Consider the following 55879-nt stretch of genomic DNA (forward strand, 5'->3'; position numbering starts at 1 on the left):
AGTGGTTTTCTGCGGCCCGGCACCCAGCTAGTCGGCCCGGAGAACGAAACCTACCACCTGCCTTACATCGTCCTGGAGTAAGCGGGTTCCCCCGCCTCCGCGGGTTGCCCCACCCGGGCTGGCCACCAAATGCGATCGCCGACCACGTGGGTGAGTGCCGGTACAAGGAAGGTGCGGACCAACAGGGCGTCGATGAGCACGCCGAAGGCCACGATCACTGCCAGCTGCACCATGAACTGAATGGGGATCACCGTTAGCGCGGCAAACGTTGCGGCCAGCACCACTCCGGCGCTCGTGATCACCCCACCGGTAGTGATGAGTCCCCGGCTTGTGCCCTCCGCAGTGCCCCGCCGCAGGGATTCTTCGCGCACGCGGGTCATGAGGAAGATGTTGTAGTCAATCCCCAGGGCCACGAGGAACACGAAGCCGAACAACGGCACGGAGGGGTCGGAGCCGCTGAAACCCACCAGCTTGAACACCATGGCGGATACTCCGAGGGAGAACCCGAAGCTCAGCACGGTCGTGGCCAGGAGCACCAGGGGAGCTACGAGCGAGCGCAGAAGCAGCATCAGCATAAGCGTGATAGCCACCAGTACCAGGGGAATGATGATGTTGCGGTCGTGGATGGACGTGGTGTTGGTATCCAGGTTGACCGCAGTGGGGCCACCGACATCGGCACCCGGAACGTCCCGGAGTGCCTCACGCAGCGCGACGACGGTGTCCTCCGCCGCCTTCGAATCGGAGGCATCCCTCAGCGTGACCTGAAGCAGCTCCTTACCGCCGCGCACGGTGGGCGTAGCCCCGCGGAACGGCCCCGCCCCCGCCTGTGGGGAGCCGTCGGGGCCGACTGGCACGCTGCCCGAGGGGGAACCGGTGGCCGTCACGGAGACGCTGGCCACCCCGGGTTGCTGCTGTACCGTGCGAGCCACCTCTGCAGCTCGGTACTCGGGTGCCGTGATATAGCTGGGCGCGCCGGAACCGCCGGGGAAATGCTCATCCACCACTGCCTGCCCGTCACGGGCCTGACTGTGCCCGAGCGCCAGTTCGGACTGCGGCACACCGGTGGCGTCCAGAAGAAAAAGACCGCCACAGCCGAGGGTCAGCAATAGCGCCAGACCCGCAGCGATCGGACGTGGCCTGCCGCGCACAAACCCCGCGACGCGATTCCACACGCCGGAGTTTTGCTCGTGGTCCGCACCGATGAACTGCGGCCGTTTTGGCCAGAACGCGGCCCTTCCGCCGAACAGCAGCATCGCGGGCAGGAAGGTCAGGGAAACCAGTACGGCGCAAATGATTCCGATAGCGGCCACCGGGCCCAATCCGGCATTGGACTGTAGATCGGACAGCATGAGGCATAGCAGACCGGCGATGACGGTCCCGGCGGAGGCGACAATGGGCTCCCATGTAGCCTTCCACGCCGCGACGGTCGCGTCCCACGGTCGGTGGTGCCGGTGCAGTTCCTCCCGATAGCGAGAGGTGTACAGCAGGCAGTAGTCCGTCGCCGCCCCGATGACGAGAATGAACAGAATTCCCTGAATCTGCCCATTGATCATCAGCAAGTCCGCCCTGGCCAGGGCCACATTGACCACCACAGCGGCGCAAAGCGCGGTCATCGCAGCGAGCAACACGAGGATGGGCAGCACGGGGGAGCGGTAGACCACAACGAGGATGACAAGCACCGCCGCGAGGGCCACGAGGAGGAGGATGCCGTCGATCCCCCCGAATGCGGCGGTGAAGTCCGCGACGAACCCGGCCGGGCCTGTCACCCACCCCTGCACTCCGCCGGGTAGCTGGGAGTGGAGAACCTCTGTCATGTTCTCCACGGCGGCATCCGTCGCAGTAGATCGCGGGATGAGCACTATCGTTTGAGCAGCGTGCCCGTCCTTCGCCGGGATGATGGGGCTGGCCTGCACCTTCGGTTGCCGCGCGGGGGCATCCTTCTTCGTCGGCGGGGTTGTGGATACCGCCCGCGCCAGCTTTTCCGGCAGGTCCTGCAGCTCGGCCGCGTTGACGGGTTTATCGCCCGAGGGGGTAGAGATCACCACGACCGCTGGGATCGAATCCTCCCCGAGGAAAGCCCCTAGCGCCTCCTGCACCCGCGTGGATTCGGCGGACTGCGGCAGGAAAGCGGATTGCTCGTTCGTGGAAACCTCGCTGATGACGCCGAACTGAGGACCGCCCGCGCCGAACACCCCGAGCCACGCGAGGATCAGCAGCGCCGGTAGAAAGACCCGCAGCCACCGGGAACGCTTGGGCTGCCCGCCGCCGCTCGCGCTGCGAGCTCGGTTAGCCCGGGCTACTGAACTGTGGTTTTGCTGGCCAGTCATATCACCGCAGTTTAGGCCGTGACTGGTCGGCCCCGAGGGCATTCGAGGCCATTTGGTTGCCCCCGTAGCAGTGGTTTACACTGAGCGGGCTGCACACGGCGGCCTGGTCGCCGGTGTGTTTTGCGCTCCCATCGTCTAGAGGCCTAGGACCCCGCCCTTTCACGGCGGTAACACGGGTTCGAATCCCGTTGGGAGTACGGCCCTGTGGCGCAGTTGGTTAGCGCGCCGCCCTGTCACGGCGGAGGTCGCGGGTTCAAGTCCCGTCAGGGTCGCCATTCTTATGTGGCGCATCTGGTGTCATCTTTCGCGTTTTGCTTCTTCCCCAGCGAAGCTGGAAAGCGAATCGTCGGGGATACCGGGTGTGCCGCTTTTTCTTTCCCTTCGCGCTCCGATCTTCCGCGGTTCACCTCCTGCGGCGACTTGAAAGCGCTGGTGCCTGCGGATTTGTTGGCGATTGTAGCGGCTGTGTAGAGTATCGTCTCGTGCATAACGCACGGCCCTGTGGCGCAGTTGGTTAGCGCGCCGCCCTGTCACGGCGGAGGTCGCGGGTTCAAGTCCCGTCAGGGTCGCGTTCGGATGTTGGCTATAGTGATATCCGATGGCCAGATAGCTCAGTCGGTAGAGCGTTCGCCTGAAAAGTGAAAGGTCGCCGGTTCGATCCCGGCTCTGGCCACCCTCCTCATCCGGGTGCGGTAAACGTCCATCTTTCTTATGGACGCCACCGTCACCCGGATTTTGTTTATGCTGGGGCCTCATGGAACAGACATCATCCCCGGGCACGAACGCGGCACAGGGGGATAGCCGGTTGGAGGTCAGCCGCACAGAATCCAGCTACCTCCTGGATGTGGAGGGTCAGCGGGCGGGCTTCGCCGACTTTCTGGATCGCGGGGAGGTCCGGGACTTTAACCACACGGTAGTGTTCCCCGAGTTTCGCGGTCGGGGCTTATCCGCCCCGCTGATCGAGGGCGCTCTGCAGGATACCCGGCGGGCCGGGCTCAAGGTGCGGCCGACGTGTTCCGCAGTGGCGCGGTTCATTGAGGGCAACCCCGAGTACCAGGACTTAGTGGTGCAGGAGGGCTGAGAATGCAGCCCGCAGCGTCGGCCCTCTAGATGTTGTTCTGCATGTCATCCACGTAGGTGACCGGGTCCACCAGGGGCTTGCATTGCTCCGGTTTGCGGGGGCGCACCTTGGCGGGAATGCCGGTGAGGATGGAGTTGGGCGGGGCGTCCTTCGTCACCACCGCATTAGCGCCGATGGCCGAGTTGGCCCCGATGGTGATGGGGCCGAGCACCTTGGCCCCGGCGCCCACCATCACACCGTCTTCAATGGTGGGGTGGCGTTTGCGCTGGACTAGTTCCGAGCCGCCCAGCGTCACGCCGTGGTAGAGCATGACGTCGTCGCCGATCTCGGCGGTCTCGCCGATCACCACTCCCATTCCGTGGTCGATGAAGAAGCGGCGGCCGATAGTCGCGCCGGGGTGAATCTCGATGCCGGTCAGGAACCGGGTTGCTTGGCTGAGTACGCGGGCGGGTCCCCTGGCCCCGGAAGTCCAGAGGCGGTGGGCTAGGCGATAGGCCCAGATAGCGTGGAGCCCGGAATAGACAAGCGCGTTTTCCACGTCCCCCCGGGCGGCGGGGTCGTGCTGGCGGGCGTTGGCCAAATCCTCGCGGAGGGTTCGCAGGATGCTCACGGGGGTTAGCTCACTTTCTTTCCCTGTGCATCCTTCGGCCTCGTTGCTGGGCCGATAGGCGCGTAGGGGTGGTGGGCGACCGGCGCGGTTTTCTAGTCGCGCAGGTCCTCGAACAGCAGGGTGGACACGTAGCGCTCACCGAAGTCGCACACCACCGTAACAATGAGCTTGCCCTTGTTCTCGGGCTTCTTGGCTTCCTCCAGGGCAGCCCACACGTTGGCGCCGGTAGAGATTCCGGCCAGGATGCCCTCGCTCTTGGCCAGGTCCCGGGCGGTATCTAGCGCTGCTTGGAGGGGAACATCGTGGACTCGGTCGAGTACGGACTTGTCCAGGTTCTCCGGGAAGAAGTTGGTGCCGATGCCCTGGATCTTATGCGGCCCGAAGCGCCCCTCGGTGAGCAGCGGGGAGTCCGCGGGCTCCACGCCGACGATCTCCACGTCTGCGGACTGCTCCTTGAGGTACTTCCCGGCGCCGGAGATGGTGCCCCCGGTGCCGATGCCGCTGATGAAGATGTCGATGTCCCCGTCGGTGTCGGACCACAGCTCGGGCCCGGTCGTCTCGTAGTGGACCTTTGGGTTGGCGGGATTGGCGAACTGGCGGGCCAGGATAGCGTTGTCGGTGCTCTCCACGATCTCGTTGGCCTTGTCCACGGCACCCTGCATTCCGGCGGCTCCCGGGGTCAGGACAAGCTCTGCTCCCAGCGCGCGGAGCATGACGCGGCGCTCATTGGACATTGTGTCCGGCATGGTCAGTACAACGTGGTACCCCCGGGCGGTGCCAGCCATCGCCAGGGCGATACCGGTGTTGCCAGAGGTTGCCTCCACCAGAGTGCCGTCGGGCTTGAGCGAGCCATCCTGTTCTGCCGCGTCGATGATTGCCTGCCCGATGCGGTCTTTGACGGAGTTACCGGGGTTCGCGGATTCCAGCTTGACGGCGATAGTCGCCCCGGTGCCTTCTGCGAGCTTGTTGAGCTTGACCAGGGGAGTGTTTCCGATGAGTTCGGTGATGTTGTTGTAAATCTTCGGCATTGCTGCTTCCTGTACGTTGCTCGATCTCGAATGAAATCCACCTTGTGCCCCTGGGGCCGGGTGTGCGGCCTACGCGGGGTTGGTGGCGTCCACAAGCATCCAAAACGACTTGCAGACTGATCGGTCTAGTGGACCATGATACCGAACCGGGCCGCTGGCGGTGGGCGGTTACCGCCAATCCGGTAGGCAACCGCGCCCGCCCTACTAATCGTTAAGGTGAGAGGTGGACAAAATATTTCCCGCCGCGCCCTTCCCCGGCGCCCGGGGGCACCGAACAGCATCAACCGACCAACGCTAGGAGCAACCGTGACAACTAACCCCGAGGAAGACAACAAGCCCACCTACGAAGCCATCCTGACCAGCGTCGACGGCGGTGTGGCCACCATCGCCATCAATCGCCCCAAGGCCCTCAACGCCCTCAACAGCACGGTGATGGAGGAAGTCATCACCGCAGCCGAGGGATACGACCGGGATCCCGCCATTGGGGCCATCGTCCTCACCGGCGGGGAAAAGGCCTTTGCCGCAGGCGCCGACATCAAGCAGATGAAGGACGAGACCTACCCGGAGATCGCCGCCAAGCGCATGTTCCTGGAATGGGAGCGCCTCGCCGAACTGCGCACGCCGCTCATCACGGCTGTATCCGGCTACGCCCTCGGCGGCGGGTGCGAGGTGGCCATGCTCGGTGACATTTTGCTGGCCAGCGAAACCGCCGTGTTCGGGCAACCGGAAATCAACCTGGGCATCATCCCCGGAATGGGCGGCACCCAGCGGCTCACCCGCGCGGTGGGCAAGTTCAAAGCCATGGACCTCATCCTCACCGGCCGGAATATGGATGCCGAGGAAGCAGAACGCTCCGGGCTGGTCTCCCGGGTGCTGCCAGCCGAGAATTTCGACGAGGAGGTGGCGAAGATCGCTCGGACGGTAGCCGGCAAGTCCCAGGTGGCCACCACGGCGGCGAGCGCCATGGTGGATGCGGCCTACGAAACTACGCTGCGTCAGGGGGTAAGGACGGAGCGGGAGACCTTCTGGTCCCTGTTTGCCACCCAGGATCAGAAGGAGGGCATGGACGCCTTCGCCAACAAGCGCAAGCCAGCGTGGCAGAACCGCTGATCCTTGTGGGGCGGGCGGCGGTTTTTGGTCCGCTCGCGCGCGCCGGTGGGCCGTGGCAGACTTGGGGGCCATGGCCAAGACCAAGCGCTTCACGCTGCAGACGAATTTGCCGATCGAGCGGGTTTACACCGTGGTCAGTGGGGATACCTACCTGCTGACCATGGAGGGGAGTAGGGACGAGGAAAGCACCGAGATCCTGTACGCCCAGCGGGAGGACCGCCCGGACGGGACCGTATGCGCTGAGGTACACGGTGCCCCCTTCCAGGACGAGGGGGATGGGGAAGGTGATGGCGATGGGGTCGGCGCCGATTCGACCGAGCGGGCGGTGATTCGGCAGATAACGCAGGTCACCCCCCTCACGGAGCAGGGCTTCGGGGTGCACAGCAGCGCTGGCCTACCACAGGACATGGGGACCATGACGAGCGTGCTGGCCTACCGTCCGATCGAGGACGGAACACAGGTTGACGTGGAATTCACTGCGGACGTCAGCGTCCCATTAGTTGGTGGAATGATCGAAAAGAGGTTCCTGTCCGAGGTAGAGGAAACGGTGGGGCGCGGGATGCGGCGCATCGAATTTTTGGACGCCAGGAGCTAGCGCATCACAAGCAGAACCCCGCAGGGGGTCGAGGGGGAACCTGGCGGAGGGGGCGAGGGGGGCGGGCGGATGCGGCGGCGGAGGCCGCTGAGGGCGCAAGAGAGGACGGGGTTGGCGGGGCCCCAAAAGAGCACGAGGTCGCCCTATCTGGGCCCGCACCGGGCACCGAGCCCAGATAGGGCGACCTCCCGGTGCGCCGGGACCACGTTGGCAGTTGCTCACGGATTTCCTGGGAAAAACCTGGGACGGGGGCAATTTTGGGGGTGTTTCCCAGGTGATTTATACTCAACTGCGACAAGTCACCTAATAGACCGGTCATTTTGTGAAGGCCAGTTGCCAACTGGCGAGCGGTGTGGGCGATGGTTTTTCAAACCCATCCCCCCCACGGATGAATTGGGTGCTCGATGCAGGTGCCGAAAAGGGTGCCGACCAGCGCCCGGAATGCCGCGCAAAACCACTCGCTGGGCAGAGCTGTGCCTGCCTGACAAGGGAGTGATTCGTGGACCAGCAACGTCACCGCGACGATGACGAGGCCATTAGCAATGCGTTGAATGCCCTGAAGCGAGCAACACTCGTTCCGGTCATCACCTACGGTGCCTGTACCGGGGACGGAAAGCTGCAGATCACGAAATGGCTGGGCTTAAAAACAAAGGCGCTAGAGAATCTCGTTGTCATTCCGGGGGCGGGAGTGGGCGGACGGGTGCTGCTGACCCGGCGCCCGGTAGGGGTTTCCGATTACACCCGGGCGAAGTCGATTAGCCACGATTTTGACGCTCAAATGCGGGAAGAGAACCTGCATTCCATCGTGGCCGTGCCCGTCATCGTGCGGCGCGACCTGCAGGGGGTCCTTTACGCCGGCACCCATTCCCGGGAGCGCATGGGGGACAAGATCCTGGAAGAGGTCATCATGACCGCGCGGTGCCTGGAGCAAGACTTGGCAATCAACCAGGCCCTCCGCGGACAGGGCGATCCCGCTCGGGCCGTCGCCTCCCCCTCCCGGTCCATGTCCGGGGCGGAATGGGAGCAGGTGCGCGCCACGCACTCGAAACTGAGGATGCTGGCCAGCAAGGTGGACGATGTCGGCCTGCGGCGCGACCTAAACTCCCTGTGCGATCAGATGGTTTCGCCCGTGCGGCTCAAGCAGGTCGCCCAGCTTTCGGCGCGGGAACTCGACGTGCTGTCTTGCGTGGCCCTGGGCCACACCAACCTGGAGGCAGCCGAGGAGATGGGCATCGGGGCGGAAACGGTCAAGAGTTATCTGCGTTCGGTGATGCGCAAGCTGGGGGCACACACGCGCTACGAGGCTGTGAACGCTGCCCGCAGAATCGGCGCCCTGCCGTGATCGGCCCGTCCGGGCGCGAGGTGAGCACAGCCCCTAGAGTGGTGCCTGTGAAAGATAGCTTCCTCGTCACCGGCGGTGCCCGACTAACCGGCTCTGTACGGGTCAGTGGCGCCAAGAACAGCGTTCTCAAGCTCATGTCCGCCGCGATGCTGGCGGAGGGCACCACGATCCTCACCAACTGCCCAGAGATTGCCGACGTGCCTTATATGGCCGACGTGTTGCGCGGGCTGGGATGCCGGGTGGAACTGGATCGGAGCGTGGTTCGAATACACGTTCCTGCCCAACTCGAATCCAACGCGGACTTCGATGCGGTCCGCCAGTTTCGGGCATCGGTAGCCGTACTTGGGCCGCTCACAGCCCGCTGCCTGCGGGCTCAGGTCGCTCTCCCAGGCGGGGACGCCATCGGCAACCGGCCCCTCGACATGCACCAATCAGGTTTGGAAAAGCTGGGCGCGACGACGCGCATCGAGCACGGGTGCGTGGTGGCCGAGGCGGAACGCCTGCGCGGCGCGGACATCAAGCTGGATTTCCCGTCCGTGGGCGCAACGGAGAACATCCTCACCGCGGCGGTGCTCGCCGAGGGAGTTACCGTGCTGGACAACGCCGCCCGCGAGCCCGAGATCGTGGACCTGTGCCAGATGCTCAATCAGATGGGGGCCCAGATCGAGGGGGCCGGATCCAACACCATCACGGTTACCGGCGTGGATAGATTGCACCCGACGGAACACGAGGTGGTCGGGGACCGCATCGTCGCTGGCACATGGGCCTATGCTGCGGCAATGACACAGGGGGACATCACGGTAGGCGGAATTGACCCCCAGCATCTGCACTTGGTGCTGGAGAAGCTGAAGCTGGCCGGGGCCCACGTAGAGACGTACCCCTCCGGGTTCCGCGTGGTCCAGAGCGGCTACCCCACCGCGGTGGATTATCAGACCCTGCCTTTCCCTGGATTCCCCACGGATCTCCAACCCATGGCGATCGCGCTGTGCGTGGTCTCAGAGGGCATGTCCGTCATCACAGAGAACATCTTTGAGTCTCGCTTCCGGTTTGTCGACGAGATGATGCGGCTGGGGGCGGATGCCTCCATCGATGGCCACCATGTGGTGATCCGGGGGCGCCGGGAGTTGTCTTCCGCACCAGTGTGGAGCAGCGATATCCGAGCTGGCGTTGGGCTTGTTCTGGCCGGACTGGTGACCGATGGGACCACAGAGGTGCACGACGTGTACCACATTGATCGCGGTTACCCGGGGTTCGTCGAGACGATGCGCCAGTTGGGCGCTGACATCGAACGCAAGGTCGGTGACGAGGGACGGTGACGAAAGGCGGCAACCCATAGCGAAATGTGGGGGGGCGGCGGTAAGGGGGGGTTAGGAACCACAAGCGGTGAGGGGGGGTAGGAAGCGCGTGCGGCTGAGAGGGTCAGAGAGCGCGAGCGACTAAGGGCGGGGTCAGAGGGCGCAAGCGTCATCGGAGAGGGCGAGGAGGGATTGAAGACACCGCACAGATGGGCCTTGACCTGCGAATTTGTAAGTGTTCAGGTCGGTGTGTAGATTTATCCGAGTCAGCGCGACAGACGCGCTCCACCTGGGCGGGATCCAAAATGGTTTCTAGCTTGTGGACGTGTACTTACTGTCGTACTGCGTGTGGTGTTTGAGAACTCAATAGCGTTGACGATGCATTTTTGTTTGTTTGGCATTGCTGTGCGTGTGCTCTTTTTGTGGGTGTGCGTGTGGTGGTGTGGTCTGCACTGGCTGCTGCTTGCGTGTTGTAGGTGGTGGTTGTGGTGTGGTCTGGTTGCGTGGTGCCTGCCAGCGCGGCGCTGTTGATGGTCTTCTTCCTTGTGTGGAGGGGGTTGTTGGTGGTGTGAAGTGGTGGGTGGCTAGTTTTTTGTTGTGCCATGCTTTGGGCTTTTCATGGGCCTGTTTGTGGTTTTTATGGAGAGTTTGATCCTGGCTCAGGACGAACGCTGGCGGCGTGCTTAACACATGCAAGTCGAACGGAAAGGCCGAAGCTTGCTTCGGTACTCGAGTGGCGAACGGGTGAGTAACACGTGGGTGATCTGCCTCGTACTTCAGGATAAGCCTGGGAAACTGGGTCTAATACTGGATAGGACCATGTTTTAGTGTGCATGGTGGAAAGTTTTGTCGGTATGAGATGAGCCCGCGGCCTATCAGCTTGTTGGTGGGGTAATGGCCTACCAAGGCGACGACGGGTAGCCGGCCTGAGAGGGTGGACGGCCACATTGGGACTGAGACACGGCCCAAACTCCTACGGGAGGCAGCAGTGGGGAATCTTGCACAATGGGCGCAAGCCTGATGCAGCGACGCCGCGTGGGGGATGACGGCCTTCGGGTTGTAAACCCCTTTCGCTAGGGAAGAAGCCACTCTTTGTGGGTGGTGACGGTACCTGGATAAGAAGCACCGGCTAACTACGTGCCAGCAGCCGCGGTAATACGTAGGGTGCGAGCGTTGTCCGGAATTACTGGGCGTAAAGAGCTCGTAGGTGGTTTGTCGCGTCGTCTGTGAAATCCCGGTGCTTAACGCTGGGCGGGCAGGCGATACGGGCATAACTGGAGTGCTGTAGGGGAGACTGGAATTCCTGGTGTAGCGGTGGAATGCGCAGATATCAGGAGGAACACCGATGGCGAAGGCAGGTCTCTGGGCAGTAACTGACGCTGAGGAGCGAAAGCATGGGTAGCGAACAGGATTAGATACCCTGGTAGTCCATGCTGTAAACGGTGGGCGCTAGGTGTGGGGGTTTTTCACGATTCCCGTGCCGTAGCTAACGCATTAAGCGCCCCGCCTGGGGAGTACGGTCGCAAGGCTAAAACTCAAAGGAATTGACGGGGGCCCGCACAAGCGGCGGAGCATGTGGATTAATTCGATGCAACGCGAAGAACCTTACCTGGGCTTGACATATGCAGGATCGCCGCAGAGATGTGGTTTCCCTTGTGGTCTGTATACAGGTGGTGCATGGTTGTCGTCAGCTCGTGTCGTGAGATGTTGGGTTAAGTCCCGCAACGAGCGCAACCCTTGTCTTGTGTTGCCAGCACGTGGTGGTGGGGACTTGCAAGAGACTGCCGGGGTTAACTCGGAGGAAGGTGGGGACGACGTCAAATCATCATGCCCCTTATGTCCAGGGCTTCACACATGCTACAATGGTTGGTACAGTGAGCAGCGATCCCGTGAGGGGGAGCGAATCTCTTGAAAGCCAGCCTCAGTTCGGATTGGAGTCTGCAACTCGACTCCATGAAGTCGGAGTCGCTAGTAATCGCAGATCAGCAACGCTGCGGTGAATACGTTCCCGGGCCTTGTACACACCGCCCGTCACGTCATGAAAGTTGGTAACACCCGAAGCCAGTGGCCCAAACTCGTTAGGGAGCTGTCGAAGGTGGGATCGGCGATTGGGACGAAGTCGTAACAAGGTAGCCGTACCGGAAGGTGCGGCTGGATCACCTCCTTTCTAAGGAGTTTTTAATATTTTTGGTTGAAATCCAGTGTGAACATGTCACGGCACGCCCCTTCGGTGGGGTGTGTGGGTGTGGACCGGTTGAAGCAGGCAAGTGGGTGTGTCGTTGATTGCTGTTGGGTGTCTGGAACGCTGACACGTGTGTGTGGTGTTCTTGTGGCTGCGCTTTGTGCGCGCGCGCTGGTTGTGCGTGTGTGTGGGGTGTGGTTGTGGTGTGTGAGAACTGTATAGTGGACGCGAGTAATCTTCTTTATTCTTGTTGTGTGCATCGCATCCCTGCTGTGTGTGGGGGTGTGTTGTGTGTCTTAGTGTTGTGTGTGTTGTTTTTGAGGCACACGGTGGATGCCTGGGTACATCAAGCCGATGAAGGACGTGTCAGGCTGCGTTAAGCCTCGGGGAGTTGCCAAGAAAGCGTTGATCCGAGGGTGTCCGAATGGGGAAACCCGGCCGTGGTTGTGTGCGGTCACCCGCTGCTGAATGAAATAGGTGGTGTGGAGGGTACGCGGGGAAGTGAAACATCTTAGTACCCGTAGGAGAAGAAAATAATAATGATTCTGCTAGTAGCGGCGAGCGAACGTGGATTGTTGGCTAAACCATGCGCGTGTGATACTTGGTAGGGGTTGCGTGTGTGGTGTTGTGGGGTGTGTGTTGTTCGTGGTTCTACCAGGCTGCGGCGTGATGTGTGGGTGTTAGCGGAAGTGGTTTGGAATGGCCTGCCGTAGACGGTGAGAGTCCGGTACGTGAAAGCACCTGTCGTGTTGCGTGGATGTGCGCCCCGAGTAGCAGCGGGCTCGTGGAATCTGCTGTGAATCTGCCGGGACCACCCGGTAAGCCTGAATACTTGATGTGACCGATAGCGGATTAGTACCGTGAGGGAATGGTGAAAAGTACCCCGGGAGGGGAGTGAAAGAGTACCTGAAACCGTGTGCTGACAAGCCGTCAGAGCCCTGTGGGGTGATGGCGTGCCTTTTGAAGAATGAGCCTGCGAGTCAGCGGCATGTCGCGAGGTTAACCCTGTGGTGGGGTAGTCGTAGCGAAAGCGAATACTAACGAGTGTGTTTAGTGGCATGTCCTGGACCCGAAGCGGGGTGATCTACCCATGGCCAGTGTGAAGCAGCTGTAAGAGGTTGTGGAGGCGCGAACCCACTTAGGTTGAAAACTGAGGGGATGAGTTGTGGGTAGGGGTGAAAGGCCAATCAAACTCCGTGATAGCTGGTTCTCCCCGAAATGCATTTAGGTGCAGCGTTGTGTGTTTCTTCCTGGAGGTAGAGCTACTGGTTGGTTTAGCGGGACTATCATCTTAGCGACATCAGCCAAACTCCGAATGCCGGTGAAGGTTTAGAGCATGGCAGTGAGACTGCGGGGGATAAGCTTCGTAGTCGAGAGGGAAACAGCCCAGATCGCCGGTTAAGGCCCCTAAGAGTGTGCTAAGTGGAAAAGGATGTGGGATCGCGAAGACAGCCAGGAGGTTGGCTTAGAAGCAGCCATCCTTGAAAGAGTGCGTAATAGCTCACTGGTCGAGTGGTTCTGCGCCGACAATGTAGTGGGGCTTAAGCACACCGCCGAAACCGCGGAGCCTGCCCTGTTGTGGGGTGGGTTGGTAGGGGAGCGTCGTGCGTTGGTGGAAGCTGCCGGGTGACCGTGTGGTGGACGGCGTGCGAGTGAGAATGCAGGCATGAGTAGCGAATGATGAGTGGGAAACTCATCCGCCGGATGACTAAGGGTTCCTGGGTCAAGCTAATCTTCCCAGGGTGAGTCGGGGCCTAAGGCGAGGCCGACAGGCGTAGTCGATGGATAACGGGTTGATATTCCCGTACCCGTGTGTATGCGACCAATGGTGAAACGCGGAGACTAACACGCGTATCATGCGCATGCTGCTGTTATGGCTGCCTGCCTCCTTGTGGGGTGGGTGGTTGGTGGTGTGTGTGGGTGTGTGTGGACCTGATGTGGTAGTAGCTAAGCGATGGGGTGACGCAGGAAGGTAGCCACGCCGTGTGGTGGATGTTCACGGTGTAAGCGTGTGGCCCGCGTGGTTGGTAAATCCGCCGCGCATGATGGGTGAGGCGTGATGCGTACCCTACTTTTGTGGGGGATGGTGGTGATCCTATGCTGTCGAGAAAAGCCTCTAGTGAGTGTGCGCACGGCCCGTACCGTAAACCGACACAGGTGGTCAGGTAGAGAATACTAAGGCGATCGGGTGAACTGTGGTTAAGGAACTCGGCAAATTACCCCCGTAACTTCGGGAGAAGGGGGGCCACTGCTGGTGACAGACTGGTTTTGAGCTGGTGGTGGTCGCAGAGAATAGAGGGAAGCGACTGTTTACTAAAAACACAGGTCCGTGCGAAGACGGTGAAGTCGATGTATACGGACTGACGCCTGCCCGGTGCTGGAAGGTTAAGAGGACCTGTTAGAGCCCCTTTGTTGGGTTCGACGCGGAGAATTTAAGCCCCAGTAAACGGCGGTGGTAACTATAACCATCCTAAGGTAGCGAAATTCCTTGTCGGGTAAGTTCCGACCTGCACGAATGGCGTAACGACTTCCCTGCTGTCTCAACCACAGGCCCGGCGAAATTGCAGTACGAGTAAAGATGCTCGTTACGCGCGGCAGGACGAAAAGACCCCGGGACCTTCACTATAGCTTGGTATTGGTGTCTGGTTCGGTTTGTGTAGGATAGGTGGGAGACGTTGAAGCGGCCACGCTAGTGGTTGTGGAGTCGTTGGTGAAATACCACTCTGATCGGATTGGGCATCTTCAACCTCGGCCCATGATCTGGGTTAGGGACAGTGCCTGGTGGGTAGTTTAACTGGGGCGGTTGCCTCCTAAAGAGTAACGGAGGCGCCCAAAGGTTCCCTCAGCCTGGGTGGCAATCAGGTGGTGAGTGTAAGTGCACAAGGGAGCTTGACTGTGAGACTGACAGGTCGAGCAGGTACGAAAGTAGGGACTAGTGATCCGGCACCGGCTTGTGGAAGCGGTGTCGCTCAACGGATAAAAGGTACCCCGGGGATAACAGGCTGATCTTCCCCAAGAGTCCATATCGACGGGATGGTTTGGCACCTCGATGTCGGCTCGTCGCATCCTGGGGCTGGAGTAGGTCCCAAGGGTTGGGCTGTTCGCCCATTAAAGCGGCACGCGAGCTGGGTTTAGAACGTCGTGAGACAGTTCGGTCTCTATCCGCCGCGCGCGTGGAAACTTGAAGAAGGCTGTCCCTAGTACGAGAGGACCGGGACGGACATACCTCTGGTGGGCCAGTTGTCACGCCCGTGGCATGGCTGGTTGGCTACGTATGGGAGGGATAACCGCTGAAAGCATCTAAGCGGGAAGCCTGTTTTGAGATGAGGTTTCTGTTGAGGTTCCCTAAAGATGATGGGGTTGATAGGCCGGATCTGGACGCACCGTGAGGTGTGGAGGTGACCGGTACTAATGAACCGACGACAACACAAAACATGCACCACCCCGGGGTGATACCGGGGGTTGGTGTGCCGCGCATCCCCGTGTGGTGGTGCGTGGTGAGTACTGAAGACGAACAAGAGGATGATGGTGTGCTGTGTGCTGCCGTGACCGCCGTGGTGGTGGTGTGGTGGTGTGTGGTGGGTTGCTCGCGTTGACTGTGCAGTGTCTGGCATGCCACACCAGCCCTCGTGGTGCCCCGCCTTTTTGTGTGGGGTGCGTGTGGGGGTTGGCATGTTAACAAAAGAAAATTGAGTGTGTCGGTGGTTGTTAGCGGCGGGGGTCACGCCCGGTCCCGTTCCGAACCCGGAAGCTAAGCCTGCCAGCGCCGATGGTACTGCACCTGGGAGGGTGTGGGAGAGTAGGTCACTGCCGGCCATAAACACAGAAAAGTAAGCAGGGAAGACAAACCCCCACATGGACGCGGACACAACCGCGTCCCGGGGTGATTGTCTTCCCTGCTTTCTCATGCCCACACAACGGGGATACGCACCCAACAGGGCATGCACTTGGGGTGAGCGCTTGTCGTACGCACTTGGGGTACGACACAGCCCCACAATGCCGACCCGCACGCCGACACCCCCAGGCTAACAAGGTCGATACTCGCGGGTTCCGGTAACCCGATATCTCCCAGGTGAGCCGTCGGCACTACTGTGGTGGCTACCGTTCTTTAACTCCGTGAGAGGTGTTACGTGCCCACAGCTACCCCGGCCGCCGAAGAAGAGCCCCAGCACAGCGGTGAAACCATTCCAAGCTCGGGCAACGAGATTGCCGCAGCTCAGGTGGTCGCCCATGCCACAGGGCTGACCAAGACGTACGGAACCGGGGAGGCCAAGGTTGTGGCCCTCGCCGGTGTCGACGTGCAGTTCTACCAAGGGCAATTCACCGCCATTATGGGCCCCTCAGGTTCCGGGAAATCCACCCTCATGCACTGCATGGCGGGTCTGGATAGCCCGACGGAGGGCTCGTCGTTTATCGGCGATACAAACGTGGTGAAGCTCAAGGATAAGGAGCTGACCACTTTGCGCCGGGATCGCTTAGGCTTCATCTTTCAGTCCTTCAACCTCGTTCCGACCCTGACTGCGGCAGAGAACATTACGCTCCCCGTGGACGTGGCCGGTCGCAAGGTGGACACCGAGTGGTTTGACTACATCACCACCCGCCTCGGCCTAAAAAACCGGCTCAATCACCGCCCGAGCGAACTATCCGGCGGTCAACAACAGCGCGTGGCCTGTGCCCGCGCCCTCGTCGCGAAACCCGCCATCATCTTCGGTGATGAACCTACCGGCAACCTCGATTCCAACAGTTCAACGGAGGTCCTCAACATCCTCCGCACCGCAGTGGACAAGGACGGCCAAACGGTGGTGATCGTGACCCATGATCCCCGCGCCGCCTCCTTCGCCGACCGCGTCATCTTCCTGGCCGATGGCAATATTGTCGACGAGCTCCAGAGCCCCACGACGGACACGATCCTGTCCACGATGTCCCGTCTCGAGGGGCTGTGATGGCAAGCTCCAAGGCCATGCGCCGGATCAGCCTTCGCAGCATTGCTGCCCACAAGGTACGACTCGGCCTCACGATTCTCGCCGTCGTCCTCGGCACGGCCTTCGTCGCCGGTTCGTTCATGTTCACGGCCTCCCTCTCCAAGTCTTTCGACGGCATCGTGCAGGATTCCCTGTCCAGCGTCGACGCGGTGATCACACCGAAGGACGGTCAGGGTGCCGTCCTACCGCCGGGAACTCTAGAGAAGATCTCGAGCAACCCCGCCGTGGGCAAGGTGAACGTATCCGGGGAAACGACCGTGGTTGTTGCCGACGAGAATCGCCACGCCCTGTCCACCGGGGGTGCGCCCACCCAGGTATCGCCGTACTACGAGCCGGACGAGACAGTCGGCAAGCCCGTGCCCATAGTCCAAGGCGCGTCCCCCAAGAAACCGGACGAGGTTGTGGTTAACGACGCCGCTGCCAAGGCGCACGGCATCTCGGCAGGGGACAAACTCCTCATCGTGGACCCAATGGGCAAGCGCTCGGTGACCGTGTCCGGGGTCTACTCCACAAACGTCAATGGTGGCGGATACATCGGTATCGGAATGATGCCGGAGGCCTACCTGAAGAATTACGCCCAGGGTGGAATGGTTTCCCGGCTCTACGTGTCGGCGAAGCCCGGCACCGACCAACCCCAATTGCTCGAGGCCCTCCGCAAGGATTGTCCAGAAGCGAAGGTGCGGACCGGGCCGGAAGTCTCCGAGGAGCTATCCGGCAAGATCACGAAGGCCCTAAGCTTCATCAACTACTTCCTCATCGCTTTCGGCCTTGTCGGCCTGCTGGTGGGCACCTTCATCATCGCGAACACCTTCTCCATGATTGTGGCGCAACGGATGCGGGAATTCGCCCTCCTCAGGGCACTGGGAGTCTCCCGAGGCCAGCTCACAACATCCGTCGTTTTCGAGGCCATCGTTATCGGCCTGCTGGGCTCGCTCCTCGGCGTTCTCGCCGGGGTGGGTCTCGTTCGCCTCATTTACGCCGGCATGGAAGCCTTCGGCGCGGGATTGCCCGTCGGCGGGGTCGGGATCACCCCCGCCTCGATTATCGTCCCCTTGCTCTTGGGGTTGCTCGTCACGGTCGTATCCGCCTGGGCCCCGGCCCGGCGGGCAGGTGCCGTCCGCCCGGTGGAGGCCATGCGGTCCGGCGATGCTAGCTCCGCCAGCCCACTGAAGCTCCGGTCCCTCATGGGTGCGCTCGCCGTCGCCCTCGGCGTGGCCTGTGCCCTGTTTGGTGTCTGGTTGGACGCCAAGACCGCGCCGCGGGCCTCACTCGTCGGGGTGGGGGCAGTTCTTCTCATCCTCGGGGTGTTCCTCGTATCCCCTGCCATTTCTATCCCCGTGGTGCCGACGATCGGGCGCGTGGTGGGGCCCCCTTCCGGTGGGTGGGGCGATTGGCGTCCACAAATTCCCGACGCAACCCCCGGCGTACCGCAACGACCGCCTTCGCCCTCACCTTGGGGGTGGCGCTGGTGACCATGATCGGGATGCTGGGCGCTTCCATGAAGGCCGCCATCAGCGACGTGATCGAATCGACCGTGACCTCCGACTACGTCGTCGCCGGGCCCTCCTCGGGGCAATTCCCGCTTCCCCAAGGGGTCATCGACGACGTCTCGAAGGTGGATGGCGTCAACCAGGTAGTGGTGATCGGGGCGGCCCCGGTGAAGATCGCCGGCCAGCAGACCGCCGGTTTCGGCGTGCCGCTCACGGCCTATGGTCAGGGGGACATGGCCGCAGCCGTCAAGGCGGAGAATGTGCACGGCAGCCTCGATCTCCGCAAACCCGGTTTCATCGCCGATACCAAGATCGCCGCGGCCAAGGGCTGGAGAATCGGCGATACCGTGCCGCTGAGCACGGACGAGCTCGGAGAATTCGGCACAGCCACCCTGCTGGGCACCTACGACCCGCTTCAGACGTTGGGCCCGGCCGTCGTCTCCTACGAAAGCCTCAAGCCACTGGTGGACGCCGGGGCCGTGGGACCCCAGCGGGGAATGAGCCCCTATCTGGCTTTCGTGGATACCCAGGAAGCCAACGGCACCCCGGGCGGCAAGGAAACGAGGGATCGCCTCAGCCGCGCCGTTGAGCCCTACATCGTCGCCCAAGTGCAGACGCCCACGGAGTACGCCGGTTCCCAGGCGGTGACGGTCGACCAGATGCTCAACACCCTGTACGGGTTATTGGGGCTGGCGGTCGTCATCGCCATCCTGGGCATTGTGAACACCTTGGCCCTCAACGTCATCGAGCGGCGCCAAGAAGTCGGCATGCTGCGTGCGGTGGGGACGCAGCGCCGACAAATCCGAACAATGATCACCCTCGAAGCGGTGCAGATCGCCATCTACGGCGCCCTGATGGGTGTGGCCATTGGCCTCATCGTTGGTTGGGCCTTCCTCAAGGTGCTCCGGGGAGAGGGGATCTCCGTCATCGCGGTGCCGTGGTCCCAGATCGTGGCGATGGTTGCGGGTAGTGGGGTGGTGGGCGTTATCGCTGCGCTGTGGCCCTCGGTGAAGGCAAGCAGAACGCCGCCACTAGCTGCCATCGGAGAATAGCTCGGTCGGCCCGAATCGAGGGGACCTAGGCCGCCCCGGGGGGGGGTGAGGAGGGCGCCCGGGGGGATGAGGGGCGAAGGGGGTGCCCGGCGATTTCGGGCCGTGCGAAACTGTTGTGATTTGGCCCACAAACAGAGTTGCGTCCGATACTTCTGTGGCCCATGAACTACTGACGTTTCTCCCTCAAAACCGGGGCCGGTCCCCATAACCGCGGCGGTGCGCGCACTATGGTGACCGGCCAGGGGGAGAAGTTCGGCAAGGTGGGGTTCTACGGTTACTGCCAGGGCGGGGGTGCCTCGGCCGCCGCGGTAGAAGAGGCCGCGTCCTACGCCCCCGATCTCGAGGTGGCCGGGGCGTACGACTCCGCACCTCCGGTGGACCTCAGTGCCGTCCAGCGCAACATCGATGGTTCCGACCTCGTCGGCGCCATCGGTTTCACCATCAACTCGGTGCTGAACTACTACCCCCAGCTTAAGCCCGTGCTGGCCGAGCGTCTCTCGGACCAGGGCATGAGCATGCTCGACCACATCTCCAACAAGTGCACCAACGAGATCACCGATGTGTACGGGCACCAGCACACCTCCGAATGATCCAAAAATGACCGCAGCTTGGATGCTCACCTCAGGGAGATCCCCGAAGCTCAGGTCGCCCTGGAGGACCAGCGCATTGGGAATGGGCGTCCCCAAGTCCCGGTGATGATCATTTCCGGACGCTACGATCAGAACGTTTAGTACCACCAGGCCAGGGATCTCGCCGCGCGGTGGTGCGAGAAGGGCGCGACAGTGGTGTACCGCAACGACGTGGTGCCGCCCATCGGTGAGTACAACCACTTCGCGCAGGCGGTCTCTGGCCATCCTTTCGGGGTGAGCTTCCTGCTGGATCGGTTCAATGGCTTGCCCGTGCAGGGGGCCTGCGGTCAACCGGGTGGCCTGCCGGGGTCTTAGGCGCCTGCGGGGCTCGCAGGCGACCTGCCGGGGTCCTAAAGGCGTGCCGTGCTCCTAGAATGGGGCAGCATGACACAGCGTGATGGCTCCTCCAACGGCCCCCGGACCGGTTCTACCTCCCCCAACTCGGATATCGCCCCGTTACCGGGCTCCGACCGGGACGTGCAGGAAGGCGTCGCCCCGCTCACGGTGACGGAGCAGCTCGAGCAGTTGCACAACTTCATCGAAGACAACTACCCGGATATCTTCCAATCCATCACCACGGATGCCGGCGCCCCGTACACCTCCGCAGGCGCGCCGGTGCCGGCGTCGATAAAGGATGCCACCGAGCGCATGTGGGCCAAGCTGCCAGACCTGCTTACCCATTCCAGCCTGCTCGTTCTCGGGGCGGGCCTGGATCATTCCATGCCCCACGTGGCCTTCACCCGCTCTGGGGTTTCGGCCGTCGATTGGGACGAGGTGCCGGGCCTGCCCGCGCTGCCCGAGGGGGTACGCGCAACGGTTTGTCGCCCCGATCGGCCGAGCGGCGCGGTTGCCATCAGCTTGTACGGCGGCCCGGGGTGGTGCGGGGATGGCCTGAGCCACGAGCAACTGTGGTTGCCCCTCTTCGCCGCCCTGGCGCAGCAATCCGGGGTGACGGTCGTGGATGTTGTCTACCCGTTGCCCGCGGAGGGGAGCACCGCGGCCACGCAGGCCGCCGTCGGCGAGGTGTGGAACGCGGTCCGGGATCACCGGGGTCTTCTTGGTGGTGACGCCAACAACGGCGCGTCCACGGGGGTCATCGCTTTTGGTAGCGGCTTCGTCGCCGGCGCAAAGGTGTTGGGGGAGGCGGACTGGATCGTCGCCCTGTCCCCCCGGGTGCCCGAGGGGTTTGCCGTGGACTTGTCCTCTCCGCGCGTGATGGTGTCCCTGGCCCAACGGGACACGCGGGCCACGCCGGAGGAAGAGGTGCGGGCATTCTGCGAGGAACATGCGGGTCACGCGGAGTTCCACAGTGTGGTCGCGGAGCACTTCATTGCCCCGCCCTCCGTGTGGCGGGAACGGGTGGAGCACCTCGGGCGTTGGATGGCCCAGCTCGATCGTCATCAGGATCAGCCGCGGGTTGACTGACTCCCCGTCGCGGACGGGGAGGGGAGGGCGTAAGGGGGGCTTAGCCCTGGCTGGGGTCGTGGGCCTCGACGAAGGCCCGCGCATCGAGGAGCGGCAGGAGAGCGATGACCAGTACGCCGGCGGCGACGAAGTAGGGGATGCTGGGGCTGTACTGCTCACCGAGGTGAGCCGCGGTGACGGGTGCCGCGGCGCCGCCGATCCAGCGGACGAAGTTGTAGCCGGCCGAGGCGATGGGCTGCGGGGTATTGGACACCCCCGTTGCCATCTCCGTGTACATGGTGTTGTTGATGCCGAGCAGCGCACCGGAGATCACAACGAGTGCAATGACCACCGGAATGGAGCGGTGGAACGCGCCGAGTCCGACGAGCACGAGTGCGAGCCCCGTAAGAACGCTGAGCGTGGTGTTCGCCGTGCCGAACTTGGCTTGGATTGCCGGTGCGACCATCACGGAGAACACCGCCAGGGCAGTGCCCCAACCGAAGAAGACGGCACCCACCCCGTAGGCCCCCATGTGCAGGATGAAGGGCGTGAAGGCCAAGACCGTGAAGAACCCGAAGTAGTAGAACAGCGCGCTGAGGGAAACACCGAATAGGCCCCGGTGAGTCAGTGCACGCAGGGGATCCAGAACGCTGGACCTCTTGGCTGGCTTCTGCGTGGCGGGCAGGCGGAGGAGGATGAGAATGGCGGCAATGGCCATGAGTACCGCAGTGCCGAGGAAGGGAGCGCGCCAGTGCATGCCGCCCAACAGTGCTCCGGCAAGGGGGCCCACGGCCATTCCCACGCCCAGGGCGGCCTCGTAAAGGATGACGGCTGTGGCTTTCCCGCCCGAAGCTACGGAGACGATGACCGCGAGGGCTGTGGCTACGAACAGGGAGTTCCCCACGCCCCATCCGGCGCGGAAGCCTACGAGCTGTCCGACGGTCGTGGAGAGGCCGGACAGTGCTGCGAAGACCACGATGAGGGTCAACCCGACCAGCAGGGTGGCCTTACCGCCGATGCGCGAGGAAATCGCGCCAGTGACGAGCATCATCACTGCTGTGACCGCGAAGTAGCTGGTAAACAGCATGGATACCTGGGCCGCCGTGGCATGGAGGTTCTCCGCAATGGCCGGAAGGATCGGGTCCACCAGCCCGATGCCCATGAAGGCGAAGGCCGTGGCCATGGCCGTCACCCACACGGCAATGGGCTGCCGGAGAATGGACTGGGTGTTGTCCCCCACGACGGTGTGGTGGGAGTGCTCGGCAGAGCGCGAGTGCTCGGTGGGAACGGCTGTCACTCAAGGATCCTTTCGGTCGTTTCCATGCGTATTCCGGTGAAGCGCACCGCTTCCTTGCTCGAACCCCCCGCGCTGACCCCATCAACGGGCGTGTGCAGTCGGGGCCCCTCCCCCTCTCTATAGTTGCGCTATCTAAAACTGTGCCATAGATAACTCCGGATCCCTAATTGGGGCGGGGCTCAAGGGGGATCTCGGAGGAAAGGAGGGGGCGCAGTGGCGGTTAGGCCCGGGTGGCGCGGGGATGGACGGGCTCTAGTGGTCCCGACGGGGGCTGACAAACTCCTGCGCGGTCCGCTTGAGCACTTCCAGTCCGTCCTGCAAGGCGCGCCGATCCTTGGCGTCCAACTTCTGCAGGACCTCTGCCAGGGCGCGGTCGCGAGCGCTGTCGTTGTGGTTAGCGATGGCGCGGCCTTCCCCGGTTAGGGTGATGAGGGTGATGCGGGCATCGTCGGGGGACACGGCCCTCTCCACATAACCCAGCTTTTCCAGGCGACTGACGTGTTGGCTCATCGTCGGCTGCGAGACTGCCTTAAGGCGGGTGAGTAGCGTGATGTTGAGCGGGCCCTCCCGTAGCGAGTTGAGCGTAGCCAATTGCGAGGTTGTGAGTTCGAACCCCTCGTCCATGAGGCGGACCATGTGCACGCCGGAGCGCATCGCTGACCGCAGCGTCGAGGCGAGGTCGAGTACTTCATTACGAGTGGACGGTGAACTGCTTCCGGAGGTGGAGGTCTGCCCGGGGGCAGGCTCGTCGCTATGCGCGTCGGAGGAATTCGTGGATTGAGGTGCCATGTGATCCATTGTAACGCATAGGAGTGCTATGTATAAATCGAATCGCCCCAAACACATTTAGATTTTTGCGTGGCGCTAGCTCCGAATTTGCTATATGGGGGTGGTGTGCTCCCGCGCTAGGTGAGCGGCAGCAAATCCCGCTTCGTCTGGCGCACCTCTGCTAATCGGTCGACGTTCTTTTCCAGCCTTGCCCACTGTGCCGCCGGGATCGCCTGCTCGGCAGCCCGCCACACGGTTTCGTCACCCGTTCCCCAGGCCACCGGCATGGGGGAGATCTCGTCGAACACGTGCTGGTTGCGGATTGTGCGCACTCCCGTGACCGCCATGGAGGGCACGCGCGCACCCACCTCCCGGGGAATTCCCGGCACCGACGTCACTGTCCGGGCGACCAGCGCCGGCTTGCGCACCGTCGCCGCGCTCCGCGCTGCCGGATCCGCATCCGCGTCAACCAGTGCGAGCAGCACCATATCCCGGGCATTCACCTCCGCCACGACGGCGGGGGCCAGGGCGTACATGTCGTAGTATCGCTGCGGGTTACCCATCGTGCGGGGAAGAACCGGGATGACCACCAGGCATAGCAGGGCGAAGGTCAGCAAGATGGCTGCCAGGGCGATCGCCTTGTAGCGCACGCCCATGACCGCCACCACAACCACGGCCCCGGTCACCAACAGCGCGGCGAGCACCCCAGCGGCGATCTGCAGGCGGCGGGCATCGCGAAAGAACTCGTTGTGCCTTCGGGCGTACGCCTCATCCACAACAAACGAAAAATCGGTCATTATTCACGGCCTTTCATTTCGCGCTTTCCGTCTTGCGCGCTAACTCTTTCGCGGTCACCTCGCGCCCGCCGGACCCGAACTCTCGTCCGCCGACCCCAAGGGGGAGCAGGGGTGCGTTGCACGCAACGAGAGCCCCCCGCGCCCGGCGCCGAACCCAAGTTGCTGGGTTCTAGGCAGAGGCGTCGGGTAGATCCACGCTGTCTATTATGCGATACCCATACCCTTGCTCCGCCAGGAATCGCTGGCGGTGCGCGGCATAGTCCGCATCGAGGGTATCCCTTGCCACGATGGAGTAGAAAAAGGCCCCTCCGCCACCGGGCTTCGGCCGTAGAATCCGCCCCAGGCGCTGTGCTTCCTCCTGGCGGGAGCCAAACGTTCCGGAGATCTGGATTGCCACCGACGCGCCGGGCAGGTCTACCGAGAAGTTCGCCACCTTGCTCACCACCAGCGTCTGCACCTCTCCGTCGCGGAATTGCTGGTAGAGCTTCTCCCGCTTCGCGTTTCGGGTGGACCCGTCGATAACGGGCACCCCAAGTTGCTCGGCGATGTCCTGTAGCTGGTCCACGTAGGCGCCGATGATGAGGGTTGGTTCATCGGGGTGCATGCTCAGGATCTGCCGCACGACCCGGGTCTTCACCCCGCTGGTGGCGGCCAGGCGATACTTATCCGTTTGCTCCGCCGTGGCGTAGACCATGCGCTCTGCATCCGTCAGTTGCACGCGCACCTCGGTGCAATCTGCGGGGGCAATCCACCCCTGGGCCTCGATATCCTTCCAGGGCGCGTCGTAGCGCTTGGGCCCGATGAGGCTGAACACGTCCCCCTCCCGGCCGTCCTCGCGCACGAGGGTGGCGGTCAGCCCCAGGCGCCGACGGGACTGCAAGTCACTGGTCATTCGAAACACTGGCGCGGGCAGCAGGTGCACCTCGTCGTAGATGATGAGCCCCCAGTCGCGGGAATCGAACAGTTCCAGGGCTTTGAATTCGCCCTTGGTTTTGCGCGTGATCACCTGATAGGTGGCAATTGTGACGGGGCGAATTTGCTTGCGCTCCCCGGAATACTCGCCGATTTCCTCGGCCGTCAGCGTAGTACGGCGCAGCAGTTCATCGCGCCATTGGTGCCCCGCGACGGTGTTCGTCACGAGGATGAGGGTGGTCGCCTGGGCCTTGGCCATGCTCGCCGCGCCCACCATCGTCTTGCCCGCCCCGCAGGGCAGTACGACCACCCCGGAACCGCCCTCCCAGAAGCTGTCCGTGGCCATCTGCTGGTAATCCCGGAGCTGCCATTGTTCCTCGTCGGTGGACAGTTGGATGGGGTGGGCTTCCCCGTCGACATATCCGGCCTGGTCATCGGCGGGCCAGCCCACCTTGAGCAGTTCCTGCTTTAGCCGACCGCGTTCGGAGGGGTGGACAACGACCGTATCCGCATCCACCTGGGTGCCGAGCATGGGTTTGATCTTCCGGTGGCGCTGAATCTCGGCCAGGACTGCCGGGTCCGTGCTTTCCAGGACGAGCCCGTGGGCGGGGTGTTTGACCAGCGTCAGGCGCCCGTAGCGGTCCATTGTGTCCGCGATGTCGATGAGGAGCGGCTGGGGCACGGGGAAGCGAGAGTAGGTCTCGAGGACGTGCATGACTTGTTCTGCGTCGTGCCCGGCGGCCCGCGCGTTCCACAGCGCCAGCGGCGTGATGCGGTAGGTGTGGATGTGCTCCGGGGCTCGCTCTAGCTCGGCGAAGGGGGCCAGGGCGTTGCGGGCGTCGGAGGCGTCGGGGTGGCCGATCTCCAGCAGCACGGTTTTATCGGACTGCACGATGAGGGGGCCGTCTCCTAGTCCCACGCTGGTGCCTCCTTTGGCAGGTCGATGGTGCTCTTCGTTCTTCTTCATTATCGACGCCTCCTCCCGGCGCGCTGGTCTTGGGTTGCTCGCCGGGAGGTGAATCAATGCTTTTCGTTGGTAGGATTACCGCATGCCGGACATGCTACGAGCCACGGTGGATCACACCGCCGCCCACCCTTCCCGCCGCGTCCTTGTCACCGGAGCAACCGGTTATGTTGGCGGGCGCCTCATCCCAGAGCTGCTTTCTGCGGGCTTTACGGTCCGCGCCACTTCCCGCAACGAGGACAGCCTGAAGCGTTTCGACTGGTACGAGGACGTGGAAACGGCGGAGGCGGACCTGCAGGACGAGCAAAGCGTGCGCGCTGCCTGCGAGGGAGTGGACGTTCTGTTCTACCTTGTCCACTCTATGGGGGGCAAGGATGAGGACTTCGAGGAGGTGGAGAAGAAGGTCGCCACCGCCGTGGCGAACGCCGCCCGGGACGCCGGAGTGCAGCAGATCGTGTACCTCTCCGGGCTGCATCCGAAAAATGTGGAGATGGAGGATCTGTCCAAGCACATGCGCTCGCGGGAGCGGGTGGCCAAGATCCTCCTGGACTCAGAGACTCCAACGATCGTCTACCGCGCCGCGACCCTTATCGGGTCTGGTTCGGCGTCCTTCGAAATCATCCGCCACCTTGTCGAGCGGTTGCCCGTGATGCTGGCCCCGAAGTGGATCACCAACAGCATCGAGCCCATTTCCATCCGGGATGCCCTCTACTACTTGCTGCGGGCTGCGGACTTAAACAAACCCGTGAACCGTGGTTTCGATATCGGCTGTGGCAAGGTCTACGAGTTTGCTGATCTGCTGCGGCTCTATGGGAAGGCCCGGGGCCTGCGACGGCTCGTCACCGGGGTGCCCCTGCCACTGCCGACGGACAAGCTGTCTGGGATGTGGATCGGGTTAGTTACGCCGGTGCCTACGAGCTTGGCCATCCCGCTAGCCCAGTCCATGCAGGAGGATGCCGTCACCCAAGAGCACGACATTGCGGAGTACATCCCAGATCCCCCAGAGGGCCTGAGTAGCTACGAGACCGCCGTGCAACGAGCGATAGAGAAAGACCTGCGCGGTGGAGTGACGACCTCCTGGGACGGCTCCTGGAATGCCGTCGCCGACCCGGCCTCCTCCCTGCCGAGTGACCCGGAGTGGGCCGGCAAGGACATGTATAAGGACGTCCGTACGATGCGTACGGACGTGCCCGTCGACAAGGTCTGGCCCGTCATCGAGGGCATCGGTGGCGATAAGGGCTGGTACTCGGCGCCCATTCTCTGGGAGATCCGGGGCCTCATGGACAAGGTCCTGGGGGGCCCGGGCCTCGGCGGTCGACGCGATCCTAAGAGCCTGCAGGTCAACGACCGCGTGGACTGGTGGCGGGTGGAAGCCATCGACCGGCCCCATCGCCTGGTACTGCGGGCCGAGATGAAGCTCTCCGGCAAGGCGTGGCTGGTGCTGGAGCTCAGAGAGGTCGAGGAGGACGGCAAAAAGCTCACGGAGTACAAGCAGTCCGCGCTGTACCAGCCCAAGGGGCTGCTGGGCCGGGCCTACTGGTGGGCGGTCTATCCCTTCCACTTCTTCATCTTCCCGCTGATGGATCGCAACATCCTCGCGGAGGCGAAAAAGCAGTAGCGGTCACGCCGGGGGGGGGTTAGAGCCGCACCTTGCGGGACGTAGTCAGCTTCGCGTTGACGAAGCGCGTCAACCATGGCGGGGAGAAGTGCGCTCCCGCATGTAACAGCTTGGCCTGCCACCCGGCGGGGAAGTGCACCTTCACCGGGGTGCGGCGCCGGTCGGTGGCGGCGCGGACCACCTCTGCGGCGACATCCTCCGGCTGGAGCCGCACCCCCAATCGGCGGGTGCCGGTCGTACTGATCCCATCCAACATCTGGGTCTGGGCGTACAGGGGCAACACGCAGCGGACCTCGATGCCCTCCTGCTCCCACTCCAGGTTCAGCGCCTCTGTCAGTCCGAGAACAGCGAACTTGCTAGCCGAGTATGTGGCCATCTCGGGAGTACCCACGATGGCCGCGGCGCTGGAGAGGTTGACCAGGCGGCCGCGAGGGGAGCGCCGCAGATAGGGATAGGCGGCCCGGGCCCCGAAGAGCACCCCGTTGACGTTGACGCTCGTCGTCGCTGCGTCCTTGTCATAGGAGCCTGCGTCTATGAAGGCCCCGGCGTAGAGGATCCCCGCATTGTTGATGAGAACATCGATCCCGCCTGCCCGTTCCGCGAAGTCCGCCAGGGCGGCTTCCCACGAGTCGGGTTTGGTTACGTCCACGGTTCCACTAATGATGCGGTCCCCGTGCGCAGCGGCCCAGGAGAAGTCCCCCTTCACGTCATAGGCGCCGACGATATTGCCCTGAGCTGCGAGTATCTCTGCCGTTGCGCGGCCGATGCCGCGGGCCGCCCCGGAAATGAAAATGCGATCCATGCCTGCCACTGTAGATACAAGCCGCCCACCCCACTACGGTGGAAGGCGATTATGACGTCCTCACTCAATTCATTCAGCTCAGTCCGTCCCCAGTCCCGGCCGCAGCGCGCCCGTCGGCTCCGTCTCGCCGGTGCCGCGGGCCTCGCCGCGAGCGCACTGTTGATCGTGGGAGGGGCGACCACCGCCGCTGTGGCGGAGCCCCTGCCGCGCACCGACACCGTTCCAGGAGGCCCTTGGGTGCAAGAAGTCACCGCACAGATGAACCCCCGGCAGGCCGTGGAGTTCGCCATCGCCGACGCGGAACACGTCCACCTACACCAGTTGCTACGCGATGTGCACTGGACGAGCCCGACCGATGCCCAGGCCTGGATGGCGGAAGGGGCCACCGCACCCGCCGATTCTGTCGCCGCCGCGCAGCTCACGGATTTCGCCGCAGCTCGGGGCGTGAATCTGCAGATTCTTGCCGCCCGCTGACCCCCGGGAGGGCACCGCTTGAGCCCCCGCCCCCGTCCGGAGCATCCCGTCGGACACCGAGTCGTCCCGGGGGCAATGCGCCCCGGGTAGGTTTTGCCCGCGCAGTGTAAGGCGGGAACCGCGCGTGGCAATGCGGAAACCTAGAGGACGGTGACCCGCGCGACGCGGTGCGGGTGGATGTTCACGCTGGCGCCGCTGGACCGATCCACCCCCACAATGGCGGAGGCATTCATCATCACGAGATCCATCTCCGCCTCCAGTCGGGTGCCCCGAGAGTCCGCGTATGCCACCGCAACCGGTATGCCCTCCCGGTACGCCAGGCGCAGGGCAGTCATGATGTCCTGGGGTTCCTGCGCCGTGCCGGCCTGTCCCGGGGATTTCGAGACCCCGGCGGAGACGTTGCGGCCATCCTCGTCGGGGTGGGGATTGTCCTGCTCGGGCTGGGCGGCAATGGCGGCTCGGAAGTTCTCCACTGCCGCGGCGGCCGCTTCCTTGGCCCGTGCGGTGTCGTGGGGGTGCGATTGGGTGCGGATGACCGGCCAATTCTCGGCGGCACTTGGGGACGCCACGAGCGGCGCGCTGGTGGCGGCGTCTCCAATGAGATACCGCAGCGCTTGAGGCAGGGCCGCAAGCCCACCGGGCACCATGCGATCGAAGAAGGATTCGACACCCTCCCGGGTTTCCCCGGCACGGTAGGCGGAGCCGAGCGATTGGGCGCTGATGCGCCACACGCTGGCCATGCCCCCGGACTCCAGGTCCGCGATGCGCCTGAGCTGGGCGCTTGTGGCACTATCCAGGCGCCCGGGTGCCATGATGGTCAGATCTCCTTGCACGATGAGGGTGTCCACGGGTGCGGGCATGATGTCATCCAGCGCGGCGGTGATCGCGGCGAGCTGGTCGGGGGGAGCTTCGGATGCCGTCGGTGCCCTGCATGGTGTGTGGTTTCCAAGAGCGCGCACGGCGGCGGTGGGGAAATACTCATCCGATCCAGGCTCGTTACTGCAGAGACCGAGCTGGACAGCCTCCTCGCAGACCGCCCGCCAGGTCCGACGGGACGTGCGGTGGGCCAGCCACGGTGCCCCGCGCCACAACGCCGCCGAGTCCAGGGGAGTCTCGTCGGACGCGAGGCTGGCGGCCAGGTGCGGCAGCGCAGCGCGAACACCGGCGGCCCCGACCGGATCCATAAGGGAGGGTTCCAGGGGCTTGGCGCCGGAGTTGGCTGCCGCCCATGGGGCGTGGGCGCTGGATTGCCAGCCCAGGAGGAGCAACGCCCACTGTTCCGGCAGCTCCGCGGCGAGGAAGCGGGCGCCCCGGTCCGTGAGCGTCCAGACCACGTCGTCCTTGCTGGCAGGTGGTACCTCGGGGGCGCCCGGACTCTGCGGCACGCCGGCAGCGATGAAGCCCCCGTGCAGGGCAAAGGTCAACCGGGATTCTACCGTCGCTGGCGTGACCTTCAGCCGCCGCGCGGCCCTGGCCAGGTCCCGGGCCCCCACCCCTCCTGCGGTGAGGGGGACCATGGGGTGAGCCGCCACATCGCGAATCGCGTCGGCGATGTCCAGAATCGTTTGGACGGCGGTGGCAGCGGCAGCCCGAGTAGCACGGGTCTGCGGGGCGGAGGCTCGCCCGTGCACAACACCGCCTTCCTGGCCCGGTCCCGGGCCGGCGGGATTACGCCGAAGGTCGGCGGGTGGTCGGAAGTCCCCGCCGGGGTCGGAGATAACGGTTCCTGCCAGGTGCTGGGCGACTCGCCCGCTGAGCCGGGCGGTCGTATCGTCCAACTGATCCAGAATCCCTGCCCGGACAAGGCGGGGGAGGGGTTTGTCCGGGTCCGCCTGAGGGTGGAGGCTCGCGGAATGGCCGATGCCCCCACTGGCGGCAAGCGTGTTGAGCATTCGGCGCTGGCGAGGGGGCAGACCCTCCACGGTGTGCTCCAACTGACCCGTTGGGATGGGGCAGCGGTGGGCGTCCGCGAGAGCCCACAGCTCGACGGTGGAAGGGTGAAAAACGTCCGCGAGGTGGTTGGGCACCCGGATGTACTCCCCCGGGGGAATTTCGGTGCTTCGCAGGCTCAGGTTTCGCCCGTACATCAGACCGCGGCGGGTGAGTTCCGCCCCGGCGGCCAGAAGGTCGGCAGGCGATGGGCGCCGCGACGTGGGGGTGCCGGCGATATCCAGCAGTTCCCCGGCGACCTCCAGAAGTTGGGTAATTGTTGTTGGCCGCCGATGCCCGTGCAGTTCCACTGCGGCGTGGAGGAGCAAAAGGTGGATGGACGCCAGTCCCCGGAGGCTCCTTGAACCTCCGGCGAGGTTCTCCCGCATCTCGGGTTCTACCGCATGGGGGTAGCTCGCTGCTGCCCCATGGTCGCCGCTGCGCAAGATGAGGCAGATGAGGTCCTCATCCTCGTGGGCCGCCAACCACTGCCCATAGGTGGGGAAATCCTCCGGCGGCACGGAATCCGGGGTGGGTGACGGTTGAATCATAACCACTCAAGTCTAGCTAGGCTCTGGAAAAGGGGCGTGCTTCTTCGAGGCCGTTGTGGGAAGATGAATGCCATGGCGAAGACGGAGAAGAAGCACATGGAAAAGAAGCTTCCGGTGAAGGAAAGCACCCTGCACGGTCGCGATCACAAGGGATATGTGGACCCGGGCTGGCCCGCGAATATCCCGGAGGGCGGACACGCTGTGACGGAACTTGTGGCGGATACCGCTGGAGCCCTGAGCCCGTACGGTGACCTCGAGTTCCCGCTGGATCCCAGCACCCTGTCTTACGTGCACCCGGATACCCGGATCAACGGTAAGTACGGGTACTAAAGCACGTCCGAGTGCCGGCTAGGTACAAGTACAGATGCGCCCCGGTAAGCAAAGTGCTTACCGGGGCGCTGAGTTTCTCTGGTGAGTTTCTCTGCTGTGACTCTCAGGCGGGGCAGAGTTTACCGGGGAAGCAGGGCCTGCGCTTGCGGTGCCAGGGCCTCGAACTGGGCCTGGAGCTGCGGGCGGTACTGCTGGTACAGGGCATCCAGCTCGGCCGGGACCGGGAGGCCTGCGGCGGCGGCCTGCTGCTTGGCTGCTGCGTAGGCTGCATCCAGGTCGGCCGGGGCAGCGGCGGGAGCCGCAGGTGCGGGGGCCGGAGCCGGGGCAGCTACCGGGGCGCCGGGAGCGGTGCGGGGCGTGGCGGGGGAGTTCAGCCCCAGTTGGGCGGAGCATGCGGGCCATGCGCCCCAGCCCTGGCCGGCGAGCACGCGCTCGGCAACAGCGATCTGCTGCTCGCGGCTTGCCTGGTTGGCGGTGGGGGCGTACTCCTGGCCACCATAAGCTGCCCAGGTGGAGGGGGTGAACTGTAGGCCACCCTGGAATCCGTTGCCGGTGTCGATGGCCCAGTTGCCACCGGATTCGCACTGCGCAAGGCGATCCCAATCAGAATCCGGCGCTGCGCTGGCGGCCGGAGCCAGGGCGGCGGAGGCGCCCGCGATGGCGAGGCCAGCAACAGCGATGCGGGAGGTCGTGGAGAAGGCGATGCGCTTGGTGTGGCGTCCCATTAAACTTCGGTGTCCCTTCCGAGCCGTTGGCGGCCCGTTGGTTGAGGTCAATATCGTGACGCGGCGGTCCCCCCGGATCAAAACTGGTGGGGAGCTTCTGCGTCGGTAACTTTCGGTCTTAAGCAACCCTAGCGGTTGATAACGAAATAGTCACGCTGTGGGGAACATTCCTCAAAAGGTTTTCCCCTGGCGGGATCAAACAGCCGTCCCACCAGGCGTTTCACCGAAATGCGCTATCGTTATACAACTGTTACCATTGGTGCACTTTCGTCACATGTGTCACATGCAGCACTTGCTCACCACGCCACCCCCTTACTGTTCCTGCGCAGTGGCAGGCGCTACACTGTCTATTCCTTCCTCACGCGCCGATGGCGTGGGCAGCCCTTGCGAAGAACTGCACGGTGGGACAGCAAGACCCCGTGAAACCGCAAGGGACGGTGAGACAGTACAGCGCTCGCTCGCTCGGGCCTCATCGCCTGCCCTGCCTCCACTAGCTCCGGCCCGGTCTCGGACGCTGGCCGTGAGGAATACGCGCTTTATCCCCCTTCAAATGAGAGGACCGGTGGCACCCGGTGCGGCGCCAGCACCCGGGTTAGATAGAACGAAGCTAGACAAACGAAAGGTGATTTCATGCCAACCGGCAAGGTGAAGTGGTACGACGCGGACCGTGGTTACGGATTCGTGTCCAACCCCGGCAGCGAGGATGTGTACGTGGGCTCTCAGGTACTACCCGACGGGGTTTCCGAGCTCGTCCCCGGCCAGCGCTTGGAATACGATTTCGCCGCGGGCCGCCGCGGCCCCCAGGCTTTGCGCATCAGCATCCTCGACGAGGGCCCCCGCAAGGCCCAGCACAAATTCTCTGCGGCGAAGCTGCAATCCCTGGTGCAGGACACCATCACGGTGCTGGATTCCCGTGTCCTCCCCGCGCTGGAGGCCGGGCGTCGACCAGATCGAAAAGAATCCCGCCAGGTAGCCGAGATCCTGCGGACCATCGCCCGCGAGCTGGACGCCTAAGTTACCGCTTCGGGGCGATGGACCACACGGTGCCGAACGGCGACTGGTCCCCGTCCTTGCCCTTCCCCACCAACACGGTGTGAATTTCCACCACGGTGAGGGAGGGGTTTTTGCCGTCCTGGCTCTTCTTATCGGAGACCAGCGGAATGGTGACCTCGTGCATCTCATTCGGCTTGAAGTAGTCCTCGCTGTTGGCCCCGGGATCCTCGTAGACCTTCAGCAGTGACCAGTCGTGGTCCGCCACGTCCTGGGGAACCTTCACCGTAATCTCCTTGGCCCCTCCCACGGGCAGCTCGAAGGGCTTGCCCTGGCCGCATCCATCCACGCCCAGTTCGCACGCGGCGTACGGGGCCACCTCCGTTTCTTTGCCGTCCACGACGGCGGTGACCCGCTGGTCGGCGGGCAGCGTGCCGATCTGCTTGCTGCGCCAGGAGTTGAACACCAGCACCCCACCCACGATCGCGGCCACGACCGCGATGATCGCTACCGCCGCGAAAAGCTGTTTGCGCTGTTGGCGCTTGCGGCGCTGCTTTTTGCTGAGTTTGGGCTTTACCGCCGGGTTTCGTTCGTCCACGGCCCCATGTTATTACCGGGCCGCGGTTTTCCTGCCTCCGGGCCCCAGGGCCGGGGCGCGGGAGGGCCGGTCACTTCGGTTCGAAGGTCACCTCGTACAGCGTGTCCCAGTTCTTCCCGGTGATGTAAAAGCGGTCGGTGCCGGGGATATGGGCGATGCCGTTAAGCACATCCACCCCCGGTTTCGTTGCGGCGGGGAGGGTCCCGGTGGTGTCGACCACGTCGGTGACCGCGCCGGTGGTGGCGTCGATCCCATAAATGAGATTGGTCTGCCACACATTGGCCCAGATACGCCCATCGGGACCGCAATCCAGCTCGTTGAGGCTGCTGGTCGGTTGCCCCTGCAGAGTGACCCGCAGTTGCCCGGTGGGGTGAAAGGTCTCGGGATCGCGGAAGGTGAGCTCGCCAGAGCCGTTGGACATAACCAGGCCGCGGTCGTTAGCGCAGAGCCCCCACCCCTCACCGTCGTAGTGGAATTGCCCGTTGCCCTCGGGACCGTCCCCCATCGGGCTGAGGTCCCGCAGGTGCCGATGGAAAGCCACTCCCTGCTGCCAGCTCAATTGCCACGCGGTGTCCTTGTGCACGGCCGTGCCCTCCCCGAAATACATGGCGGGGAGGGGTTGAACGTTGCTCTCGGCGCCGTCCACCGTGCGCGTGTAGATCCGGGACTGGCCGTTGAGGCCGGTGGAAACCAGAATGTTGCCGTCGGGGGTCACGTCCAGGCCCTCGATGAAGTCCCGGTTGTTAAACGGATGCTCGCGGACGATGTGGGGGGTCAGGATCCGAGGTGCGGTCTGCGCGGCGGCGGTGGCCGGGGAGGTTTGGGAGCTTAGGGACGCCACCTGCCCGGACGTGGGCTTTACCTTCCCCGGATTGTTTGACCCGTCGGCGCAACCGGAGACAGTGAGCGCGGCGCACAGGAGGGCCGCGGCGGGGCGCCAGTGGGGGATGTGGGTGGGATGCAGATCCGGCATGACCCTTATTGTGCCGTACACCCGTAGGGTCTCCTGGTTCGGCCCGCGGGTGGGGGGCGGGCATAATGGGCCTGTGAGTAGCCGACAGAGGAAACGCCGAGGAAACCAGGACCGTATCTTGTTTTCGCCTCGGGCGGTGGATGTCGCCACCGAGGCCGTGGGGGAGATCGGCGGCGATGAGGTGGGGGAGCACATCGGCGTGAGCGCTCCGGTGGGGCAGGACGGTAGTGGGCACGTCGCCATCCACCGGTTCCGCTCTACCGCGCCGGGATACCGGGGGTGGGAGTGGGTCGTGGTGCTCGCTGCGGTGCCCGGCAGCGAAGAGATCACGGTGAACGAGGTGACCCTGCAGGCCGGTCGGAAAGCCACGCTCGCCCCGGAGTGGGTGCCCTACGAGGACCGGGTGCGCCCGGGGGATCTAGGCCCGGGGGATCGCCTGCCGCCGCGACCGGACGATGAGCGCCTCGTGCCCTGGTCGGAGTTGAAGGATGGGGCAGGTTTCATCCGCAACCCCCGGGGGCAGCGGACGCTGAGCGAGACGGGGCTGAGCCAGGCGCTGACGCGGTGGCGCAAGGGCAAGTTCGGCCCGACGAGCGAGTACGCCCAGGCCGCCGCGATGAGCTGCCGGACGTGCGCGTTCTACCTGCCTATTGACGCGGTGGATACGCACTTCGGGGCCTGCGCGAACGAATTCGCCGCCGATGGGCGCGTGGTGCACGAATCCTATGGGTGTGGGGCCCATTCGGACACGAAGGAGGAGAGCCTCTCGGCATCCCAGCGGGACTATGGGGCTTTTGACGACGGCCTCTGAGGCAGCCGTTCGCGGTGCCCTGGGGTAGGGGGCGGGATTAGGGGCTTTTTCCCTCTCCTCTTGCATGGGCGGGGCCAATAGTGGAATTCTTAAACGGTCTTATCGGCCCGGACCCGGCAGAAGGGGGCGTGGAGCCCAATGTCCAGTCAAGGATCCACCGCAGGTCTCCTCGATCGTTACTTCCACATCTCCGAGCGCGGTTCCACCGTGCCCACGGAATTGCGCGGGGGTGTGGTCACCTTTTTCGCGATGGCGTACATCATCATTCTCAACCCCCTCATCCTGGGCACGGGGGCAGATAGCAGCGGCACGACGTTGGGCACCTCCAAGGTCGCGGCGGTCACCGCCTTCGCTGCGGGCGTGATGACGATCGCCTTCGGCCTCATCGCCAAGTACCCCTTCGGTTTCGCCGCCGGGCTGGGCATCAACAACCTCGTGGCGGTCACATTCGTCGCTGCCGAGGGTTTGACCTGGTCCGAAGCAATGGGGCTCGTGGTCATCAACGGCATCATCATCATGATCCTCGCCGTTACCGGCTTTCGGGAGGCCGTGTTCAACTCCATCCCGGATTCGCTCAAGGCCGCCATTGGAGTGGGCATCGGCCTGTTTATCGCGATGATCGGTCTCGTTGATTCCGGCTTTGTCCGCCGCATCCCGGACTCGGCCCACACCACGGTGCCCGTGGGCCTCGGCATCAACGGCTCCATTGCCTCCTGGCCCACGTTGGTGTTCGTCGTAGGGCTGCTCATCTGCGGTGCGCTCGTTGTCCGTCAAGTCCGCGGTGGATTGTTCATCGGCATCGTTGCCACCACAGTTCTGGCCCTTATCGTGGAGGCTCTGACCCACTCCGGCCCCTCCATGGTGGACGGCAAGCCGCATCCCTCCGGCTGGTCTCTTGCGGTGCCGCGCCTGCCAGAGAGCTTCGGAGGCCTCCCGGACCTATCCCTGCTGGGGGCGTTTGACCTGCTTGGCGCCTTCTCGCGGGTGGGAGTGCTCGCCGCGTCTCTGCTGGTGTTCACCCTGGTCTTGGCGAACTTCTTCGACGCGATGGGAACGATGACGGCCCTGGGCAAGCAGGCCAAGCTCACGGACGAGAAGGGTCGCATTCCTGGCCTGCGCACCGCCTTGATCGTGGAGGGCTGCGGGGCCGTCGTCGGTGGAGCGGCCTCGGCGTCCTCCAATACCGTGTACGTCGATTCGGCCTCGGGCATTGGCGACGGGGCTCGCACTGGCCTGGCCAACGTCGTCACCGGCGGGCTCTTCCTCGTCGCGATGTTCCTGACCCCGCTGTACGAGATCGTGCCCATCGAAGCTGCCGCGCCGGTGCTCGTGGTCGTCGGTGCGATGATGATCGCGCAGGTCACCGAGATTGACTTCCGCCGGTTCGAGGTCGCGCTGCCCGCCTTCCTCACCATCGTGGTGATGCCCTTTACCTACTCCATCGCCAACGGTATCGGCGTGGGCTTCGTCGCCTACGTCGTCATGGCCGTTATCGGCGGGCGCGGCAAGCAGGTCCACCCCCTGCTGTACATCGTGGCGACCCTGTTCGTGGTTTACTTCGCCGTGGACCCCGTGTTGAATGCCGTGACCTAACGCCCCTGCCCCAGGATGCCCGGCGGCACCCTGGCCCCCTGACTGATTCGTCGCGTCCGCTGCGCGAGCAAAGTACGCCCAGCGGTGCAACCGATGGAGGATTCCCTGAACGCCCTACCGACAGCCCAGGCCATCACCGACCTCGCTGATCCCCGCCTGGATGACATCCGCCACCTCAACTCCTCCGATGCCCGCCCGGATCTTCCCGGCGGCAAGGGACTGGTCATCGCCGAAGGAAAGCTGGTGGTCAGTCGACTGGTGCGCTCGGCCTTCCCCGTACGCTGCATCGTCGGTTTCCCCGGAAAGATTCAGGCATTGCGCGAGGACTTAGCCAACGAACCAGTGCGCGATACCCCAGCGGTCTATGAGGTCGACCGCGAGACGCTGGCGGAGGTCGTTGGCTTCGACATGCACCGAGGTTTGGTGGCCGCTGCGGATCGGGTGGTGGAGCGCACTGTTGCTGGCGTCCTGGACAACATCCCATCGGGACCAGCCACGATCGCCGTCTTGGAGGGGGTGGGCGACCACGAGAATATCGGTGCCTGCTTCCGAAACGCGGCGGGCTTGGGTGTCTCGGCGGTGCTCCTCGGCGCCGGGACGGCGGATCCGCTGTATCGGCGGGCTGTGCGGGTGAGCATGGGGCACGTGCTGCGCGTTCCCTATGCCCACTTCCAGGGGAAGACTACGAACTGGCAGCAGGGGCTGCGGGCGCTACAGGAGCGGGGATTCACGGTCATCGCGCTGACCCCCAACACCGATGTGGATCTGGCCCAGGCCATCGCCTCGGTGCGCTGCCAGCAGCCGGAGGGGGCGCGGATTGCGATCATGGTGGGGGCGGAGGGCCCGGGGCTGACTGAGCACGCGATGCGAGCGGCGGATCTGCGGGCGGCGATTCCCATGGCCCCGGAAACCGATTCGCTGAACGTGGCCACTGCGGCGGCTATCGGGTTCTACGCCGCTCGGTTTTAGCCGGCGCGGGGGCTAGCGGCCGGATTTCCGGGCCTGCTTGCGCACCTCCGCGCCAATCCGATGCGCCAGATTCTGCAGACCGTGGGCACCGGCCCGTGCGCCAGACAGCAACCCTCGGCCAGCGGAGACGGCGATGTCCCGGGCAATGTCCCGGTTGGAATCGCGGCTGGCATCACCCCGGGTGGGGGTGCGGGCGTAATCGTCGTAGACCGCTGCGGGCTGTGGGGGATTATCTGAAGATGTTCGCCGGCCAGGGCGTGAGGGCGCGCGCGTATCCGATTTCGCTTCGGGCCGGCCGTCCACGGCGAAAGCGGTGACCGGGACCGGCACGTCCCCGGCGGCGGGATCCACCCCCAGCCATGCGGCCAGGGCGGCGCGGGCCAGCTCGGCGGGTATGAAGGGTAGCTGTATGCCGCTGGCCTCCGTGTTGCCTGCCCAGAATGGGGATTCACTGGGTTCGGGCAGGCCGATGTCCTCGTACACCCGCTCCCGCGTCGCGCTGAAGGCCCGCCGCACCTCGCCATCGCGGAAGTGAGCGAATCCCGCCAGCCCGGTGTAGTCGTCCGCCAGGGGGTCTAGCTGCCCCACTGAGGGGGCCTCGTAGCCAGGGGGTACGCTACAGGTCGCGTAAATGTCCCCTGCGGGGGCCACGGAGCGCAGTTGCTCGGGCATGTCGGTGAGTCGGAGCAGTCCGGGCAGCACGACCTGGACAACGCTGAGCCCGGGGTAGGCGCCGATGTAGAACTCGGATTCGCTGGGCGGGGCGCTGCGGGACATGTCGAAGTCCCCGATGTGGGTTAGCGGCCAGCGGGGGTTGAGCTGGGCTAGGTATTTGCGGGCGAACCCACGGTCCGCTTGGGGTTCCGCGTCGAGGATGGCGCGGGGCTTGCGGTCCGTGGCTTCAGCGCGGACGCACCACAGGGTCACGAGTGTGCGCGGTGCCTGATCGGTGTCGGCGATGGCGCTGGCTACGGACTGCTCGGAGTGCATGGCGGTGGGGGTTCCTCTGGTCTTCGCCGGGGTTTACTTCTTTTTCCGCGGGTTGGTGCGCACGCCGAGTAGCACGTCCTCCCAGTGGGGGGTGACGGCCTTGCGCTTGCGGCGGGGTTTGTCCTCCCGCTCGGCAGCGGGGTGTTGGAGGAAAGCGTCCTCATTCTGGTCGCTGCCCTCGTTGCGGTTGCCACGGTCGGCCGAGTTTCCCGCCCCGCCGCTGGCACCTTCGCCGCCGAGGTCAGCTCCTTCCTCGGGCTCTCCGCTGCCGTTGTGGTTGGGGTCTCCGGCAACAGTGGTGCCGTTGGGAGCATGGTCGCCTGTTCCCCAGCCGCTGGATCCGGGCAGGCCGCCGTGCGCGCCTACGCGGTTTTCCACAGATCCTGCGCTGCTCAGGGAGGTCACCGGGGATACGGCCCGCACCGGCTGGCCGAATCGGGGGTCCACCAGGTCGCCGGCGATCGAGTTCAGCGGTTGCACGACGTTGGGCCCGGCGGCTTCCGGCGTGAAACCGAATTCCGCGACGTGCGTGGACTCCTGGCCTGCGGCCGTCTTGTTCCAACTGACGGTGACAACCCACTGCTTCATCTCGTTTTGGTGGGCGTCCCAGTTGGCGTCGCGGATTTTCTCCCCGCGGGCGGCGAATGTGGTGGCAAGGCTTTCCCACAGCGTCTCGGTGGCGGGGCCCTGGGCGGTGATGGGGTGCGCGGAGTGTGCGAGCTCCGCGATTCGGGCGCGTTCCTGCAGGATCGGCCAGGCGTAGGGCTCGATGCGGGATTCGTCTGTGTCCGCCTCGCGAGCCAGTTCGGCGACGGTGGCGCCGTGGCGCACGCGGTCCTGGATGTCGCGCGGGCTGATGGAGATGCGGGAGCGGCGGGGCCGGAGGTTGCGGCGGCGCTGCGGGGCCTGGTGGTCGGTGGTGGCGGGGTTTTTCTCGGCGACGACGCCAACCTGGCGCCCAAATCCCACTTCCCGCAGCCCGCGAGAACCCGGCTGATCGGAGCTGTTCTCCACCTTCTTCGTGGCGTTCCGCGTAGGGCTGTGACCTGTTGTCGGGCTGGTGTGGGCCGGGTCATCAGTCCCGGCGGTGGCAACAGCGGTCGGGTCAGCGGTCGCTTCACGCTGCACCCGATCAGCAGCGCCTGCCGTGCTAGCAGTGGTGTCGGCTGTGGTGCCAGCCCCCGAATCAGCCGCAGGATCGGTTTCAGGGTCGCCTGCAGGATCGGTTGCGGGATCGGTTGCAGGGGACAGCGAAGAGCTGGCGGAGCTCCCCGGGCCCGGAGCATGTTCAGCCCCGGCAGTAGGCGACGCATCGGCGGGATCTATCGACCCGCGGGAGCCGAGCACCGCAGTCAGCGGAGGTTCCGCATCTGGGGCTGCGGAGGTGGGCGCGGGGTTATGGGCGTCCCCAATAATGCGACGCAGCGCGTCGGTGACCGGCAGGAAGAATTCCGCAGTGCCATCGAGAGATCGCAACACTACGGAGTTCGCATCGCTGTCCGCGGGAACGAGTACTAGCTCTTGCATGGGTTCGTGTCCTCCTTTAACCGAGACCGAAAACTTCCACCGCCGGCGAGGAAAGTGAGGGCCCACCGTTCCCCAGGATGGACTTGAGCGTTATGCCCGCGCGTAACCGCCATCGATGACGAAGTCGATCGCTGCCGTCAACTTTTCCACGTCCGCCGGGTCGATAGCCGGGAACATGCCGATGCGCAGCTGATTACGACCCAACTTGCGGTACGGCTCCGTGTCCTGGATGCCGTTGGCCCGCAGGATCTTGGCGATCTTCGCCGCATCCACGGTCGCCTCGTCGAAGTCGATGGTGCCCACGACAAGCGAGCGGTTCTCCGGCTCAGCCACGAAGCAGGAAGCCTCCGGGCGGGAATCTGCCCAGTTGTACAGCGTGGAGGAGGATTCGCGGGTTCGCTCGACCATTCCATCCAGGCCGCCGCCGTTGTTCATCCACTGGATCTGATCGTTGAGCATGAGCAGCGTGGCCACGGCGGGGGTGTTGTAGGTCTGGTTTTTGCGGGAGTTGTCCACGGCCGTCTTGAGGTCCAGGAAAGCGGGGATGTAGCGCTGCTCGTCGGCGGCGATCTGCTCCACTCGCTCCAGGGCGGCCGGGGAGAAGGCGGCGAGCCACAGGCCGCCATCGGAGGCGAAGCACTTCTGCGGGGAGAAGTAGTAAACGTCAGCATTGGTCATATCCACCGGGAGGCCACCGGCACCGGAGGTCGCATCGATGGCCACCAACGCATCCGTATCCGGGCGAACCACCGGAACCATCGCGCCGGTAGAGGTCTCATTGTGCGCCCAGGCCACCACGTCGGCATCCGCTCCGCCGAGCTGCGCCGGGTCCGGGGCAGTGCCTGGCTCGCCCGCAATCACCTGGGGCTCGTTCAACCACGGTGCCTTCTTGGACACAGAGGCGAACTTGCCGGAGAACTCGCCGTAGGTCAGGTGGGCCGACTTGCTGCGGATCAACCCGAAGGAGGCCGCGTCCCAGAACGCGGTGGCGCCGCCCAGGGAGAGGACGATTTCGTAACCATCTGGGAGGCTGAACAACTCCGTCAGGCCCGCCCGCACGGAGCCGACCACATCCTTCACCCCCGCCTGCCGGTGGGAGGTTCCCATGATGTCCGCGTGATCCGCGATAGAGCGCAGCTGCTCCTCCCGGACCTTGGAGGGGCCGCAGCCGAACCGGCCGTCGGCGGGAATGAGCTCTGCGGGGATGGTGGGGAATTCAGACGGAGCGTTCATGGCGAAGGGTTCTAAGACTTTCTGTATCGGGGCCGGTCGTCGATAGGTCGAGTGTAGCCTCTGGGCGGGACGCTCGGAACGGTAGACGGTCGCGGCGGTCACAGGGGGAGTAAGCTGTGGGCTGTCCCACGTTTTCGGGTCACACTGATGAGGGTGGGCGGAACATGGCTGGCCCCAACGCCTCGAAATCCCTCACCCCTGCCCCACGTGGTTCCGTAGAATAGCGCGAGCTGAACATTGCACTTTTACCGTGCCAGCTGCCGAGGCAAGCGAACATTTCAGAAAGGGATGTCAATGGCTACCGATAATCAGGACAAGGCCGTTCTCCACTACCCCGGTGGAGAGTTTGAAATGGACATTGTCCACGCCACCGAGGGCAACTCCGGTGTCGCCCTGGGCAAAATGCTGGCCGAAACCGGCCTGACCACCCTGGACCCCGGGTACATGAACACCGGTTCCACCGAGTCGGCTATTACCTACATCGACGGAGCCAACGGCATCCTGCGTCACCGCGGATACGACATCGCTGACCTGGCCGAGAACGCCACGTTCAACGAGGTGTCCTACCTGCTCATCAACGGCGAACTGCCGAACGAGCAGCAGAAGGAAGAGTTCAACCAGAACATCCGCAAGCACACCCTGCTGGACGAGGACTTCAAGTCCGCCTTCCGCGTTTTCCCCCGTGACGCGCACCCCATGTCCGTGCTGGCGTCGTCGGTGAACATCCTGTCCACCTACTACCAGAAGGACCTCAACCCGCTGGACAAGGATGCTCAGAAGCTGAACACCTATCGCCTGATGGCGAAGGTGCCGATGCTCGCGGCCTACGCTTACCGCGCCTCCAAGGGCAAGCCGTACATGTACCCGGACAACTCCCTCAACGCTCGGGAGAACTTCCTGCGCAACATGTTCGGCTACCCCACGGAGCCTTACGAGAATGACCCGGTGATCACCAAGGCCCTGGACAAGCTGCTCATTCTGCACGCGGACCACGAGCAGAACTGCTCCACCTCCACCGTGCGTATGGTCGGCTCCTCCCAGGCCAACATGTTCGCGTCCATCGCAGCGGGCATCAACGCGCTGTCCGGCCCGCTGCATGGTGGCGCTAACCAGGCCGTGCTGGAGATGCTGGAGAGCATCCACGAGCAGGGTGGGGACGCCACGGACTTCATGAACCGGGTGAAGAACAAGGAGCCGGGCGTGAAGCTCATGGGCTTCGGCCACCGCGTGTACAAGAACTACGACCCGCGCGCGGCGATTGTGAAGGATTCCGCTCACGAGATCCTGGAGCACCTCGGCGGCGACCACCTGCTGGACCTTGCCATGAAATTGGAGGAGATCGCCCTCGCGGACGACTACTTCATCAGCCGCAAGCTGTACCCGAACGTGGACTTCTACACCGGGCTCATCTACCGGGCCATGGGATTCCCGACGGACTTCTTCACCGTGCTCTTCGCAATGGGCCGCCTGCCCGGCTGGATCGCCCACTACTTGGAGCAGGTCAACGAGCCGACGGCGAAGATCAACCGCCCCCGCCAGATTTACACCGGCCCCACCGAGCGCAAGATCGGGCGCTAGGACGTTACGCCGGGGCCTGAATCGGCCCCGAGGCGCGGTGGCTTATCTTGCACTCGGGTGGTTGAACCGCCACACTGGTCTGCACGCAACGCACAGTTGCTGACCATCTGTCCAGACCCGACCGCGGGCCCACCAGGGCCGTGGTCAACCAGGAGTTTTGTATGAGTAAGCCGCAGATCGAGGCGCAGGCAGGCCCGGCCCCAAAGGATCTCGTCATCGAGGACATCACCGTGGGCGAGGGGGCAGAGGCCGTTGAGGGCGGCATGGTGGAAGTCCACTACGTGGGCGTGGATTACGAAACCGGGGAGGAGTTTGACTCTTCTTGGGACCGGGGTGAGGCCATCGCGTTTCCGCTCAGCGGCTTGATCGCCGGGTGGCAGGAGGGGATCCCGGGGATGCGCGCAGGGGGCCGTCGAAAGCTGACAATCCCGCCGGAGAAGGCCTATGGTCCGGCGGGGATGGGCCACCCGTTGTCCGGGCGCACGCTGGTGTTCATCATTGATCTTTTGGACGTCAAGTAGCGCAGCGCGGGCCAGGCAGTCGGTCACCAGTCGGCGCACCGTCGGCCGCTAGTCGACTGACGGTGGGCCCACAGCCAGGCCGACCATGGGGCGCCCAACAGGTCGGCCGTGGGGCGCCACAGGCTTCAGGCCTGCGGCCCTCGCGTCGCCGCCCCGCACTATTATCAAAAGCGCGGATCAGACCCGATCCGCGCTTTTTTCGCGCCATGTTGTCAGCCCCCGCCCCGCTAGGACTGCTTGAGCGCCTCCCGCCACGTCAGCTTGCTGCCATTGTGCAGAATGGAATAGCGGTAGATCTTCGCCACCAACGCGAGTGCCCCCGCCGTGACAAGTGCGGCCAGGGCAAAGCTCGCCACGACGCCCAGGAGCCCCAGGTTCCCCGCGGCGTATTCCAGGGGCGCGGTGGTGAGGCTGAACGGAGGAATCCACGCCAGAACCTGCATGACAGTGGAGTCCATCTTCGTCATCCCGATGAAGGGAGCGTAAACCATCCCCAGTAGCAGAAGCAGCACCGGGGATCCGGCGGACTGCAGGTCCTCTGTCCTGCTGATCAAAGACCCTGCGGCCGCGTACAGGCCCCCAAAGAACAGCAGCCCCAGCAGGAACGCTATGAGTAGCAGGGGGACCGTCGCGAAGTCGAACGCCAACCCGTCGGCCAACCCGGTGACCAGCACGCCGATAGTCCCTACGCTCAGCACAATCAGCGTTGCCGCGAACCCCACCAAAGCGTTGCCGATCAGCTTCCCCGCCAGAAAGTCGATCGGGCGAACGGAGGCGAGCAGAATTTCCACAATCCGCGAGGACTTCTCCTCCGTCACCCTCGCCCCGATGTTCCCGGCGAACAGGATGATGAAGTACGACATAATCCCTACCCCCACGAGCACGGTGACCACAGCCGCCATGTTCACCGAGGACTCCTCTTCCTTCAGGTTGGTCGTCCGCATGCTCGTGTCCGGCAGTGCGGCCCGGAAGGCCTCGGGTGCGACATTCACCTTGGCTAACGCCTCCCGCTGCCCAAGGCTCACCAGCGCCGTGGTGATGGATTCCTGCACCCGCTGGTCCACTCGGCCGTCGGAGATGAGTTCGTAGCCGGGGTTCGCAGCGATGAGAGCTGCGTCCTTACCGTCCTTGACCTGCTGAATCGCCTCATCGCGGGAGCTGGCGGTGCTGATGTCCAGGGGTTTGTCGGCGGGGCCGCCCTTGCCGGGGACGATAGAACCCGTGGACTCCGCAGGCAGCCCCGCTTCCAGCGCCTGCTTGTCCACCCCGACGACGACCACCGTCGGGGCACCCTCCCCGTCGTCCTGCGAACTCTTCCAACTGAGGAAACCAATGGCACCCAGCGTCGCTATCGTGAGCACGGCTAGCGTGATGAGGATCGACTTGTTGCGCAGGGCCACCGTAATCTCCCGTGCGGCCACGGTGCGGATAGTGTTCGCGGATGAATAACCCGTGTTCTGCATCGGTTTCTAGCTCGCCTTTCTCTCAGCGCTGGGTTTGGTGGCGTCCTCAATAATCTCCCGGAACATGTCCGTCAGGTCCGGCACCCGACGGGAGAAGGAGTGGACGGGGCCGGATGCCAGGGCCGCGCGGAGGATGTCCTGGTCGAGGTCCGTGGTGGGCGATTCGATGACGACGCCATCAACCAATTCCTCCACCATCCGCGTGCCAGGTGGGTACCATCCGCGCGCCGGGGTGCGGATGTCGTAGAGGATGGGTCCGCCGGAGCGCAGTTCGTCGACGGTGCCCTCGGCGCGCATGGTGCCGGCTGCGACAACCCCGACTCGATCGCAGAGGCGCTGGACGAGGTCTAACTGGTGGGAGCTGAAGATGACGGGGACGCCGGCTCGGGCGCGTTCCTGGAGCATGCCGCTCATGACGTTCACGGCAACGGGGTCGAGGCCGGAGAAGGGCTCGTCGAGGATGAGCAGGTCCGGGTCGTGCAGGAGCGAGGCCGCGAGTTGCACGCGCTGCTGGTTGCCGAGGGAGAGACTGTTCAGCTTGTCCTCCGCGCGGTCGGCCAGGCCGAGCCGCTCCAGCAGGGCTTTGGCGCTGGCGCTTGCCGCGGGCTTGGTGAGGCCGCTGAGCTGGCCGAGGAAGGTGAGCTGGTCGAGGACCTTTTCCTTGCTGTAGAGCCCGCGTTCCTCCGGCATGTAGCCGATTCGACGGCGGAGGGTGTCGTCCATCGGGCGGTCTCCGAGGAGCACTTCACCGGAGTCGGCGCTGAGCACGCCCAGGGCGATCCGCATAGTGGTGGACTTGCCGGCGCCGTTGGAGCCGACGAACCCGTAGATTTCTCCGGGGTGCACGCTGAAGGTCATGTCCTGTAGAGCCTGCGTGTCGCCGAAGCTTTTGAACAGGTGCCGGATATGTAGGGGCTGTGGAGACTGCGTCGGTGGCGCTGGAACCACGGCGGGATTGTCCTTCCTCGGGCTTGTTGTGCTGGGTACGGGTTGTGGTGGGGGGAGTGCTCGTTTGGCGGGTTGTGGGTGTGCTTGGTGCGGGTGCTCGGTCGGCGGGTTGTGGGTGTGCGGTACGAAGGGTGCTCGCGGCGTTCACTGTCTGAGCCCAGCGCAAGGGCGTTGTCGGACGATGGTGGCTGCCGGGTCGCGTGAGGTGAGTCTAGTGGATCGGTGGGACAAGCGGTTGGCTGTTGTGGACGCGAGTCTGTGCGGCGCGCGTTCGGCGGGGCCCACCGAGGTTGCGTTGCGCAACATGCACCCCGTGGGGCCCACCGCAGTTGCACTGTACGTCGTGCCTCGGGCGGGTTGGCTCGCGAAGGTAGCGCCGCACGGCAGGCGTCCTGCGGGTTTGGGCCGGTTGCGCTGCGCAACCTGCACCCCGCGGGTTTGGGTCCAACGACTTCCCCGCCCGGTAGCCCAGTGCGGTGCCGGCGACCTCCCTGTATGTCGGGGTGGCTCCAGCCGCTCGCCTGCGATCCCAGCGTGTTGTTGGAGTTGCAGGTGTGGTTGTGGGGTGGGGGAGCTGAGGCTTTCGGGGGTGGAGGGGCGTTTTCCCGGACGGTTGGTAGGTGTGGTTCTGGGGTTTTGTAGCGGGGGTGGGTGTGAGGTGTCCGGGGTTTTGCCCCTCGGCGGCGCGAGGTGGGGTTGGCGTCCAAAAGGGAAAAGGGCCGTCACCACCACACCACCGGCACTAGATTTGAGTCCATGACTCGCAGCAGGCGGCCCATTCTTCCGCGCACGGTCTCCCTATCGCGCGATGGGGACGTGGCAGTAGTGACCTTGCGGCGCCCGGAGAAGCGAAATGCGTTGCGGCAGGTTGAATGCGATGGCATCGCGCTTGCCGTGCAGCTGGCAGTGGAGGGGGAAGCGGGTGCTGCTGGTGGATCGCCTGGCATCGGCGAAGACGCCGTGCAGCCGAGTGGCACGAAGCCCAGCGCGCATCCCGCTCGCGTCATCCTGATCCGCGGCGAAGGCGACGTCTTTTGCGCGGGTGCGGATCTGGGCGGCGTCTACGAGAGTGGCTTCCTGGACGCCGCCGGACGCATGACGGAAGCGATCCTGGCCGCACCCGTTCCCATGATCGCCGAGGTGCAGGGCGCGGCCGTCGGGGCCGGATGCCAACTAATAATGGCTTGCGACCTGCGCGTATTCGCCCCCGCAGCCGCTTGCTGGATACCCGCGGCGGCCAACGGGTTGGTGCTCGACACCTGGATGCTCAACCGCACCCGCGAACTGCTGGGCGGGGCGCTCGCGCGGGACCTCATGATCGGGGGCGGCCGAATCACGGCGCAGCGGGCGGAGGCCCTGGGATTCGCCTCCCGGATCTGCGACGACGCAGCCCAGGCCCGCCGGTTTGCCCACGACATCGCCGCCCAAGCGCCCCTGTCGATGCGGTACGCGAAAGCCGTCCTCAACGACACAAAATTGCGCCCGAGCCTCTCCCACGCCCCGGCGCAGGACGCCCACCGCGAGCTCTACGACCGCGTTTGGCAAAGCGAAGATGTGCGAGAAGCGAAGGCCGCCCGGTCCGAGGGGCGCAGGCCGCAGTTCAGCGGTCGGTAGGTGGGACGCCCGGCTGGCTGGCGTCCCAAAGCATCAAATCGCCCCCCGAACCCCTACAGCTCCTCGGCGACGATATTGACCAGCTCATCATCCCCCGGCTTCGGCGGCGCCGGGATCGTCTCCGCCTGATCCATGCTCACGCGGTGTCGCAGCTCCACCGGCTCTAGCCGCACCGTCGCGCCGGTCCGCAGCGACTCCTCCACGGCCGCGCACACCCGCACGTCCATCAGCCCCTCCACGCCGCTGTGCTCGGGATTCGTACCGTTGCGCACGCACTCGATGAAGTGCCGCGTCTCCCCGGCGAACTGGTCGTAGGCCTCGAACTCGACCGTCTCGGTGGACATCTCCCCGTCCTCCTCCACGGCCAAGGTGTAGCTCAGCTCGGCGTCGTCGCCCCATTGGAAGGCCGCGTTCGACTGAATGGACCCCTCACTGCCCGCCAGCGTGAAGCCCTGCTGGCCGACCGTGGAGTAGGACGCGGTGTACTGCGCCAGCGCGCCGGACGGGAACTCGCAGGTCACGGCCACGGTGTCGTGGAAATCGAACTGCGCGTCGGCGTTGCGCTTGCCATGCGCGTGGACGGCGATCGGCTCCTCCTCGAGAAGATTGCGGATGAGGTTCAGGGGGTACACGCCCATGTCCGGGATCGGCCCGCCCCAGAATCCGGAATTGCCGCGGTGGTTTTCGGGGTTGACGTTGTGCCCGAAACTGGCGGTGTAGGAGCGGATCTCACCGATTGTTTTCTTGCGGACGCAATCAACCAAGCGCAGCAAGAACGGATGGTTATGCAGGCGGTACGCGACGAGGAGGGTGGTGTTGGTCTGGGCGGCGGCGTCGATGATGGCACGGCAGTCCTCCTCGGACGGGGCCATCGGCTTCTCTAACAGGACGGGGACGCCGGCCTTCAGCGCGGGGACGGCGTGCTCGCGGTGTTTGTGTACGGGGGTGGCGATGTACACGCCGTCGATGGTGCCGGAGTTGAGCAGCTCGTCGTACTGCTCGTAGTCGTAGTGCTTGACGCCGTAGGCCCGCGCCTTCTCCGGGTCGGAGGAGACGAAAGCGACGATCTGCGCCTCGGGTAGCTGTTGGACACCGGGGATGAAAGCCTGCTGCGCGATCTGGCCCGCACCGACGACGGCGAACCGGAACGGCCGCTGGGTGGGGGCGGTATCTGTGATGGTGGCGGCGGCGGTTTGGTCTTGCTGGGGTTGTTCGGACATGGACGCCAGGGTAGGGCCGCGCACCGGATACCGCAGATTCGTGGCAGGTCCTTCTGGGCGGGGGCCTGGGAATGAACACATGGATGGTGGGCCGTCGGGGGCTGGATGTCCGCGAGGACTGCCTGGGGGTATCAAGAAGGAGAAAACCCCACCGACCATACAGGTCAGCGGGGTGAAAGCCGATCGGCAATCCGGGAGACTAGTTCTCCTGCTCGTACTGGGACAGAGCCAGGCCGAGGGTGAAGAAGGTCGGCGCCCAGTGGCCGACGAAGATGCCCCAACGGTCGGACTGCGCCTTGCTGTCGCCGGACTTGAGGCGAGAAGCAGTCCAGGAACCGAAGGAGAGGGCGACGGATGCCAGGCCGGCGGTGTAGGCGTACTCAGAGCGAACGCCCATGTTGTGGAGAGACTTCATAACCATGAAGATGATTCCTTTCTGTTCGCACGCCCGGATGGAAGTAGCGGGGGATTGGCATGCTGGAACTATCCTACCAATGTGCATGGTTGCGGAGGGGCCGCCGGATGTGTGGGGAGGGGGGCCGGGGGCTGAGGTGTCCGGGATTTCGACCCTTTGAACTTTCGGACCAGGAGTTCAGGCGCCAGACGGTTAGGGGGGACCGAGACTCAGTTCGGGTCGGGAGTACCGATTGCGCGGAGCAGCAGTCTGTCCGGCGACGAGGCAGAAGTCATGGGCTCGCCGGCTAGATCGGCTGCTTTGACTACGGGACCGGTAGGTCCTACGGCGCACGACCAGCACGAGAATCCGGGGCAACCTGAGGTGACTAGCAGATGTTATATCCGGCGCGAAAATCGCGTCTAGACTACTAGAACAACGGGTCCTTAGCACGTCGGAAAAGTGCCCCAGAGAGGAATCGACTATCCTGCGAAACCGCTCTCATCTGCACATATAGGTCAAAAACGGTGTAACCGCACGACATTCGCACGACATCCAGAACAACTACCCACTAAGTGCGTCAAGTTCCCTATCGAACAGGTGTGCGTAAGTATCTAGCGTCATCTTCGCGCTGGCGTGCCCTAGCTGGCGCTGGACAAGAAGAACACTGTGACCATCCGCGATCATGATGGACGCTGCGGCATGGCGTAGGTCGTGCGGCGTGATAGGCGGGAAAGTCGGGTCCGCTGCCATGCACCTGTCCACTGCCGTGTGGAACCAGCTTCGGCGCGATGGTGTGGTGAGCGGCCCGCCATCTTGGTTCGACCACACAAGTGCATCGGGGCGTTTGCTGGCAACAACGGGGGCAAGCGCTTCTGCCACTCTTTTCGGTATCGCGATGGTGCGGCTGGCGCGTGTCTTGGTGGTACCTATCTGAGCTTTACCCCCGATGGTGGTTGCGCTTTTTGTGATGCGGGCACGCCCCCGGGCAAGGTCTAGGTCGCCAACTGTGAGGGCGGCGGCTTCACCCCATCTGGCCCCGGTGTACCCGAGGAACAGCAGCAGCTCAGGGAAGCGGCGCGAGGTCGCGGCCAGATCCTCCACTTGCTGCTTGGTGAGTGTGACTACCGCGCGCCTTTGTCGCGCCGGTACGCGCGTGGAAGCGCAGGGGTTGGCGGTGATGTACCCGTACCTCACGGCTTCTTCGAGAAGCGTTTTGAGTATGCCGTGCGCGCGTTGCACAGTGCTGGGGCTACGCTGCGCGGCGAGTTTATCTACCCATCGTTGGGCTGTTTCTGTGGTGACGCTTCCGACTTCCGCGTGCTGCCAGGCGGGCTGCACGTGTGTGGCCCAGGATGTTTCGATAGCGCGGGAGCTGGATGCGGCGAGGTGTCGCTGGGATGGCCACCACGTATCCCACAGGTGCTTGATCGTGGTTCGCTGACGCTCTGGGTTTATCCACGTCCCTTGTGTGAGCGCGGTGGTGTTGGTTGCGGCCCAGGCTTCTGCTGCGGTCTTGGTTTGGAAGGGTTGCTTGGTTCGGCTTTTGCCTTGGGGGTCGCGGTATTGGACGCGCCATAGGGTCTTCCCTGCGGCGTTCTTGTACCGCTTGATGGAGGCCATTAGGCGGGTTCTGCGGAGGCTTCTACGCGCGCGTTGTCAGCGTCTTGCGGGTAAACGTTGCAGTTGTAGGCTCGCCCGTTAGCGTCGTGCTGGATGTTCCAGTGTTCTTCTTCGCTGTTGATTCGTCGAATGTGCTCTGGCGAGACGGTTCCGAGGTCGCTCTTGGGTATGCTTGTCTGCTTCGTGAGTTGCTTGTGGCATAGGACTACTGCGGTGGCGCGGTCCATCCCCTTGATGTTTTCTGCGGGTTCGGTCTCTCCGCATCCGGTGATGATGAGGGGGAGCGCGAGGAGGGGTGCGGCGTGGCGGATTTTCATGGTGTTCCTTTCTGGGGTGAGTTGTCTAAGCAACCTTGTCGCAGGCAATCCCGTCGCCATCTCGGTCTAGGGCATCCCGGTATCCGGGTTGTCCACGGTAGAACGGCCCGGCCCCTGCGGCGCGGGCTTCCCGGCAACTGGCGTAGTAGGTGCCGGTGGATGCGGGCGGTTCGGCGGGTGGAGCCACCTGCGCTGGCGGTGCTTGCTCAGGCTGCACGTCGGGTTGCGGTGCTGCCGGGGGCGGGGTGTATGCGGGTTGCGGTGGCTGCTCCGTGGTGGGGGGAGCGAACAGTTGAGCAGTTTCCGTTGCGGTCGGCGGGGCCACTGTCTGCGTGACCGTGGATGTGGGTGGCGTGTAGGTTGTTGTTTTGCCCGCAGAATCCGAAGATGAGCTGGCAGAAGCACCCAGAACCAGGCAAATGGCTGCGGCCGGGCCAACGATTACCCATCTGCGAGGAGTACGTTGCAACTCGGGTTTTGGGCCTACCCATTCGGCAACGTCAGGATCGGTGTCGCGCAAGATTTCTTGTAGGCGCTGATGCTCGGCAAGGCGTTCAATGAAGCCCTTGTTCGCCTTGGTGTCCTTCCGGTCGCACCACAACCACCACCCTGAGGGCAGCGCAAATCCTAGACCGATGAGGAAACTAGATAGGCTCGGTGTGAACAGGAACATCGAGACCCCTAGGACTACCAGAAGCCAACAGAAGAATCGGTTGCTTGAGGCTGCTTTAGATGGACTTGTTTGGGCGATCATGCAGCTTTTCCTTCGATCCATGCGCGGAGTATCCGCTGGTTGACTTCGAGTTCGTCGGCAATTTCCTGGAAGTTGCCTTGCGCCCAAGCGTAGGCATCGCAGAAGGCTTCTGTGGTGATTAGCAGGTGTGCGGCGAACTTGTCCGCGCGGCGTTCCTGCCGCTGCGAGTAGTGGGTGTTGAGGGTTGGCGTGTCACCGTAAGCGGCGTGGCCCAACTCATGAGCGAGAGTTGAGCGGTACTGGCGGGCGCTCATGCCACGGCGTGTGCTGATGGTGCGGGTTGCGTGGTGGTAGTAGCCGGGTGGCCCTTGGTCGTGTTTGGTGAGGTTGACCTGCAGCATGTCGGCCATGATCTGCAGGTCGGTGAAGTCAGTCATCCTCGCTATCCCATCCTCTCTGAGCGTCCTCATCGTCGGTCGTTGCCACCGCCCGTAGCGGGGTGTCGTCATCGTAGATGTTGGGTGAGACATCCGCGTCTTGGTCGGGGCGTAGGGGTACGACGTTGTCGTTTGTAGCTGCCGCTGCGAGGCGGTCCGCGTCTCGTTTGATGCGGTTGGCGATCTGTTCCGGGGTGCTCACTTGGCCGTTGTCGTTCAGGTGCCCTGTGTCTTCGAGGGCCTGCACCGGGTTGACCCCGTAGGCATAGCTGACTTTGATCACTTGGTCTGCCGTCAAGGAGCCTGCTCCTGACAACCTCCTACTCAGAGCTGAATAGTTCAGGCCTGTTCGCCTCCCTATCTCACGGTAGGAGGCCCCATTAGTCGCTTGTGAGATCCACTCGGAATGCCGTTTTTGCATGAGGTCAGTCTACGTTTGTTGATCTTCGTCAACAAATGGAAAAATGCTGGTCACCCCCGTGAGGGCACCCCCGAAATAGGGTGCTTGTAATTCCACTGTTGCTAGAAAACAACAACCGTTGTAGGTTTGTGTCATCGCACCGAACGGAAACGGTCGGAGCGGTCGCCACCTGAGGCTTGAAAAAGTAGCCAAGGCAGGGGTGTTAACCAGCGAGAAGGGGATAACTCATGTCCGCATACCTGGATCAGACCGTGCTCGAACTGAAGACCACGGCCCAGCACTACTGCAAGCGCCACCGGATAGACATCAACCAGCACCGGCTGAAGCGCATCGTGCTGAAGGTCGTGAAGCGCATGGAGCGCGAAGCCGACAGACTGACGCGCATCGAGATCATCACCCCGGACGGCTACCGCTGCATCGACTACTCAGACCCCACGGGGGAGTCAGCGGTGCGGAACATCATGCGGGAGGCCATCGCCGGTTAACGCCCTTGGGTGGTGTCATAACTACAGCCCAACTTCAGCGCCCCACGGGGCGCTTTTTCGTATCTGAGGAGACCGCAGATTGACCAGCAACCCAATCGGCAACCCGGTCCACACCCTCATTGAGTGGTGCGACGGGGAAACAGAGAAGCAAATGGACGAACAGCTACAGGAGATGTGGGCGCATGTTGCATGACGAACTGATGACGGATGAATACACGATGAGTGAGCAGCGCTTTGAGCTGCGGGATGAGATGTTCCGCCGCGTCGCCGCTGGCGATCATCTTGGGGCTATCAACGCTTACAGCGAGGCTGTGACTAGTGGGTTCACTGCCGATATGCCGTATCGCTTGTGCGCGGAGCTGCGTGCTTGTTTCGGTGTCTTGCGGCTGGCGCAGGAGGCCTTGGGGTTTGAGGCGGTGGCGGCATGAAACAACAACTACGCCAAGTCATGGACGACATCGAGGCCGTGTTCGGCAAGCGTAAACCCATGCTGTCCGTGGCGGAGTTCGCCACGATGTGCGGGGTATCCCCGAAAACAGTATGGGAGTGGTGCGCGAGCGGTGAGCTGCCCGCGTCGCAGACGAAGAAGTGGGCACCGTACCGGATCAGCTACCGCGAGCTTCTGCGTTTCCAGGAGGCCGCTCATGCTGCTTGATGTGATGCTGCACCCCCGTTACGAGGTGCACAGGTTTTGGTTCTGGGTCGTGGCTGTCACCACGGCCCTTTGCCTTATCGCAATGTGCTCGTAGGAGGCGCCGCGATGAGATACACGACGATACCTACAACGAGCCGGGATGAGTGGCTGGAGCTGCGGAAGACGCGGGTAACCGCCACGGACATCCCGAAGATCATTTCAGGGACCGAGAAGGCGTACCGCTCGCTGTGGTCTGAGAAGCGCGGCGACCGTCGGTTCGGTGGGAACAGATACACGAAGTTCGGGAAGCAGCAGGAGCCTGTCATTGCCGCGCAGGTGAGTGAGTGGTTCCCAGAACTGGCCCCGAACGATCAACTGCTAGTCAGCGTGGACGATGAGCGGTTCGCCGCTACCCCGGACATGATCGGACAATCCATGATCGGGGAGATCAAGACGGCGAAAAGCCCGTGGGGGTTCATCGAGGACCTGCCGCGTCATTACTTCCTGCAGGTGCAGTGGCAGCTGTTGGTGACGGGCGCGGAGTCGTGCCTGGTGGCGTGGCAGGGAACCACGGAGGTTGGTGGTGAGCTGCGCCCGGATGGGGATATTCGCACGGGGTTTGTTTACCCGGATGAGGCCACGTTCGAGCAGATGCGCCGCGTGGCTACCGAGTTCCTGGAGTTCACCCCGCAGGAGGCGCGTGACCTGAGCGGTGATTTCTACGCCTCGCACTTGCTGTCTGAGGTGCTGGAGATTGATCGGCAAATCGGCAAGAACAACGCCGCGAATCGGCGACTGCAGGATGAGCGCGCGGGTCTTGTGGCCGAGTTCCTACGGCAGTTCGGTGATGAGGCGCAGGTGGTGGAGTGCGGTGATTTGGTCGCTGAGGTGAGCGGCCCGAAGGTGACGAACCGCTTTGACCGTAAGGGGCTGGCGCGGGAGTACCCGGATCTGGAGCGGAAGTACGTGCTGCAGGAAACGAAACCATCGACAGTGAAGGTGAAGAGCAATGGCTAACTTCAACCTGCAAGACTACGAGACCGTTGATCAGCGCATTCAGCGGTTCTACAACGACAACAAGAGCGGTCGCATTGAGGCGCACCTGATTGACAAGGATGGGGATATTGGTAAGACCCGGTGGGTTATGCGCGCGGAGGTATATCGAAGTAGCGACCCTGATGCACGCCCTACTGGTGTTGGGCACGCCTATGAGGTGGATGGCGCTGGCATGGCCAACAAACAGGCCGCGCTAGAGAACTGCGAAACATCCGCTGTCGGCCGCGCTTTGGCTAACGCTGGCTATTCCGGGTCTAAACGTGTGACCCGTGAGGAAATGCTGAAGGTACGCCGGGGTGAGACTCCTGGCCGTGTGGCGGCGGCGACGACGTTGGATGAGCTGACCGCGATCTTCAATGAGCTGAAGGCTGAGGGGACTCATGATGAGTTCCGTGGGCTTCTGTCTGCGCGCCGCAAGGAGATTGAGGGGGGCAAGTGACTGAGCCGCTGAACCCCGTTGAGATTGAGTCGCATATCCGCGAGTTGGTGAACCGGA

At 63.8% G+C, this 55879-nt stretch carries 50 protein-coding genes, 4 tRNA genes, 3 rRNA genes and 2 pseudogenes (2 of these 59 cut by a window edge); 35 read left to right on the forward strand and 24 right to left on the reverse strand.

Going from position 1 to position 55879, the window contains the following annotated elements:
• Positions 1-81: the 3' portion of a hypothetical protein gene (locus CHEID_RS01915; RefSeq protein WP_146743900.1), read on the forward strand. Its footprint begins 357 nt before the window's first position; 81 of the gene's 438 nt are visible here — the last part of the coding sequence; the start codon falls outside the window, past its left edge; it ends in the stop codon at positions 79-81.
• Here the strand turns inward: CHEID_RS01915 and CHEID_RS01920 are convergent.
• Positions 63-2327, reverse strand: coding sequence for an MMPL family transporter (locus tag CHEID_RS01920; RefSeq protein WP_112770116.1), 2265 nt, complete (start codon positions 2325-2327; stop codon positions 63-65). The two genes, CHEID_RS01915 and CHEID_RS01920, sit on opposite strands and share 19 nt — an antisense overlap.
• A gap of 124 nt (positions 2328-2451) precedes the next feature.
• Here CHEID_RS01920 and CHEID_RS01925 point away from each other — a divergent pair.
• The 5 genes from CHEID_RS01925 (at position 2452) to CHEID_RS01945 (ending at position 3408) form a co-directional block, all read left to right on the forward strand.
• Positions 2452-2524, forward strand: a tRNA-Glu gene (locus CHEID_RS01925).
• A 1-nt stretch (position 2525) separates the two neighbouring features.
• Positions 2526-2602: transfer RNA gene (locus CHEID_RS01930), tRNA-Asp, on the forward strand.
• Positions 2603-2822: 220 nt separating this feature from the next.
• A tRNA-Asp gene (locus CHEID_RS01935) sits at positions 2823-2896 on the forward strand.
• 31 nt (positions 2897-2927) lie between these two features.
• Positions 2928-3000 (forward strand) — tRNA-Phe (locus CHEID_RS01940).
• Positions 3001-3081: 81 nt separating this feature from the next.
• Positions 3082-3408: a GNAT family N-acetyltransferase gene (locus CHEID_RS01945; protein ID WP_112770115.1), complete on the forward strand. Its 327-nt coding sequence runs from the start codon at positions 3082-3084 to the stop codon at positions 3406-3408.
• A gap of 25 nt (positions 3409-3433) precedes the next feature.
• Here CHEID_RS01945 and epsC read toward each other — a convergent pair whose 3' ends face one another.
• Together epsC and cysK are read right to left on the reverse strand one after the other, a co-directional pair.
• A complete protein-coding gene (gene epsC, locus CHEID_RS01950; RefSeq protein WP_112770114.1) occupies positions 3434-4018 on the reverse strand; it encodes a serine O-acetyltransferase EpsC in 585 nt (194 codons plus the stop codon).
• A gap of 92 nt (positions 4019-4110) precedes the next feature.
• Entirely contained in the window at positions 4111-5046 is a 936-nt protein-coding gene (gene cysK / locus CHEID_RS01955; protein ID WP_112770113.1) for a cysteine synthase A, read from the reverse strand.
• 306 nt (positions 5047-5352) lie between these two features.
• Between cysK and CHEID_RS01960 the strand changes: the two genes are divergently transcribed.
• The 13 genes and pseudogenes from CHEID_RS01960 (at position 5353) to CHEID_RS02020 (ending at position 21148) form a co-directional block, all read left to right on the forward strand.
• The gene (locus CHEID_RS01960; protein ID WP_112770112.1) at positions 5353-6156 is read left to right on the forward strand and encodes an enoyl-CoA hydratase-related protein; all 804 of its coding nucleotides are present in this window, start codon (positions 5353-5355) and stop codon (positions 6154-6156) included.
• Positions 6157-6226: 70 nt separating this feature from the next.
• On the forward strand, positions 6227-6751 hold the full coding sequence (locus CHEID_RS01965; RefSeq protein ID WP_146743899.1) for a DUF2505 family protein: 525 nt from the start codon (positions 6227-6229) through the stop codon (positions 6749-6751).
• A 499-nt stretch (positions 6752-7250) separates the two neighbouring features.
• Positions 7251-8093: an acetate metabolism transcriptional regulator RamA gene (gene ramA, locus CHEID_RS01970; RefSeq protein WP_112770347.1), complete on the forward strand. Its 843-nt coding sequence runs from the start codon at positions 7251-7253 to the stop codon at positions 8091-8093.
• Between the two features lie 47 nt (positions 8094-8140).
• Positions 8141-9409, forward strand: coding sequence for a UDP-N-acetylglucosamine 1-carboxyvinyltransferase (murA, locus tag CHEID_RS01975; protein WP_112770348.1), 1269 nt, complete (start codon positions 8141-8143; stop codon positions 9407-9409).
• Between the two features lie 615 nt (positions 9410-10024).
• Positions 10025-11555, forward strand: a 16S ribosomal RNA gene (locus CHEID_RS01980).
• A 322-nt stretch (positions 11556-11877) separates the two neighbouring features.
• Positions 11878-15002 (forward strand): 23S ribosomal RNA (locus CHEID_RS01985).
• Between the two features lie 265 nt (positions 15003-15267).
• Positions 15268-15386: ribosomal RNA gene (gene rrf, locus CHEID_RS01990) — 5S ribosomal RNA — on the forward strand.
• The 16S, 23S and 5S rRNA genes sit together here, the layout of an rRNA operon.
• 389 nt (positions 15387-15775) lie before the next feature.
• Positions 15776-16513: an ABC transporter ATP-binding protein gene (locus CHEID_RS01995; protein WP_420536392.1), complete on the forward strand. Its 738-nt coding sequence runs from the start codon at positions 15776-15778 to the stop codon at positions 16511-16513.
• Positions 16514-16530: 17 nt separating this feature from the next.
• A pseudogene (locus CHEID_RS10525) lies at positions 16531-19094 on the forward strand (ABC transporter permease).
• A 227-nt stretch (positions 19095-19321) separates the two neighbouring features.
• Complete coding sequence (locus CHEID_RS02005; RefSeq protein ID WP_238599290.1) at positions 19322-19684, forward strand: lipase family protein; 363 nt, start codon at positions 19322-19324, stop codon at positions 19682-19684.
• Positions 19685-19702: 18 nt separating this feature from the next.
• Positions 19703-19825 carry a hypothetical protein gene (locus CHEID_RS02010; protein WP_273661214.1) on the forward strand — a complete coding sequence of 41 codons (123 nt, stop codon included), beginning with the start codon at positions 19703-19705 and terminating at the stop codon, positions 19823-19825.
• A gap of 18 nt (positions 19826-19843) precedes the next feature.
• Positions 19844-20038, forward strand: a pseudogene (locus CHEID_RS02015) (lipase family protein); the annotation flags it as partial.
• Between the two features lie 69 nt (positions 20039-20107).
• Positions 20108-21148 carry an alpha/beta hydrolase family protein gene (locus CHEID_RS02020; protein WP_273661215.1) on the forward strand — a complete coding sequence of 347 codons (1041 nt, stop codon included), beginning with the start codon at positions 20108-20110 and terminating at the stop codon, positions 21146-21148.
• 40 nt (positions 21149-21188) lie between these two features.
• Here the strand turns inward: CHEID_RS02020 and CHEID_RS02025 are convergent, their stop codons facing one another.
• The 4 genes from CHEID_RS02025 to CHEID_RS02040 form a co-directional block, all read right to left on the reverse strand.
• Positions 21189-22367 (reverse strand): MFS transporter, encoded by a 1179-nt coding sequence (locus CHEID_RS02025; protein ID WP_420536393.1) that lies wholly within the window; start codon positions 22365-22367, stop codon positions 21189-21191.
• 309 nt (positions 22368-22676) lie between these two features.
• Positions 22677-23213 carry a MarR family winged helix-turn-helix transcriptional regulator gene (locus CHEID_RS02030; RefSeq protein WP_181645896.1) on the reverse strand — a complete coding sequence of 179 codons (537 nt, stop codon included), beginning with the start codon at positions 23211-23213 and terminating at the stop codon, positions 22677-22679.
• Between the two features lie 116 nt (positions 23214-23329).
• Positions 23330-23989, reverse strand: a complete 660-nt coding sequence (locus CHEID_RS02035; protein ID WP_112769243.1) for a DUF3239 domain-containing protein — start codon at positions 23987-23989, stop codon at positions 23330-23332.
• A gap of 169 nt (positions 23990-24158) precedes the next feature.
• Positions 24159-25820 (reverse strand): DNA repair helicase XPB, encoded by a 1662-nt coding sequence (locus tag CHEID_RS02040; protein ID WP_181645897.1) that lies wholly within the window; start codon positions 25818-25820, stop codon positions 24159-24161.
• Between the two features lie 130 nt (positions 25821-25950).
• Here CHEID_RS02040 and CHEID_RS02045 point away from each other — a divergent pair, with 130 nt between their 5' ends.
• A complete protein-coding gene (locus tag CHEID_RS02045) occupies positions 25951-27483 on the forward strand; it encodes an SDR family oxidoreductase (protein ID WP_112769241.1) in 1533 nt (510 codons plus the stop codon).
• Positions 27484-27502: 19 nt separating this feature from the next.
• On the opposite strand, the gene CHEID_RS02050 is transcribed toward CHEID_RS02045, so the two are convergent.
• Entirely contained in the window at positions 27503-28285 is a 783-nt protein-coding gene (locus tag CHEID_RS02050; protein ID WP_112769240.1) for an SDR family oxidoreductase, read from the reverse strand.
• 51 nt (positions 28286-28336) lie between these two features.
• Here CHEID_RS02050 and CHEID_RS02055 point away from each other — a divergent pair, with 51 nt between their 5' ends.
• Entirely contained in the window at positions 28337-28759 is a 423-nt protein-coding gene (locus tag CHEID_RS02055; protein WP_146743840.1) for a hypothetical protein, read from the forward strand.
• 140 nt (positions 28760-28899) lie between these two features.
• On the opposite strand, the gene CHEID_RS02060 is transcribed toward CHEID_RS02055, so the two are convergent.
• Positions 28900-31239, reverse strand: a complete 2340-nt coding sequence (locus tag CHEID_RS02060) for a helicase-associated domain-containing protein (protein ID WP_112769238.1) — start codon at positions 31237-31239, stop codon at positions 28900-28902.
• Between the two features lie 96 nt (positions 31240-31335).
• Between CHEID_RS02060 and CHEID_RS02065 the strand changes: the two genes are divergently transcribed.
• Positions 31336-31569 carry a hypothetical protein gene (locus tag CHEID_RS02065; RefSeq protein WP_112769247.1) on the forward strand — a complete coding sequence of 78 codons (234 nt, stop codon included), beginning with the start codon at positions 31336-31338 and terminating at the stop codon, positions 31567-31569.
• Positions 31570-31688: 119 nt separating this feature from the next.
• Here CHEID_RS02065 and CHEID_RS02070 read toward each other — a convergent pair whose 3' ends face one another.
• Entirely contained in the window at positions 31689-32294 is a 606-nt protein-coding gene (locus tag CHEID_RS02070; RefSeq protein WP_112769237.1) for a transglycosylase family protein, read from the reverse strand.
• Between the two features lie 630 nt (positions 32295-32924).
• Between CHEID_RS02070 and CHEID_RS02075 the strand changes: the two genes are divergently transcribed.
• Positions 32925-33308, forward strand: a complete 384-nt coding sequence (locus tag CHEID_RS02075; protein ID WP_112769236.1) for a cold-shock protein — start codon at positions 32925-32927, stop codon at positions 33306-33308.
• A 1-nt stretch (position 33309) separates the two neighbouring features.
• Here the strand turns inward: CHEID_RS02075 and CHEID_RS02080 are convergent, their stop codons facing one another.
• Together CHEID_RS02080 and CHEID_RS02085 are read right to left on the reverse strand one after the other, a co-directional pair.
• Entirely contained in the window at positions 33310-33882 is a 573-nt protein-coding gene (locus tag CHEID_RS02080) for a DUF2771 domain-containing protein (RefSeq protein ID WP_112769235.1), read from the reverse strand.
• Between the two features lie 70 nt (positions 33883-33952).
• A complete protein-coding gene (locus CHEID_RS02085) occupies positions 33953-34855 on the reverse strand; it encodes a glutaminyl-peptide cyclotransferase (protein WP_273661217.1) in 903 nt (300 codons plus the stop codon).
• Between the two features lie 136 nt (positions 34856-34991).
• Here CHEID_RS02085 and CHEID_RS02090 point away from each other — a divergent pair, with 136 nt between their 5' ends.
• The 3 genes from CHEID_RS02090 (at position 34992) to CHEID_RS02100 (ending at position 38228) form a co-directional block, all read left to right on the forward strand.
• Complete coding sequence (locus CHEID_RS02090; RefSeq protein ID WP_238599287.1) at positions 34992-35666, forward strand: DUF3027 domain-containing protein; 675 nt, start codon at positions 34992-34994, stop codon at positions 35664-35666.
• A 138-nt stretch (positions 35667-35804) separates the two neighbouring features.
• Positions 35805-37259 carry an NCS2 family permease gene (locus tag CHEID_RS02095; protein WP_112769232.1) on the forward strand — a complete coding sequence of 485 codons (1455 nt, stop codon included), beginning with the start codon at positions 35805-35807 and terminating at the stop codon, positions 37257-37259.
• Positions 37260-37352: 93 nt separating this feature from the next.
• A complete protein-coding gene (locus CHEID_RS02100; RefSeq protein WP_112769231.1) occupies positions 37353-38228 on the forward strand; it encodes a TrmH family RNA methyltransferase in 876 nt (291 codons plus the stop codon).
• Positions 38229-38240: 12 nt separating this feature from the next.
• Here the strand turns inward: CHEID_RS02100 and CHEID_RS02105 are convergent, their stop codons facing one another.
• From CHEID_RS02105 to serC, 3 genes are all read right to left on the reverse strand, one after another.
• Positions 38241-39218 carry a DUF6928 family protein gene (locus tag CHEID_RS02105; protein WP_238599286.1) on the reverse strand — a complete coding sequence of 326 codons (978 nt, stop codon included), beginning with the start codon at positions 39216-39218 and terminating at the stop codon, positions 38241-38243.
• A 33-nt stretch (positions 39219-39251) separates the two neighbouring features.
• The gene (gene sepH, locus CHEID_RS02110) at positions 39252-40745 is read right to left on the reverse strand and encodes a septation protein SepH (RefSeq protein ID WP_273661219.1); all 1494 of its coding nucleotides are present in this window, start codon (positions 40743-40745) and stop codon (positions 39252-39254) included.
• A gap of 90 nt (positions 40746-40835) precedes the next feature.
• Positions 40836-41978: a phosphoserine transaminase gene (serC, locus tag CHEID_RS02115; RefSeq protein ID WP_112769229.1), complete on the reverse strand. Its 1143-nt coding sequence runs from the start codon at positions 41976-41978 to the stop codon at positions 40836-40838.
• 294 nt (positions 41979-42272) lie between these two features.
• Here serC and CHEID_RS02120 point away from each other — a divergent pair, with 294 nt between their 5' ends.
• On the forward strand, positions 42273-43556 hold the full coding sequence (locus CHEID_RS02120; protein ID WP_112769228.1) for a citrate synthase: 1284 nt from the start codon (positions 42273-42275) through the stop codon (positions 43554-43556).
• A 161-nt stretch (positions 43557-43717) separates the two neighbouring features.
• Positions 43718-44077, forward strand: a complete 360-nt coding sequence (gene fkpA / locus CHEID_RS02125) for an FKBP-type peptidyl-prolyl cis-trans isomerase FkpA (protein WP_112769227.1) — start codon at positions 43718-43720, stop codon at positions 44075-44077.
• Positions 44078-44304: 227 nt separating this feature from the next.
• Here fkpA and CHEID_RS02130 read toward each other — a convergent pair whose 3' ends face one another.
• Both CHEID_RS02130 and CHEID_RS02135 read right to left on the reverse strand, forming a co-directional pair.
• Positions 44305-45540, reverse strand: a complete 1236-nt coding sequence (locus CHEID_RS02130) for an ABC transporter permease (RefSeq protein ID WP_112769226.1) — start codon at positions 45538-45540, stop codon at positions 44305-44307.
• Between the two features lie 6 nt (positions 45541-45546).
• The gene (locus CHEID_RS02135; protein ID WP_238599285.1) at positions 45547-46488 is read right to left on the reverse strand and encodes an ABC transporter ATP-binding protein; all 942 of its coding nucleotides are present in this window, start codon (positions 46486-46488) and stop codon (positions 45547-45549) included.
• A 756-nt stretch (positions 46489-47244) separates the two neighbouring features.
• On the opposite strand from CHEID_RS02135, the gene CHEID_RS02140 reads away from it, so the two are divergent.
• Positions 47245-48102 (forward strand): enoyl-CoA hydratase, encoded by an 858-nt coding sequence (locus CHEID_RS02140; protein ID WP_112768587.1) that lies wholly within the window; start codon positions 47245-47247, stop codon positions 48100-48102.
• Positions 48103-48155: 53 nt separating this feature from the next.
• Here the strand turns inward: CHEID_RS02140 and CHEID_RS02145 are convergent, their stop codons facing one another.
• The 7 genes from CHEID_RS02145 to CHEID_RS02175 form a co-directional block, all read right to left on the reverse strand.
• Positions 48156-49322 (reverse strand): Gfo/Idh/MocA family protein, encoded by a 1167-nt coding sequence (locus CHEID_RS02145; RefSeq protein ID WP_112768658.1) that lies wholly within the window; start codon positions 49320-49322, stop codon positions 48156-48158.
• Between the two features lie 199 nt (positions 49323-49521).
• Positions 49522-49743 carry a hypothetical protein gene (locus CHEID_RS02150; protein WP_112768588.1) on the reverse strand — a complete coding sequence of 74 codons (222 nt, stop codon included), beginning with the start codon at positions 49741-49743 and terminating at the stop codon, positions 49522-49524.
• Between the two features lie 537 nt (positions 49744-50280).
• On the reverse strand, positions 50281-51339 hold the full coding sequence (locus CHEID_RS02155; protein WP_112768589.1) for a tyrosine-type recombinase/integrase: 1059 nt from the start codon (positions 51337-51339) through the stop codon (positions 50281-50283).
• Entirely contained in the window at positions 51339-51656 is a 318-nt protein-coding gene (locus CHEID_RS02160; protein ID WP_112768590.1) for a hypothetical protein, read from the reverse strand. Before CHEID_RS02160 ends, CHEID_RS02155 begins: the two co-directional genes overlap by 1 nt.
• Positions 51657-51681: 25 nt before the next feature.
• Positions 51682-52329: an excalibur calcium-binding domain-containing protein gene (locus tag CHEID_RS02165; protein WP_238599213.1), complete on the reverse strand. Its 648-nt coding sequence runs from the start codon at positions 52327-52329 to the stop codon at positions 51682-51684.
• Between the two features lie 77 nt (positions 52330-52406).
• Positions 52407-52787, reverse strand: a complete 381-nt coding sequence (locus CHEID_RS02170) for an ImmA/IrrE family metallo-endopeptidase (RefSeq protein ID WP_112768592.1) — start codon at positions 52785-52787, stop codon at positions 52407-52409.
• Positions 52780-53085, reverse strand: coding sequence for a hypothetical protein (locus CHEID_RS02175; RefSeq protein WP_146743798.1), 306 nt, complete (start codon positions 53083-53085; stop codon positions 52780-52782). The genes CHEID_RS02170 and CHEID_RS02175 overlap by 8 nt, the downstream gene beginning before the upstream one ends.
• Positions 53086-53435: 350 nt before the next feature.
• Here CHEID_RS02175 and CHEID_RS02180 point away from each other — a divergent pair, with 350 nt between their 5' ends.
• From CHEID_RS02180 to CHEID_RS02205, 6 genes are all read left to right on the forward strand, one after another.
• Positions 53436-53693 carry a hypothetical protein gene (locus tag CHEID_RS02180; protein ID WP_112768594.1) on the forward strand — a complete coding sequence of 86 codons (258 nt, stop codon included), beginning with the start codon at positions 53436-53438 and terminating at the stop codon, positions 53691-53693.
• A 182-nt stretch (positions 53694-53875) separates the two neighbouring features.
• Positions 53876-54121: a hypothetical protein gene (locus CHEID_RS02185; RefSeq protein WP_112768595.1), complete on the forward strand. Its 246-nt coding sequence runs from the start codon at positions 53876-53878 to the stop codon at positions 54119-54121.
• Complete coding sequence (locus CHEID_RS02190; protein WP_112768596.1) at positions 54118-54348, forward strand: helix-turn-helix domain-containing protein; 231 nt, start codon at positions 54118-54120, stop codon at positions 54346-54348. Before CHEID_RS02185 ends, CHEID_RS02190 begins: the two co-directional genes overlap by 4 nt.
• 105 nt (positions 54349-54453) lie before the next feature.
• Complete coding sequence (locus CHEID_RS02195; protein ID WP_112768597.1) at positions 54454-55344, forward strand: YqaJ viral recombinase family protein; 891 nt, start codon at positions 54454-54456, stop codon at positions 55342-55344.
• Positions 55337-55822, forward strand: coding sequence for a hypothetical protein (locus CHEID_RS02200; RefSeq protein ID WP_112768598.1), 486 nt, complete (start codon positions 55337-55339; stop codon positions 55820-55822). Before CHEID_RS02195 ends, CHEID_RS02200 begins: the two co-directional genes overlap by 8 nt.
• Positions 55819-55879: the 5' end (the start) of a hypothetical protein gene (locus CHEID_RS02205; RefSeq protein WP_112768599.1), read on the forward strand. 290 nt of this gene lie beyond the right edge of the window; only the first 61 of its 351 coding nucleotides appear in the window; its start codon is at positions 55819-55821; its stop codon lies beyond the right edge, outside the window. Before CHEID_RS02200 ends, CHEID_RS02205 begins: the two co-directional genes overlap by 4 nt.

The organism is Corynebacterium heidelbergense (assembly GCF_028609845.1).
In the GTDB taxonomy this organism is placed as follows: Bacteria; Actinomycetota; Actinomycetes; order Mycobacteriales; family Mycobacteriaceae; genus Corynebacterium; species Corynebacterium heidelbergense.

Bases quoted from the DNA above. Each gene is read 5' to 3' on its own strand.
- CHEID_RS01920 (WP_112770116.1), bottom strand. From the start codon at position 2,327: ATGACTGGCCAGCAAAACCACAGTTCAGTAGCCCGGGCTAACCGAGCT.
- CHEID_RS01945 (WP_112770115.1), top strand. From the start codon at position 3,082: ATGGAACAGACATCATCCCCGGGCACGAACGCGGCACAGGGGGATAGC.
- cysK (WP_112770113.1), bottom strand. From the start codon at position 5,046: ATGCCGAAGATTTACAACAACATCACCGAACTCATCGGAAACACTCCC.
- CHEID_RS01965 (WP_146743899.1), top strand. From the start codon at position 6,227: ATGGCCAAGACCAAGCGCTTCACGCTGCAGACGAATTTGCCGATCGAG.
- CHEID_RS02005 (WP_238599290.1), top strand. From the start codon at position 19,322: ATGGTGACCGGCCAGGGGGAGAAGTTCGGCAAGGTGGGGTTCTACGGT.
- CHEID_RS02020 (WP_273661215.1), top strand. From the start codon at position 20,108: ATGACACAGCGTGATGGCTCCTCCAACGGCCCCCGGACCGGTTCTACC.
- CHEID_RS02030 (WP_181645896.1), bottom strand. From the start codon at position 23,213: ATGGCACCTCAATCCACGAATTCCTCCGACGCGCATAGCGACGAGCCT.
- CHEID_RS02035 (WP_112769243.1), bottom strand. From the start codon at position 23,989: ATGACCGATTTTTCGTTTGTTGTGGATGAGGCGTACGCCCGAAGGCAC.
- CHEID_RS02045 (WP_112769241.1), top strand. From the start codon at position 25,951: ATGCCGGACATGCTACGAGCCACGGTGGATCACACCGCCGCCCACCCT.
- CHEID_RS02050 (WP_112769240.1), bottom strand. From the start codon at position 28,285: ATGGATCGCATTTTCATTTCCGGGGCGGCCCGCGGCATCGGCCGCGCA.
- CHEID_RS02055 (WP_146743840.1), top strand. From the start codon at position 28,337: ATGACGTCCTCACTCAATTCATTCAGCTCAGTCCGTCCCCAGTCCCGG.
- CHEID_RS02060 (WP_112769238.1), bottom strand. From the start codon at position 31,239: ATGATTCAACCGTCACCCACCCCGGATTCCGTGCCGCCGGAGGATTTC.
- CHEID_RS02065 (WP_112769247.1), top strand. From the start codon at position 31,336: ATGGAAAAGAAGCTTCCGGTGAAGGAAAGCACCCTGCACGGTCGCGAT.
- CHEID_RS02070 (WP_112769237.1), bottom strand. From the start codon at position 32,294: ATGGGACGCCACACCAAGCGCATCGCCTTCTCCACGACCTCCCGCATC.
- CHEID_RS02075 (WP_112769236.1), top strand. From the start codon at position 32,925: ATGCCAACCGGCAAGGTGAAGTGGTACGACGCGGACCGTGGTTACGGA.
- CHEID_RS02085 (WP_273661217.1), bottom strand. From the start codon at position 34,855: ATGCCGGATCTGCATCCCACCCACATCCCCCACTGGCGCCCCGCCGCG.
- CHEID_RS02095 (WP_112769232.1), top strand. From the start codon at position 35,805: ATGTCCAGTCAAGGATCCACCGCAGGTCTCCTCGATCGTTACTTCCAC.
- CHEID_RS02100 (WP_112769231.1), top strand. From the start codon at position 37,353: ATGGAGGATTCCCTGAACGCCCTACCGACAGCCCAGGCCATCACCGAC.
- CHEID_RS02105 (WP_238599286.1), bottom strand. From the start codon at position 39,218: ATGCACTCCGAGCAGTCCGTAGCCAGCGCCATCGCCGACACCGATCAG.
- sepH (WP_273661219.1), bottom strand. From the start codon at position 40,745: ATGCAAGAGCTAGTACTCGTTCCCGCGGACAGCGATGCGAACTCCGTA.
- serC (WP_112769229.1), bottom strand. From the start codon at position 41,978: ATGAACGCTCCGTCTGAATTCCCCACCATCCCCGCAGAGCTCATTCCC.
- CHEID_RS02120 (WP_112769228.1), top strand. From the start codon at position 42,273: ATGGCTACCGATAATCAGGACAAGGCCGTTCTCCACTACCCCGGTGGA.
- fkpA (WP_112769227.1), top strand. From the start codon at position 43,718: ATGAGTAAGCCGCAGATCGAGGCGCAGGCAGGCCCGGCCCCAAAGGAT.
- CHEID_RS02130 (WP_112769226.1), bottom strand. From the start codon at position 45,540: ATGCAGAACACGGGTTATTCATCCGCGAACACTATCCGCACCGTGGCC.
- CHEID_RS02140 (WP_112768587.1), top strand. From the start codon at position 47,245: ATGACTCGCAGCAGGCGGCCCATTCTTCCGCGCACGGTCTCCCTATCG.
- CHEID_RS02145 (WP_112768658.1), bottom strand. From the start codon at position 49,322: ATGTCCGAACAACCCCAGCAAGACCAAACCGCCGCCGCCACCATCACA.
- CHEID_RS02150 (WP_112768588.1), bottom strand. From the start codon at position 49,743: ATGGTTATGAAGTCTCTCCACAACATGGGCGTTCGCTCTGAGTACGCC.
- CHEID_RS02155 (WP_112768589.1), bottom strand. From the start codon at position 51,339: ATGGCCTCCATCAAGCGGTACAAGAACGCCGCAGGGAAGACCCTATGG.
- CHEID_RS02160 (WP_112768590.1), bottom strand. From the start codon at position 51,656: ATGAAAATCCGCCACGCCGCACCCCTCCTCGCGCTCCCCCTCATCATC.
- CHEID_RS02165 (WP_238599213.1), bottom strand. From the start codon at position 52,329: ATGTTCCTGTTCACACCGAGCCTATCTAGTTTCCTCATCGGTCTAGGA.
- CHEID_RS02170 (WP_112768592.1), bottom strand. From the start codon at position 52,787: ATGACTGACTTCACCGACCTGCAGATCATGGCCGACATGCTGCAGGTC.
- CHEID_RS02180 (WP_112768594.1), top strand. From the start codon at position 53,436: ATGTCCGCATACCTGGATCAGACCGTGCTCGAACTGAAGACCACGGCC.
- CHEID_RS02185 (WP_112768595.1), top strand. From the start codon at position 53,876: ATGTTGCATGACGAACTGATGACGGATGAATACACGATGAGTGAGCAG.
- CHEID_RS02190 (WP_112768596.1), top strand. From the start codon at position 54,118: ATGAAACAACAACTACGCCAAGTCATGGACGACATCGAGGCCGTGTTC.
- CHEID_RS02195 (WP_112768597.1), top strand. From the start codon at position 54,454: ATGAGATACACGACGATACCTACAACGAGCCGGGATGAGTGGCTGGAG.
- CHEID_RS02200 (WP_112768598.1), top strand. From the start codon at position 55,337: ATGGCTAACTTCAACCTGCAAGACTACGAGACCGTTGATCAGCGCATT.